General features: G+C 70.7%; 48 protein-coding genes and 2 pseudogenes (1 of these 50 cut by a window edge). 26 read left to right on the plus strand and 24 right to left on the minus strand.

Features of this window, described 5'->3' with window-relative positions:
* Window positions 1-183: 183 nt before the first annotated feature.
* The 4 genes from ACIBH4_RS34845 to ACIBH4_RS34860 all read right to left on the minus strand — a co-directional run bounded on the left by ACIBH4_RS34845 (window position 184) and on the right by ACIBH4_RS34860 (window position 4812).
* Entirely contained in the window at window positions 184-1431 is a 1248-nt protein-coding gene (locus tag ACIBH4_RS34845; protein ID WP_362500989.1) for a phosphodiester glycosidase family protein, read from the minus strand.
* Window positions 1432-1784: 353 nt separating this feature from the next.
* Window positions 1785-2180, minus strand: coding sequence for a cupin domain-containing protein (locus ACIBH4_RS34850; protein WP_362500991.1), 396 nt, complete (start codon window positions 2178-2180; stop codon window positions 1785-1787).
* Between the two features lie 9 nt (window positions 2181-2189).
* Window positions 2190-3815, minus strand: a complete 1626-nt coding sequence (locus ACIBH4_RS34855; protein WP_362500993.1) for a PucR family transcriptional regulator — start codon at window positions 3813-3815, stop codon at window positions 2190-2192.
* Between the two features lie 211 nt (window positions 3816-4026).
* Complete coding sequence (locus tag ACIBH4_RS34860; RefSeq protein ID WP_362763850.1) at window positions 4027-4812, minus strand: TetR/AcrR family transcriptional regulator C-terminal domain-containing protein; 786 nt, start codon at window positions 4810-4812, stop codon at window positions 4027-4029.
* 54 nt (window positions 4813-4866) lie between these two features.
* Here ACIBH4_RS34860 and ACIBH4_RS34865 point away from each other — a divergent pair, with 54 nt between their 5' ends.
* From ACIBH4_RS34865 to ACIBH4_RS34885, 5 genes are all read left to right on the plus strand, one after another.
* Window positions 4867-6378 (plus strand): MFS transporter, encoded by a 1512-nt coding sequence (locus ACIBH4_RS34865; protein ID WP_362500997.1) that lies wholly within the window; start codon window positions 4867-4869, stop codon window positions 6376-6378.
* A gap of 366 nt (window positions 6379-6744) precedes the next feature.
* A complete protein-coding gene (locus ACIBH4_RS34870; RefSeq protein WP_362500999.1) occupies window positions 6745-8043 on the plus strand; it encodes an aspartate aminotransferase family protein in 1299 nt (432 codons plus the stop codon).
* Window positions 8040-9545: a CoA-acylating methylmalonate-semialdehyde dehydrogenase gene (locus ACIBH4_RS34875; RefSeq protein ID WP_362763853.1), complete on the plus strand. Its 1506-nt coding sequence runs from the start codon at window positions 8040-8042 to the stop codon at window positions 9543-9545. The genes ACIBH4_RS34870 and ACIBH4_RS34875 overlap by 4 nt, the downstream gene beginning before the upstream one ends.
* Window positions 9546-9696: 151 nt before the next feature.
* Window positions 9697-10935: an extracellular solute-binding protein gene (locus ACIBH4_RS34880; RefSeq protein WP_362763855.1), complete on the plus strand. Its 1239-nt coding sequence runs from the start codon at window positions 9697-9699 to the stop codon at window positions 10933-10935.
* A 198-nt stretch (window positions 10936-11133) separates the two neighbouring features.
* Window positions 11134-12360, plus strand: coding sequence for a saccharopine dehydrogenase C-terminal domain-containing protein (locus ACIBH4_RS34885; RefSeq protein WP_362501006.1), 1227 nt, complete (start codon window positions 11134-11136; stop codon window positions 12358-12360).
* A 161-nt stretch (window positions 12361-12521) separates the two neighbouring features.
* On the opposite strand, the gene ACIBH4_RS34890 is transcribed toward ACIBH4_RS34885, so the two are convergent.
* Together ACIBH4_RS34890 and gabT are read right to left on the minus strand one after the other, a co-directional pair.
* Entirely contained in the window at window positions 12522-12764 is a 243-nt protein-coding gene (locus tag ACIBH4_RS34890; RefSeq protein WP_362501008.1) for a hypothetical protein, read from the minus strand.
* Between the two features lie 529 nt (window positions 12765-13293).
* Window positions 13294-14646 (minus strand): 4-aminobutyrate--2-oxoglutarate transaminase, encoded by a 1353-nt coding sequence (gabT, locus tag ACIBH4_RS34895; RefSeq protein ID WP_362501010.1) that lies wholly within the window; start codon window positions 14644-14646, stop codon window positions 13294-13296.
* Between the two features lie 98 nt (window positions 14647-14744).
* Between gabT and ACIBH4_RS34900 the strand changes: the two genes are divergently transcribed.
* A complete protein-coding gene (locus ACIBH4_RS34900; RefSeq protein ID WP_362501012.1) occupies window positions 14745-16205 on the plus strand; it encodes a PucR family transcriptional regulator in 1461 nt (486 codons plus the stop codon).
* Window positions 16206-16239: 34 nt separating this feature from the next.
* On the opposite strand, the gene ACIBH4_RS34905 is transcribed toward ACIBH4_RS34900, so the two are convergent.
* The gene (locus tag ACIBH4_RS34905) at window positions 16240-16869 is read right to left on the minus strand and encodes a TetR/AcrR family transcriptional regulator (RefSeq protein ID WP_362501014.1); all 630 of its coding nucleotides are present in this window, start codon (window positions 16867-16869) and stop codon (window positions 16240-16242) included.
* 211 nt (window positions 16870-17080) lie between these two features.
* Between ACIBH4_RS34905 and ACIBH4_RS34910 the strand changes: the two genes are divergently transcribed.
* Window positions 17081-18508 carry an aldehyde dehydrogenase family protein gene (locus ACIBH4_RS34910; protein WP_362763858.1) on the plus strand — a complete coding sequence of 476 codons (1428 nt, stop codon included), beginning with the start codon at window positions 17081-17083 and terminating at the stop codon, window positions 18506-18508.
* Between the two features lie 72 nt (window positions 18509-18580).
* On the opposite strand, the gene ACIBH4_RS34915 is transcribed toward ACIBH4_RS34910, so the two are convergent.
* Window positions 18581-19669 carry a trypsin-like serine protease gene (locus ACIBH4_RS34915; RefSeq protein ID WP_362763861.1) on the minus strand — a complete coding sequence of 363 codons (1089 nt, stop codon included), beginning with the start codon at window positions 19667-19669 and terminating at the stop codon, window positions 18581-18583.
* A 53-nt stretch (window positions 19670-19722) separates the two neighbouring features.
* Window positions 19723-20838: a peptidase gene (locus ACIBH4_RS34920; protein WP_362501020.1), complete on the minus strand. Its 1116-nt coding sequence runs from the start codon at window positions 20836-20838 to the stop codon at window positions 19723-19725.
* Window positions 20839-21143: 305 nt separating this feature from the next.
* On the opposite strand from ACIBH4_RS34920, the gene dxr reads away from it, so the two are divergent.
* The 4 genes from dxr to ACIBH4_RS34940 all read left to right on the plus strand — a co-directional run bounded on the left by dxr (window position 21144) and on the right by ACIBH4_RS34940 (window position 26568).
* Entirely contained in the window at window positions 21144-22328 is a 1185-nt protein-coding gene (gene dxr / locus ACIBH4_RS34925; protein WP_362501022.1) for a 1-deoxy-D-xylulose-5-phosphate reductoisomerase, read from the plus strand.
* 35 nt (window positions 22329-22363) lie between these two features.
* Window positions 22364-23533 carry a flavodoxin-dependent (E)-4-hydroxy-3-methylbut-2-enyl-diphosphate synthase gene (gene ispG / locus ACIBH4_RS34930; protein WP_362763864.1) on the plus strand — a complete coding sequence of 390 codons (1170 nt, stop codon included), beginning with the start codon at window positions 22364-22366 and terminating at the stop codon, window positions 23531-23533.
* Between the two features lie 476 nt (window positions 23534-24009).
* Window positions 24010-25665: an alpha/beta hydrolase gene (locus ACIBH4_RS34935; RefSeq protein WP_362763867.1), complete on the plus strand. Its 1656-nt coding sequence runs from the start codon at window positions 24010-24012 to the stop codon at window positions 25663-25665.
* Between the two features lie 60 nt (window positions 25666-25725).
* Window positions 25726-26568: a GNAT family N-acetyltransferase gene (locus ACIBH4_RS34940; protein ID WP_362502204.1), complete on the plus strand. Its 843-nt coding sequence runs from the start codon at window positions 25726-25728 to the stop codon at window positions 26566-26568.
* A gap of 201 nt (window positions 26569-26769) precedes the next feature.
* On the opposite strand, the gene ACIBH4_RS34945 is transcribed toward ACIBH4_RS34940, so the two are convergent.
* Together ACIBH4_RS34945 and ACIBH4_RS34950 are read right to left on the minus strand one after the other, a co-directional pair.
* Window positions 26770-27147, minus strand: coding sequence for a DUF3037 domain-containing protein (locus ACIBH4_RS34945; protein WP_362501028.1), 378 nt, complete (start codon window positions 27145-27147; stop codon window positions 26770-26772).
* Window positions 27144-27962, minus strand: a complete 819-nt coding sequence (locus ACIBH4_RS34950; RefSeq protein WP_362501030.1) for a HipA family kinase — start codon at window positions 27960-27962, stop codon at window positions 27144-27146. Before ACIBH4_RS34950 ends, ACIBH4_RS34945 begins: the two co-directional genes overlap by 4 nt.
* Before the next feature lie 204 nt (window positions 27963-28166).
* Here ACIBH4_RS34950 and ACIBH4_RS34955 point away from each other — a divergent pair, with 204 nt between their 5' ends.
* Window positions 28167-30221, plus strand: coding sequence for a PASTA domain-containing protein (locus ACIBH4_RS34955; protein WP_362763870.1), 2055 nt, complete (start codon window positions 28167-28169; stop codon window positions 30219-30221).
* A gap of 178 nt (window positions 30222-30399) precedes the next feature.
* Here ACIBH4_RS34955 and ACIBH4_RS34960 read toward each other — a convergent pair whose 3' ends face one another.
* Window positions 30400-30930, minus strand: a complete 531-nt coding sequence (locus ACIBH4_RS34960) for a TetR family transcriptional regulator (RefSeq protein ID WP_362501034.1) — start codon at window positions 30928-30930, stop codon at window positions 30400-30402.
* Window positions 30931-31056: 126 nt separating this feature from the next.
* Between ACIBH4_RS34960 and ACIBH4_RS34965 the strand changes: the two genes are divergently transcribed.
* Window positions 31057-33291 carry an MMPL family transporter gene (locus ACIBH4_RS34965; RefSeq protein WP_362501036.1) on the plus strand — a complete coding sequence of 745 codons (2235 nt, stop codon included), beginning with the start codon at window positions 31057-31059 and terminating at the stop codon, window positions 33289-33291.
* Between the two features lie 93 nt (window positions 33292-33384).
* Window positions 33385-35124, plus strand: a complete 1740-nt coding sequence (locus tag ACIBH4_RS34970; RefSeq protein ID WP_362501038.1) for a serine protease — start codon at window positions 33385-33387, stop codon at window positions 35122-35124.
* A 190-nt stretch (window positions 35125-35314) separates the two neighbouring features.
* Here ACIBH4_RS34970 and ACIBH4_RS34975 read toward each other — a convergent pair whose 3' ends face one another.
* Together ACIBH4_RS34975 and ACIBH4_RS34980 are read right to left on the minus strand one after the other, a co-directional pair.
* Window positions 35315-35917 carry a response regulator transcription factor gene (locus tag ACIBH4_RS34975; RefSeq protein ID WP_362501040.1) on the minus strand — a complete coding sequence of 201 codons (603 nt, stop codon included), beginning with the start codon at window positions 35915-35917 and terminating at the stop codon, window positions 35315-35317.
* Entirely contained in the window at window positions 35914-37374 is a 1461-nt protein-coding gene (locus ACIBH4_RS34980; RefSeq protein WP_362763873.1) for a histidine kinase, read from the minus strand. Before ACIBH4_RS34980 ends, ACIBH4_RS34975 begins: the two co-directional genes overlap by 4 nt.
* Before the next feature lie 171 nt (window positions 37375-37545).
* Between ACIBH4_RS34980 and ACIBH4_RS34985 the strand changes: the two genes are divergently transcribed.
* Both ACIBH4_RS34985 and ACIBH4_RS34990 read left to right on the plus strand, forming a co-directional pair.
* Window positions 37546-37959 (plus strand): hypothetical protein, encoded by a 414-nt coding sequence (locus tag ACIBH4_RS34985; RefSeq protein ID WP_362501044.1) that lies wholly within the window; start codon window positions 37546-37548, stop codon window positions 37957-37959.
* Window positions 37952-38533, plus strand: a complete 582-nt coding sequence (locus ACIBH4_RS34990) for a hypothetical protein (RefSeq protein ID WP_362501046.1) — start codon at window positions 37952-37954, stop codon at window positions 38531-38533. The genes ACIBH4_RS34985 and ACIBH4_RS34990 overlap by 8 nt, the downstream gene beginning before the upstream one ends.
* A 136-nt stretch (window positions 38534-38669) precedes the next feature.
* Here the strand turns inward: ACIBH4_RS34990 and ACIBH4_RS34995 are convergent, their stop codons facing one another.
* Window positions 38670-40430, minus strand: coding sequence for a CHAP domain-containing protein (locus ACIBH4_RS34995; protein ID WP_362763877.1), 1761 nt, complete (start codon window positions 40428-40430; stop codon window positions 38670-38672).
* 531 nt (window positions 40431-40961) lie between these two features.
* On the opposite strand from ACIBH4_RS34995, the gene ACIBH4_RS35000 reads away from it, so the two are divergent.
* Window positions 40962-41177, plus strand: coding sequence for a DUF5999 family protein (locus tag ACIBH4_RS35000; RefSeq protein ID WP_362501050.1), 216 nt, complete (start codon window positions 40962-40964; stop codon window positions 41175-41177).
* A gap of 139 nt (window positions 41178-41316) precedes the next feature.
* The gene (locus ACIBH4_RS35005) at window positions 41317-41748 is read left to right on the plus strand and encodes an ATP-binding protein (protein ID WP_362501052.1); all 432 of its coding nucleotides are present in this window, start codon (window positions 41317-41319) and stop codon (window positions 41746-41748) included.
* Between the two features lie 230 nt (window positions 41749-41978).
* Here the strand turns inward: ACIBH4_RS35005 and ACIBH4_RS35010 are convergent, their stop codons facing one another.
* A complete protein-coding gene (locus tag ACIBH4_RS35010; protein ID WP_362763880.1) occupies window positions 41979-44357 on the minus strand; it encodes a LuxR C-terminal-related transcriptional regulator in 2379 nt (792 codons plus the stop codon).
* Between the two features lie 344 nt (window positions 44358-44701).
* On the opposite strand from ACIBH4_RS35010, the pseudogene ACIBH4_RS35015 reads away from it, so the two are divergent.
* Window positions 44702-44785 (plus strand): annotated as a pseudogene (locus tag ACIBH4_RS35015) (hypothetical protein); the annotation flags it as partial.
* Window positions 44786-44854: 69 nt separating this feature from the next.
* Here the strand turns inward: ACIBH4_RS35015 and ACIBH4_RS35020 are convergent.
* The 7 genes and pseudogenes from ACIBH4_RS35020 to ACIBH4_RS35050 all read right to left on the minus strand — a co-directional run.
* Window positions 44855-45106: pseudogene (locus ACIBH4_RS35020) on the minus strand (PQQ-dependent sugar dehydrogenase); the annotation flags it as partial.
* A 43-nt stretch (window positions 45107-45149) separates the two neighbouring features.
* Window positions 45150-46268: an amidohydrolase family protein gene (locus ACIBH4_RS35025; protein ID WP_362763883.1), complete on the minus strand. Its 1119-nt coding sequence runs from the start codon at window positions 46266-46268 to the stop codon at window positions 45150-45152.
* The gene (locus ACIBH4_RS35030; RefSeq protein ID WP_362763886.1) at window positions 46160-46528 is read right to left on the minus strand and encodes a hypothetical protein; all 369 of its coding nucleotides are present in this window, start codon (window positions 46526-46528) and stop codon (window positions 46160-46162) included. Before ACIBH4_RS35030 ends, ACIBH4_RS35025 begins: the two co-directional genes overlap by 109 nt.
* Window positions 46529-46554: 26 nt before the next feature.
* On the minus strand, window positions 46555-47124 hold the full coding sequence (locus tag ACIBH4_RS35035; protein WP_362763889.1) for a flavin reductase family protein: 570 nt from the start codon (window positions 47122-47124) through the stop codon (window positions 46555-46557).
* Window positions 47125-47180: 56 nt separating this feature from the next.
* The gene (locus tag ACIBH4_RS35040; RefSeq protein WP_362763892.1) at window positions 47181-47963 is read right to left on the minus strand and encodes an SDR family oxidoreductase; all 783 of its coding nucleotides are present in this window, start codon (window positions 47961-47963) and stop codon (window positions 47181-47183) included.
* Window positions 47964-48118: 155 nt separating this feature from the next.
* Window positions 48119-48961 (minus strand): SDR family NAD(P)-dependent oxidoreductase, encoded by an 843-nt coding sequence (locus ACIBH4_RS35045; RefSeq protein WP_362763895.1) that lies wholly within the window; start codon window positions 48959-48961, stop codon window positions 48119-48121.
* 201 nt (window positions 48962-49162) lie between these two features.
* Window positions 49163-50035 (minus strand): helix-turn-helix transcriptional regulator, encoded by an 873-nt coding sequence (locus tag ACIBH4_RS35050; protein ID WP_362763897.1) that lies wholly within the window; start codon window positions 50033-50035, stop codon window positions 49163-49165.
* Between the two features lie 235 nt (window positions 50036-50270).
* Between ACIBH4_RS35050 and ACIBH4_RS35055 the strand changes: the two genes are divergently transcribed.
* From ACIBH4_RS35055 to ACIBH4_RS35070, 4 genes are read left to right on the plus strand one after another with little or no spacing between them, the layout of a single operon-like run.
* Complete coding sequence (locus ACIBH4_RS35055) at window positions 50271-50432, plus strand: hypothetical protein (protein ID WP_362763900.1); 162 nt, start codon at window positions 50271-50273, stop codon at window positions 50430-50432.
* Window positions 50433-50476: 44 nt separating this feature from the next.
* The gene (locus ACIBH4_RS35060; RefSeq protein WP_362763903.1) at window positions 50477-51307 is read left to right on the plus strand and encodes a helix-turn-helix transcriptional regulator; all 831 of its coding nucleotides are present in this window, start codon (window positions 50477-50479) and stop codon (window positions 51305-51307) included.
* Between the two features lie 8 nt (window positions 51308-51315).
* Window positions 51316-52209 (plus strand): AAA family ATPase, encoded by an 894-nt coding sequence (locus ACIBH4_RS35065; RefSeq protein ID WP_362763906.1) that lies wholly within the window; start codon window positions 51316-51318, stop codon window positions 52207-52209.
* Between the two features lie 54 nt (window positions 52210-52263).
* Window positions 52264-52449, plus strand: coding sequence for a hypothetical protein (locus ACIBH4_RS35070; protein ID WP_362763909.1), 186 nt, complete (start codon window positions 52264-52266; stop codon window positions 52447-52449).
* Between the two features lie 247 nt (window positions 52450-52696).
* Here ACIBH4_RS35070 and ACIBH4_RS35075 read toward each other — a convergent pair whose 3' ends face one another.
* Window positions 52697-54844 carry a protein kinase gene (locus ACIBH4_RS35075; RefSeq protein WP_362763912.1) on the minus strand — a complete coding sequence of 716 codons (2148 nt, stop codon included), beginning with the start codon at window positions 54842-54844 and terminating at the stop codon, window positions 52697-52699.
* 140 nt (window positions 54845-54984) lie between these two features.
* On the opposite strand from ACIBH4_RS35075, the gene ACIBH4_RS35080 reads away from it, so the two are divergent.
* From ACIBH4_RS35080 to ACIBH4_RS35090, 3 genes are all read left to right on the plus strand, one after another.
* Window positions 54985-55116, plus strand: coding sequence for a hypothetical protein (locus ACIBH4_RS35080; protein ID WP_362501058.1), 132 nt, complete (start codon window positions 54985-54987; stop codon window positions 55114-55116).
* 72 nt (window positions 55117-55188) lie between these two features.
* Complete coding sequence (locus ACIBH4_RS35085) at window positions 55189-56421, plus strand: ROK family transcriptional regulator (protein ID WP_362501060.1); 1233 nt, start codon at window positions 55189-55191, stop codon at window positions 56419-56421.
* A gap of 76 nt (window positions 56422-56497) precedes the next feature.
* A protein-coding gene (locus ACIBH4_RS35090; protein ID WP_362501062.1) for an alpha/beta fold hydrolase crosses the window boundary here: on the plus strand, window positions 56498-56983 show its 5' portion. The gene runs 774 nt beyond the window's last position; 486 of the gene's 1260 nt are visible here — the first part of the coding sequence; the start codon lies at window positions 56498-56500; its stop codon lies beyond the right edge, outside the window.

Consider the following 56983-nt stretch of genomic DNA (forward strand, 5'->3'; position numbering starts at 1 on the left):
ACTGCACCGGGGACGGTGTGGGAGAGTAGGTCACCGCCGGACAATCTTTTACGAAAAGGGCTCCCACTGTTTGGTGGGGGCCCTTTCGTGCTTTCCAGGGTCTTTTCCTTTCAATAGATCCGGGCAACGGAGAAGCCCCGGTCCTTCAGGACCGGGGCTTCTCCGTTACACCGCTGCTTCCCGTCAGGGGGTGATGAAGAGACCGTCACCCACGGTTCGCTCCGCGCCGTCCGAAGGCCGGTTCACGGCCTTGTGGTTGACGACCATCACACTGGAGCCGCCGCCGTCGAAGTTGATGGCCTGCTTGGCTCCCAGCCACCGCATCAGCTGGGCGGCCTCCACCATCGAGGCGCCCACGCTGACGCCGGGGTTGCGTCCGTCGACCGTGGCCAGGATGAGCCCGCCCGACTTGTCGACGCCGACCATCGTGCGCGGGTGACGCCGGAGCATCATGTTGATCGAGGCGTGTCCGTCGGCCGCCGCAGTGATGCGCACCCGGCCGTTCCTGACCAGCCCGACCCCGCCACCCATGATGTGTGTCTCCGGGGTGAGCGGTATGGCCCGCTGTGTGCGCAGGTCGATCACCTTCCCGTCCACCTTCATCCAGGTTCCCTGCCCGTGCTCCTGGAGCCAGACGGCTGCCAGGCCGGTGCCGTGGAGCAGGTAGGTACCCCGGGCGACGATGCCGCCGGCCTGACGGACCTTGATGACCCTGCCGTCGGCGGCGTTGACGACGACCTCGATGCCGCCGTCGGTTGCTGTCTTGCCGCCGAACTCCTCGGTGTAGAGGACGAGCTCCTCGGCCCCGGCGGCCCGGTTGATGCCGTTGATCTCGGCCTTCGTCCCGTCGGAGGAGATCGCGGTGACCGTGGTCTTCAGCTCGGTGATCCGCGCCTTGCGGCCCTGGGTGATGACGAGACCACTGCGCCCCGGCACGGCCTCGCTGAGGAGCCTGCCGCCCACGACGGACACACCGACCGGGTCGCCCTGGAGCGCCTTGGCCGTGTGGATGTTGAAGAACCCGCCGTTGACCCCGGCGATGGCGCCGGCCAGCTTCGACATCGAGCTGGTGCTCTCACGCTTGGCCACGCTCTTGCCGACGCTCGTCTTGAAGGAGCCCTTGAACAGCTTCGGGTTGACCATCAGCACGCGCATGTCCCAGGGGCCGGTGGTGTCTGTGCCGTCGTCGCCGAGATAGTCGGTCTTGGCCCGGACGCCGGCCGCCTTGAGCTCCTTCACGACCTTGTCGGCCTTGGCCCGCTGGCCGAACGACCACAGGCCGGTCCTCACCATGTAACGCTCCACGGCCGGAGCGTCCGAGGCTGCGGGCTGCACGATTCTCAGGATCTCAGGGGCGAATCCGGCGTCCTCCATCGCCTGAGCCACCGTCTGTGCCGTGACCAGGGAACCGGAGTCATGCCCGTTGGGCATAAGAGCGGAAACTGTCCACCCTTGGGTGGATTTGCCGTGTTTCACACTAAAAAGGGTAATTCCCGGTGCCACGCTCTGCTGCTTCTTAACCGGCGCCATACTCACACCCAGCGGGAACGCGGAGGAGGGAAACCCGACACTCGCCTGTTTCGCCTCGGCGGGAACCGCCACAGCGGTGAGTGTCAGAGTCATCAATCCAGCGACAAGGTGTCGCGACATGTGCATCTCTCCCCGTTGGTCTCCGATTTCGTGAACCATCGTGCCGAGATCTACGGGTCAAGGGGAGTGAAACAGGTGAAACATCCCAAGAAAGTGTTGTTGCTCACGCTGAAGGTCCCGCGTACCTGATTCCGTCAGCCCACGCAGTGATACACCTTGCGCAGCGTCTCGTGGACGATCCAGACGGTCTTGGCGCCCTCGGCGAGCAGGCAGACCGATCCGGGCACGAGCTCCAGGGTGGCGCCGCCGTCGATTTCCAGCGTGGCACGGCCGGACAGGACCACGAACATCTCGTCACGTTCCACATCGACGACCGTGCCTGGCGTGATCTCCCAGATGCCCCGGCTCTGCCTGCCGTCCGGTGAGGACCACAGCTCGATCGACGAGACGCGCGGAGAACCCGCCAGGATCTGGTGGGGCTCCAGCTCCTCCGGTGACAGCCGTACGTCGTCGGTGGGGACGGAGAACGCCCCGGCGGCGGCGACCATCCGGGTCAGATCGGCGGCCTCGGGAACGAAGATCTCGGGCATGGGGACCTTTCAGGAACGGGGACTGTCTCTCCGGAAGGACTCCAGAGCCAGGAGGGCGACGTGGAGGGAGAGACAGGATTCGACATCGTCCAGATCGGTGTCGAGGACGCGCTCCAACCTGCGGAGACGGTCGTAGAAGGCGGGTCTGGACAGATGGGCTCTCTGGGCGGCGACGGCCTTGTTGCGGCCCGAGTCGAGATAGACCCGCAGGATCCCGGTGAGATCGCCGCCGCGCTGGGCGTCGTGGGCGAGTAGCGGCCCGAGTTCGCGCTCCGCGAAGGTCTGCAGCCGGGCGTCGTCGCGCAGAAGATGGAGCAGGCCTCTCAGGCGAAGGTCGGGCAGCCGGTAGAAGGCGCGGCCGTCGGGGTGCCTGACGGCCACGTCGGCGACCTGCTCGGCCTCCAGGAAACTTCTCCGTACGTCGCGGATCGACTCGACCAGGGAGCCGGCGGCGAGGACGAAGGGGACGGTGAAGGCCGCACGCAGGTGATCGGCGAGCGTGGTCAGCGCGGCCTCGGGGAGGACGCGCGGCGGAAGGGGGAGCAGGACGCCGACCCGGTTCTGATCCAGGGCGCCGACGAGGGCGGGAAGGCGGGCCTCGCGGCAGGCGGCGGCGGCCGCGTCCGCCAGCTCGCCGAGTTGGATGAGCTGCTCCTGGCCCTCGAGCGGCTTGTCCGCGGTCTCGGCCAGGCGGAGCACCACGCTGATGAGTTTGCGGCCGGTGAGTGACACACCGACCGCGCGGGCGCGTGCCGCGGCCTCCTCGGGGTCGGCGTACGCGTGGGTGAGGATTCCGGTGATGATCGTGCCGTGCGCCTGACGTTCCAGTGACTCCTGGTGGCGCTCCAGCAGGCGGCCCAGGGCGAGGGTGGTCGCGGCGCGCTCGGCGAGCACGATGTCGCGCGGCCCTGGCTCCGTGTCGCAGAGGATGATCAGGCGGCCCCAGTCCTGGCCGCGTGCGCCGACCATGGTGACCAGCCAGCCGGAGGCGGCGTCGTAGGCGGTGCGCAGGTCGGGTGCGACCGCGCGGGAGCGGGTCTCCCAGCCCGCGAGCAGGGAGCCGGTGTCGCGGCCGGCGGTCTCGCAGGCCAGCACCTGGTGGGCGAGGTTCTCCAGCAACGCGGGGCGCCCGGACAGCCTCGCGACCTGGCCCAGGACATCCGCCGGAGAGGCGCCCTCGACCGACAACTCGGTGAAGACCTCGTGCAGCTGCTCGGAGGCGCGGAGCTCCTCCAGCTGGATGTCGATGATCCGGGCGTGCACCGACTCGGTGATCTGCACGAACGGTGTCTCCCTGGCCAGGGTGACCAGAGGCAGGCCGTGAGCCTCGGCGGCGCGGACCACGGCGCCGGGCAGCTCCCCGATGAACTTGCGGCCCAGTTCCACGATCAGCCCCGACGCGCCCACGGCGACGAGCTCGCCGATGTAGTCGGCGAGCTTGCGGGGATCGTCGGGTAGGGCGATGCCGGTGGTGAGCACGAGCTCGCCTCCGCGCAGCAGGTGGGCGATGTCGGTCACCTCGCCCACGTGCACCCAGCGCACCCGGCTGTCCAGCCGGTCGGCCCCCGCCACGACCCGTGGATTGCCCCGACGGACGGTGTCCAGGGCGAGGACGTCGGCGACAGTAGGGAGCACCTGTCGAGAATATCCGATCAGCATGTAAGCGCGAGGGGGTCACGCTTTACAGCCTGTTTGCCCCACCCTCCCCGCCACCTGCTTTCTCCCCGCGAGGGGGTCACGGCTCGACTCCTGTGGGGGCGGTCCAAGGATCGAAGAGCCGCGCCGCGACGGTCCATCCGACGGCGACCCCATGCTCCATCGCCGCCCCTCACCCGCTCCTGCGTGCCTACCGGCGCAACTCCCCGGTTTCTTCGAAGTCCGCACCAGGCGTCGAGCGGCCCCGCGGCGCCGGAGGTGGGGCGGCGCGCTTCAGGCGGGCCTCCAGTCCGTCGAGGAAGCAGGTCAGGCCGAACTCGAAGTTGAGCGCCCTGGCGGCGTCGACGTCCATGCACCGGTACTCGGCGTAGCGGGCGGCCAGTCCGGGGTAGTCGGCCGCCGCCTTCTCCACCACGGGCTGCAGGGCCTCGTTCAGTTCGTTGGAGTTGAGGCCCGCCTTGGCGGTCATCGCCCGCCAGGAGAGTTCGGGCGCGGTGACCCCGAGCACGTACGCCAGGAGCGTCGAGGCGGCGTGGTCCTGGTCGAGGCCGCGGAACCCGGCGTGGTCGAAGGTGGTGACGAGCCGGTTCATCATCCGCATCGCGTTGGGGCCGATGGCGGGGGTGATCCCGATGTAGCCGATGACCCAGGGGTGCGCGAACAGCGCCTGGCGGATGGAGTACGCGAAGGAGGAGGCGGCGTTGCGCCAGCTGGTCTCCCGGACGTCCGGGATGTCGAACTCGCCGTAGACCTCGTCGAGGACCAGCTCAAGCAACTCGTCCTTGTTCGCCACGTGCCAGTAGATGCTGGTCGTCCCCGAGCCGAGTTTGGCGCCCAGGCGGCGCATGCTCAGCGCGTCCAGCCCTTCGGCGTCGAGCAGCTCCATCGCCGTGCGAACGATCTGCGCGCGGCTGAGGGTGGGGCTCTTCGCGGTGCGCTGTTCGCGGGTCCAGACGGAGCTGAATTGCTGTTCCACTCCTCAAGCATAAATCTTGTGGCACGCTGTTCGAGCTTATCGTACAGTGTGCGAGTGGAATCGAACACTGTACGAGTCGAACGTGATCCGAGGCGCTGGTGGATCCTCGGAGTGCTCTGTCTGAGCCTGCTTGTCCTCGTGGTGGACAACACCGTTCTGAATCTGGCGATCCCCGCCCTCATGGTTGATCTGGGGGCGAGCCCGGCGGACATCCAGTGGATCATCGATGCCTACGTCCTGGTCTTCGCCGGGCTACTGCTCACCTCTGGCAGCCTGTCGGACCGCTACGGTCGCAAGCGCTTCCTGATCATCGGTCTGGTTTTGTTCGGCGGTGCCTCGCTGCTCGCCGTGCTGGTCACCGAGCCCTGGCACCTGATCGGCGCCCGCGCGCTCATGGGCGTCGGTGGCTCCATCCTGATGCCGAGCACCCTGTCGATCCTGATCACCGTTTTCGACGAGGAGGAGCGCCGCAAGGCGATCGCCGCGTGGAGCGCGGTGGCGATGGTCGGCGTGATCGCCGGTCCTACGCTGGGCGGCTTCCTGCTCGAACACTACTGGTGGGGATCGATCTTCCTGCTCAACGTGCCGGTCGCGATCGTCGCCGTGATCGCCGCGGCGCTGCTGATGCCCGAGTCGCGCGGTCCGGCGAGAAGGCTCGACCCGGTCGGCGTCGTGCTGTCCACGACCGGCATGAGCGCCCTCGTCTACGTGGTCATCTCCGCGCCGACCGCGGGCTGGACCTCGGCGGAGTCGCTGGTCGCCGCCGGGCTGGCGGTGTCGGCGCTGGGGGCGTTCGTGATCTGGGAGCTCAGGACGGAGCACCCGATGCTCCCGCTGGAGCTGTTCCGCGACCGGAACTTCAGCGGGGCGTCGTTCTCGATCGTGCTGATGTCGTTCGGCACGGGAGCGCTGCTGCTGATGCTCACCCAGTACCTGCAGTTCGTGCTGGGCTACAGTCCGATGCGCGCCGGTCTCGCGCTGCTGCCGTACGCCGTGGCCGCCGCGGTGTTCAACGGGGTCGGCGCCGCGCTGGGGCAGAAGGTCAGCAACCGGATGCTGGTCGCCGTCGGCCTCGCCGTGATGGCCGGTGGGTTCGGGGTGCTCGCCGTCATGACCGCCGACACCGGGTACGGCCTGCTGATCACCGGTCTCATGCTCATGGGGGTCGGCGGGGGCCTCGCGGGGCCCGCGGCCTACGCGACGCTGATGGGGGCGGTACCGCCCGCGCACGCCGGCGTCGGGTCGGCGCTCAACGACACCGTCCAACAGGTCGGCATGGCGCTGAGCGTCGCCGTGCTCGGCAGCGTGCTGGCCGGGGTCTACACCGCGTCGATGCCCGACGACGCCCCGGCCGCCGCGCGCGAGTCGATCGGTGGGGCGCTGCGGCTGGGGGACGGGGGGGTGATCGAGACCGCGCGCGAGGCGTTCGTCTCGGCCATGTCGTTCGGCTCCTGGGTGGGGGTCGGCTTCACCCTCGCCGCCGCCACGCTGGCGTTCCTGGTGTTGCGCCCCGCGCCCGTGTCCGGAGCCGGTACGGAGGAGGGACTGGTGAAGGCGGGGAGCTGAGAGGTCGTCCAGGTCGTCGGCCCCGTGCGGCTCGCGCCACGCCAAGGATGGCGCGAGTCGCCGGGGGTCCGGGGCGGAGCTCAGGTCGCCTGCGCTTCGGCGCGAGCCGCACGGCTTCGTTGCGGGATGCGAGGGCGCCGTGGGATGCGAGCCGCACGACCGCCCGGTACCCCTCAGTGCCCTGCGGCCGCGTCAGGGACCTTTTCCCGGCGGAGCGGACGACCGCCTCCCGGTGCCCCCCAGTGCCTCGCGGCCCCCGGGGAGGGTGATCCTCACGGGCGGAGCTTGACAGTGTGCAGGGTTTGGCGGGGATATGCCGACATATTGTAGGTATGAGCGGTGGCCCCGAGAGGCGATACTCGATGTATGTCGGACCTCCTTGCGCGCCATCGCGCGGTAATGCCCAACTGGCTGGCCCTTTACTACGACGAGCCCATCGAGATCGTCTCGGGCAAGGGAAACCGCGTCGTCGACGCGTCGGGCAAGAGCTATCTCGACTTCTTCGCGGGCATCCTGACCAACATGATCGGGTACGACGTGCCCGAGGTGCGCGAGGCCGTCGAGCGGCAGATCGCCACCGGCGTGGTGCACACCTCCACGGTCTACCTGCTGCGCGGTCAGGTGGAGCTGGCCGAGAAGATCGCGAGGCTCTCCGGCATCCCGGACGCGAAGGTCTTCTTCACCAACTCCGGCACCGAGGCGAACGAGACCGCCCTGCTGCTGGCGACCTACGCGCGTAAGTCCGACCAGGTGCTCGCCATGCGGCAGAGCTACCACGGCCGCTCCTTCGGAGCGGTCAGCGTCACGAGCAACCGCGCGTGGAAGAACAACTCGCTGTCACCGCTGAACGTGCACTTCCTGCACGGCGCCGACCGGCATCTCACCCGGTTCCGCGGCCTGTCCGACGCCGACTACATCGCGGCGTGCGTCGACGACCTGCGCCACGTGCTGTCCACCGTCGTCGCCGGCGACGTGGCGGCGCTCATCGCCGAGCCGATCCAGGGGGTGGGCGGTTTCACCATGCCTCCCGACGGGTTGTTCGCCGCCTACAAGGAGGTCCTCGACGCCGAGGGCATCCTGTTCATCTCCGACGAGGTGCAGACCGGCTGGGGGCGCACCGGCTCGGCCTTCTTCGGCATCCAGAACCACGGCGTCACGCCCGACATGATGACCTTCGCCAAGGGGCTGGGCAACGGCTTCGCGGTCGGAGGCGTCGTCGCCCGCGGTGACCTGATGGACAACCTCCACGCCGTGGGCCTGGCCACCTTCGGCGGCAACCCGATCTCCATGGCCGCCGCCAACGCCACCCTGGACTACGTCCTCGACCACGACCTGCAGGCGAACGCCGCGAGGACCGGCGCCCTGATCATCGACGGGCTCCGTGAGGCGGCGCCGAGGCTGCCGATCGTCGGCGACGTCCGTGGCAAGGGCCTGATGTTCGCCGTCGAGCTGGTCGACCCGGCGACCGGCGAACCCTCGCCGGCCCTCGCCACCCGGTTCATGGAGGAGACCAGGAAGTCCGGCCTGCTCGCGGGCAAGGGCGGCCTCAAGGGCAACGTGCTCCGGATGGCCCCGCCGCTCACCCTCTCCCTCGACGAGGCCGCGGACGGCCTCGGGATCATCGTCAACGCGCTCGAAACCATCAACGCCGAGGTCGTCTCGTGAAGAACGTCACCCACTGGATCGGCGGAGGCTCCGTCGAGGGCTCCGGCCGCACCACGGAGATCTTCGATCCCGCGACCGGGGAGGTCGCGGGTCGCGTCCACCTCGCGTCCGTGGGCGAGGTGGACGAGGCCGTGGCCGCCGCCGTCGAGGCCTGGCCCGCGTGGCGGGACGCCTCGCTGGTCAAGCGCTCGCAGGTGCTGTTCCGCTTCCGGGAGCTGATGTACGCCAACCGCGACGAGCTGGCCCGTCTCATCTCCGAGGAGCACGGCAAGGTCCACTCCGACGCGCTGGGCGAGGTCGCGAGGGGCCTGGAGGTCGTGGAGTTCGCCTGCGGCATCCCGCACCTGCTCAAGGGCGGTTTCTCCGAGGGCGTCTCCACCCGGGTCGACTCCTACTCGATCCGGCAGCCGCTGGGCGTCGTGGCCGGGATCACCCCGTTCAACTTCCCGGCGATGGTGCCGATGTGGATGTTCCCGATCGCGATCGCCGCGGGCAACGCCTTCGTCCTCAAGCCGTCGGAGAAGGACCCCTCGGCGTCGCTGCTGATGGCCTCGCTGTGGAAGGAGGCCGGGCTGCCCGACGGCGTCTTCAACGTCGTCCAGGGCGACAAGGTGGCGGTGGACCGGTTGCTGGAGCACCCGGACGTGCGCGCGGTCTCGTTCGTCGGATCCACGCCCATCGCGAGGTACGTCTACGAGACCGGTACCTCCCACGGCAAGCGGGTCCAGGCGCTCGGCGGCGCCAAGAACCACATGCTCGTCCTGCCCGACGCCGACCTCGACCTCGTCGCCGACGCGGCGGTGTCGGCCGGTTTCGGCTCGGCGGGGGAGCGCTGCATGGCGATCTCCGTCGTGCTCGCCGTGGACCCGGTCGGGGACGAGCTGGTCGACAAGATCGTCTCTCGGGTCTCCGCGCTCACCGTCGGCCCCGGCGACGACCCGTCCTCCCAGATGGGACCCCTCGTCACCGGGGCCCACCGCGACAAGGTCGTCTCCTACCTCGACCTGGGTGTTTCCGAAGGTGCGAAGCTCGTCGTGGACGGCCGCCTGACCCCCGTCCGCGGGGGTGGCGCCGCCCAGGACACCGCCGGATTCTGGCTCGGCCCCACGGTCCTCGACCACGTGGCCGCCGGCTCCCGGGTCCACCGGGAGGAGATCTTCGGCCCGGTCCTGTCGATCGTCCGCGTCTCCTCGTACGAGGAGGGCCTGGAGCTGATCAACGGTGGCGAGTTCGGCAACGGCACCGCGATCTTCACCAACGACGGCGGCGCGGCCCGGCGTTTCCAGAACGAGGTGGAGGTCGGCATGATCGGCATCAATGTGCCGATCCCGGTGCCGATGGCCTTCTACAGCTTCGGCGGCTGGAAGGCCTCGCTCTTCGGGGACACCCACGTCCACGGGACCGAGGGCGTGCACTTCTACACTCGGGGCAAGGTCGTCACCTCCCGATGGCTCGACCCGAGCCACGGTGGCGTCAACCTCGGCTTCCCGACCAACGGGTAGCCTCCGACCCGCGAGGCCCGCGCCCCTCCTGCCGGGGCGCGGGCCTCGCGTCTTTTTCCCGCCCCTTTCCCGGTGTGACATGCGGATGCCCGGGGCGGGCGCGGGCCGGTAGGCTCCCGGCAGGTCGGTGGCGATGTCGGGAGGAAACCTCGTGGGCCTCGTAGGCAGGGACAGGCTTCGCCCGGCGCGTCTGGGAGCGCTGCTCGGAGTGGGCGTGCTGGCGCTCGCCGCCTGTGCCCAGGCGGGAGCCACGACCACGGCGAGGCCGATGCGCGGCCCCTCGTCCTCCGCGACACCCGTCACCCCCTCCGCGACGCCCACCGCCGTGACCCGTGAGGCCACTTCGAGCCCGACGCCTTCGCCGTCCATCGGCGAGGGCGAGGGCACGCTGCGGGTGCTCACCTTCCAGGGGTACGTCGAATACGGCGGGACCAGTTCGCAGGTCAACTGGCTCGCGCCCTTCGAGCGGGAGAGCGGCTGCGTCGTCAAGCTCGACCGGGTCCGTACGAGCGAGGAGATGGCCGTCAGGTTCGCCACCGGCGCCTACGACGCCGTCTCACCCGCCCCCGACCTGGCAGGGCTGCTGGTGGCGCAGGGGAAGGTGGCGCCGCTGGAGACGGCGTTGGTCGACGACTACCGGAGGATCCCCAGGCGCCTGCGCGAGCTGCCCGGTCTGCGCGAGGACGGCAAGGTCTACGGCATCCCCTACCTGTGGGGGGTCAACCGGGTCCTCTACGAGGAGGGCAGGCCCGAAAGGCCGTCGGCGCTCTACGAAACGTCCTCCGCGGCGATCAGGAACAGCCCGCTGAGCATCGCCGACGCCGCACTCGCCCTCGGCGGGAGGCGTCCCGAGTCGAAGAGGGAGGATCCGTTCCAGCTCACTTCCGCACAGCTCGACGCCGCCCTGAGGCTCCTCGCCGAGGGCGAGGGCGCCGACCGGGTTTACTGGGACGGCTCGCTCGACCTGGTCAGGGCCCTGTCGGCGGGACCGGTGCGGATCGCCCAGGCTCTCCCGTACCACCTGGACCTCTTCCGGCGCGCGGGCCGGCCGATGAAGGCGCTGGAGGGGGTGCCGATGACCGGGTGGGTCGACTCGTGGATGCTCGCGGCGAAGCCCGCCAGCCCCAACTGCGGCTACCGGTGGCTGAACTGGGTGAGTTCGGCGTCGGCGCAGCGCCCCGCCGCGGCCTGGACCGGGCTGGCCCCGGCCAATCCGGAGGCGTGTGGTGGTCACGCCCGCCGGATGTGCGAGATCTACCACGTTCGAGACAGCCGGTGGCTGCGCGATGTCGTCTTCGCCGCCCGCCCGACGCGCGACTGCGGGGGCCGTGGTGGGGAATGCACCGATTACACCGAGTGGGCGGAGCGCTGGAAGCAGCTCCTGAAGTGACCGGTTTCCCGCCGGTCCGAGCCTGAAGGGCCGCGGGCCCGTCCTTCCCTCCTCGCGACACTCGCCCCCAGTCATGCCCGTGTATCTCGTGTTTGGCCGCGCTTTTCGTTGTCTTGATCGTGTTTGGCGATGGATTCGGTGGGAAAATCATGCTCTCGATATCGACTGGTTGACCAGTCAGTGGGTAGTCTGGTCGCCATGAGAATCCTTCTTGTTGGAGCGGGCGGCGTCGGTTCCGCCGTCGTGCCGATCGCCGCACGCCGAGATTTCTTCGAACACATCGTGGTCGCCGACTCCCAACAGGACCGGGCCGCCGCCGTCGTGGCCAGGATCGCGGACCCGCGCTTCAGTGCCATCGGGCTGGACGCCTCCGACCGGGTGGCGGTCGAGGCCGCCCTCGCCGAGCATCGCTGCGACGTGCTCTTCAATGCCGTGGACCCCCGCTTCACCATGTCCCTGTTCGAGGCGGCGCTCAACGCCGGGGCCCACTACCTCGACATGGCGATGTCGCTGTCGCGACCGCATCCGCGCAGGCCGTACGAGCTGACCGGGGTGAAACTCGGCGACGAGCAGTTCGCCCTCGCCGAGGCCTGGCGGCAGAAGGGCGGCCTGGCGCTGGTGGGGATGGGGGTGGAGCCGGGGCTCGCCGACGTGTTCGCGCGCTACGCCGCCGAGCACCTGTTCCGGAGCATCGAGGAGATCGGCATCCGCGACGGCTCCAACCTGGTGGTCGACGGCTACGACTTCGCGCCGACGTTCTCCATCTGGACGACGATCGAGGAGTGCCTCAACCCGCCGGTGATCTGGGAGAACGGCGGCTGGCACACCACCGAGCCGTTCAGCGAGCCCGAGGTGTTCGACTTCCCCGAGGGGATCGGGCCGGTGGAGTGCGTCAACGTCGAGCACGAGGAGGTGCTCCTCGTGCCCCGCTACATCGACGCCAAGCGGGTGACGTTCAAGTACGGCCTGGGTGAGGAGTTCATCGGGGTCCTGAAGACCCTGCACAAGCTCGGCCTGGACAACGCGGACAAGATCAAGGTGGGGGGAGTCGAGGCCTCACCGCGCGACGTGGTCGCGGCCAGCCTGCCCGACCCGGCCACACTCGGCGACCGGATGCGAGGCAAGACCTGCGCCGGGACCTGGGTGAAGGGCGTGGGCAAGGACGGCCGGCCGCGCGAGGTCTATCTCTACCACGTGGTCGACAACGAGTGGTCGATGCGGGAGTACGGCTGCCAGGCCGTGGTCTGGCAGACGGCCGTGCACCCGGTGGTCGCCCTGGAGTTGCTGGCCACCGGCGCCTGGTCGGGCAGCGGCGTGCTCGGCCCCGAGGCGTTCGACGCGGTGCCCTTCCTGGAGTTGCTCAACGCCTACGGCTCACCGTGGGGCATACGCGACGAGACCGTCGAGACGCTCCTGTCCGCCTGACGCCCCTCCCCGCCGCCTCCTCGGCTTACTTCGTAAAGGCGTTCCGGGGATTCCGGCCGCACCGGCTTCGCGAGGGTGATCGGGGCGCCGACGGAGATCGCGGCCGTACCGGTGATCAACCGGTGCGGGGCCGCGGACTCGCACCGGTTGTCGGGAAGAGCTCAGAAGAAGGCCACGCGCCGGGGTCGGGAGCGGGCGTCGTCCTGCTGCGGTAGCAGCGCGTCGGCGCACTCCGGGCAGGCGAAGAGGGCCGTGCCGTCGGGGAGGCGGCCGATCCTGGTCCGCGGGCGGGGCCACTTCTTGTGGCAGGCCACGCAGGCTTCGCCCTCACGTTGGGTGCGGGTCAGTCCGTCGGGATCGAAGGTCATCGTGGCGTGTGCCGTTCTGGGCGGCCTCCAGTTCATCGTGTTCCTTTCAGCGCGGAGACCCCGCCTTGAGGCGTGGGAAGGAAACGCGGCAAGGCGCCGCACGGGTTGGTGGCATGCGCGCGCGGTGGTGACAACCAAGCCGCCGTACGCATGACCCGCACCACCCTCGCCGCCGGACCGGCGGAGAGGGAAAACGCCTGTGGAGTTGGGGTAAGACCTCAAAGGGAGAGTTTTTCTCCTGGCGGGCAACTGGCGGTGAAGCAGGAGCCCTAACCCGTGAGGGCAGGAATCCCCTGGCTTCGGTCGTGGGGAGGAAGCCGATTACATTCCTCCAGCGTGGTGACTCCTTGTTCTCTCCCGTGGCTCGGCCGCGAGGAGGACGTCGACACGTTTCCTGTCTTGATCGCGTACTTTCATATCGGAACCGTTATAACGCGGTCACGACCCGTGATCGCTGTGGCGGATGTCAAGCGGTGGTTAAATCACGGCCTACATGCGGGCCGTATAACGGCAAAAGGGACACTCGGCATCAAGCCGGGTGCCCCTTTTGGTGCGTTCTAAACAGTCAGGCCTCGTTCACGGCCTTCTCCAGGATCGCGAGACCCTCCTCCAGAAGGTGATCGGGGATGACCAGTGGCGGCAGGAAACGCAGCACATTGCCGTAGGTGCCCGCGGTCAGCACGAGCAGACCCTCGGCATGGCACCTTTTCGCGATCTCGCCCGCCGCCGTGGGGTGGGGCTCCCCGGTGCCGGGGACGACCAGCTCGATAGCGATCATGGCGCCCCGGCCACGTACGTCGCCGATGATCGGGTTTCTCTTCGCCATGGCGCGCAGCCGCGGAAGCATGGTCTCGCCGATGCGGCGGGCCTTCCCGATCAGGTCGTCGGCCTCGATGGTCTCCATCACGCCCAGCGCGGCCTCGCAGGCGAGCGGGTTGCCGCCGTAGGTGCCGCCCAGCCCGCCGACGTGGACCTTGTCGAGGATCTCGGCGCGGCCGGTGACGGCGGCGAGCGGCAGGCCGCCCGCGATGCCCTTCGCGGTGACGATGATGTCGGGCACGATGCCCTCGTCCTCGCAGGCGAACAGGTGGCCGGTACGGCAGAAGCCGGTCTGCACCTCGTCGGCGACGAAGACGATGCCGTTCTCGCGGCAGAACTCCAGGATCCTCGGCATGAAGCCCTTGGCGGGCTCGATGAAGCCGCCCTCGCCCGCGATCGGCTCGATCACCACGGCGGCGACGTTCTCGGCGCCGATCTCCTTGGTGATCTGGTCGATCGCCTGGGCCGCGGCCTCCTCCGCGCAGTTCTCCGGGCCGGTGGGCCAGCGGAACGGATAGGCGAGCGGCACCCGGTAGACCTCGGGTGCGAACGGGCCGAAGCGGTGCTTGTAGGGCATGTTCTTGGCCGTCAGCGTCATCGTCAGCAGGGTCCGGCCGTGGTAGCCGTGCTCGAAGACGACGACCGCCTGGCGGCCGGTGGCGTGGCGGGCGACCTTGACCGCGTTCTCCACCGCCTCGGCGCCGCTGTTGAGCAGGAAGGTGCGCTTCTCGTGGTCACCGGGGGTGATCTCGTTGAGTTTCTCGGCGACCCGCACGTACGACTCGTACGGCGTGATCATGAAGCAGGTGTGGGTGAAGTCCGCCACCTGCCTGCTCACCCGCTCGACGACGCGCGGGGCGGAGTTGCCGACACCGGTCACCGCGATGCCGGACCCGAAGTCGATCAGGGAGTTGCCGTCGGCGTCGACCACGACACCGCCCCCGGCGTGCGTCACGAAGACGGGCAGCGTGGTGCCGATGCCCGGCGGTACGGCGGCCTGCTTGCGCGCGAGCAGTTCGCGGGACCTCGGGCCGGGAATCTCGGTGACGAGGCGGCGCTCCTGCGGAAGCGAGGGGCCGCCCTCGGTGACGGTGCTCATGATGTGAAGCTATGTCGCCAATGCCGGTGTGCCGATGATGCGCTATGGCAAAATTGCGAAGAGCGGAATAGACATAACGTACAAAAAAGGGGGTGGGGATGGCGCCGACGCTGAACACCGTCGTACGGCGGCTCGCTCTCGGGCTCGTCGTCCTCACCGGGCGGGAGGCGCTCGACCGGCCGGTGCGCTGGGTGGCGGTCAGCGAGCTGGAAGATCCCACCCCGTTTCTTGAGGGTGGTGAACTGGTCCTGACCACGGGCATGCGCCTGGACGCCCGTAACGCCGGCCCCTACGTCGAGCGCCTGGTCGCCAGAGGCGTCGCCGGACTGGGATTCGGCGTCGGACTCGGGCACGAGACGATCCCCGAGGCGCTGGTCGAGGCCGCCACGCGGGCCGGGCTGCCGCTCGTCGAGGTGCCGCGCGACACCCCGTTCGTCGCCATCGGCAAGGCGGTGAGCGAGCTGATCGCCGCCGAGCAGTACGACGAGCTCAGCAGCGCCTTCGCCGCCCAGGGACGTCTCACCCGCGCCGCGCTGCGCCCGGAGGGCCCTCGCGCGGTGATCGACCGCCTTGCCCGCGAGCTGGGCGGCTGGGCGATCCTGCTCGACGAGGCGGGGGCCGTACGACATCTGGCGGGCAGAGGTGCCGCGGCGGCGGCCGGAGACCTCGGCCCCGAGCTGGAACGGCTGAGAAGGATCACGAGCCAGGGCGCTCCCGCGAGTGTGGCCCTCTCCTCGCCCGAGGAACACGTCATCGTGCGGCCACTGGGAGCCCGTCGGGTGAGGGGATTCCTCGCCGTCGGCATCGGCCGGTCCTTCACCCCGGTCGCGCACACCGTGGTCAACGCCGCCGCGTCCCTGCTCACGCTCACCGTCGAGCACGGCGTGGAGCACCTGGCCGCCGAACGCCGGGTCCGCTCCGCGGTGCTGCGGCTGCTGCTGGCCGGGCAGCTGGAGGCCGGGTGCGAGACGTTGGAGCGGCTCGGGGAGCGGTTCGCCGACGAGCCGCTGGTGGCGATCGCCTGCGCCGGGGAGCCGGAGGCGGTGCTCGAGGCCGCGGGGGCCGAGTTCGCGGCGGCCGACGGCGACAGGGTGGTCCTGCTGGTCCCGCCCGCGCGGGCCGACGCCGTGGCCGCGACGCTCGGCGAGTACGGCCCCGTCGGGGTCGGTGAACCGGTGGGTCTCGACGACCTGCGCGCGGGACTGGAGCAGGCCGACCGGGCGCTCGCCGCGGCCGGGCGCGGCACCGCGCCGGTGGCGCGCTTCGCCGACCTGGCGGGTCAGGGGCTGCTCTCCCTGCTCGACCCGGGCGTGGCGGAGGCGTTCTCCTCCGCGCTGCTCGCCCCGCTCAGGGAGTACGGCTCACGTGCGGATCTGCTCGGGTCCCTCCGCGTCTACCTGGACTGCAACGGCCACTGGGACGCGGCGGCGCAGCGGCTCGGGGTGCACCGCCACACTCTGCGCTACCGCATGCGCCGGGTGGCGGAGCTGGTCGGCCGCGACCTTGAGGATCCCGCCGTCCGCGCCGAACTCTGGGTCGCCCTCGCCGTCGCCAGGTGAGGGCGGGGGCCCAGATCGGGGGACGCCGTCGGGGTCAGTCGCGGTCGACGACCAGATAGCGGGAGATGACGGCGTAGGTGACCGTCTCGTAGGTGGCGCTGTCGCGCAGGTGCCCGGCACGTTCCAAGCCGATCGCGCCCTGGGCCGCGGCCCACACGGCGTCGGCGATCTTCCTGGGCTGGGTGGGGACGATGTATCCCGCCGAGATGCAGTCCGCGATCACCCGATCGACGATGTTCAGCGCCGCGCGGGCGAGGGTCCTGGCCCGCTCGCTCGGCACGAAGCCGGGGATCGCGCGCTCGAACATCAGGGCGTAGTAACCGGACTCGTCCAGTGCGGCCTCCCGGTAGACGGGACCCAGCGCGATGAGGTGCTCCAGGGCGTCCTTGCGCGAGGGCACGGCCTCCAGACGGCGCCGGAAGCGCTCGAAGCCTTCCAGGTACAGCGCCTCGGCGAGGCCCTCCTTGCTGCCGAACATGGTGTAGATGACGGTCGTCGAGCATCCCGCCTCGGTGGCGATGCGGCGCATCGAGAGGCTCTCCGGCCCGATGGTGACCAGCAACTGGCTGGCGACGTCGAGCAACCTGGCACGAAGCTCGTCCTGAGATGCCCGCTCACCGACAAGGTAGGCGCCCTGAAGGCCGCGCGGCGCCGAGGAGGTCATGCGCCCACGCCCTTCCGCTCTCATCGTCATCCGGTGACTTAGCCACGGTGAAGATCATTCAAACCGGTGCCTTGTAAGGAATATCCCCGATTACCCCTGTTTTCGTTACAGGGAACGGGCGGGCGGGTTTATGCGGAACGGCGTGCCGTCGTGAGGCTGTTGTGCGGAGTGGAGTAAGGCCGCTCCCACGCCGGTGACATAGCGTCTGGGTATGGACGTGCGCCCCTTCTGGCTCGCCGGACGCTCCGCCAAGGGCGAAACCGAGCTCACCGTGACCAACCCGCACGACGGCCGCGTCGTCGCCGTCTGCTCCGTGCCGACCGACGGCCAGGTCGAGGAGGCCGTGGCCGCCGCGGCGGCCGTGCGGAAACAGGCCGCCGCGCTCCCGATCCACGTACGGGCCGAGGCCCTCGCGCACGTCTCGCGTCGCCTCGCCGAGCGCGCCGGCGAGATCGCCGCCCTGATCACCGCCGAGAACGGCAAACCGATCTTCTGGGCCCGCGGCGAGGTCGGCCGGGCGATCTCCACCTTCAGGTTCGCGGCCGAGGAGGCCCGCCGCCTCGGCGGCGAGACCGTGCGCCTGGACACCGAGGCCGCCTCCGCGGGCCGCCTCGCCTACGTCTCCCGGGTCCCGCACGGCCCGATCCTGGGCATCAGCCCGTTCAACTTCCCGCTCAACCTGGTCGCGCACAAGGTGGCCCCGGCCATCGCCGTCGGTGCCCCGATCGTCCTCAAACCCGCACCGGCGACGCCGGTCTCCTCGCTGGTCCTGGGCGAGATCCTGGCCGAGACCGACCTGCCGGAGGGCATGTTCTCCGTGCTCCCCGTGCCCAACGACCGCGCCGGCGCACTGGTCGAGGACCCACGCCTGCCGGTCGTCTCCTTCACGGGCTCGGCCCCCGTGGGGTACGCGATCATCGACCGGGTCCCGCGCAAGCACGTGACCCTGGAACTCGGCGGCAACGCCGCCGCGGTCGTGCTCGCCGACGCCGACCTCGACTGGGCCGCCTCGCGGATCGCGCTGTTCTCCAACTACCAGGCCGGTCAGAGCTGCATCGCCGTACAGCGGGTGATCGTCGAGGCGTCGGTCCACGACGACTTCGTGGCCCGGCTCGTCCCGGCCGTCGAGGCCCTGGTCACCGGTGACCCCGCCGACGAGAAGACGCAGGTCGGCCCCCTCGTGTCGGCCGAGGCCGCCGAGCGCGTGGAGCAGTGGGTCGGCGAGGCCGTCTCCGCGGGCGCCCGCCTGCTGACCGGCGGCACCCGCGACGGCGCCACGTTCGCGCCGACCGTGCTCGCCGACGTGCCGGCCGACGCCAAGGTCTCCCGCGAGGAGGTCTTCGGCCCGGTGATGGTCGTCCAGAAGGTGTCCGGTGTGGACGAGGCGTTCGCCGCGGTCAACGACTCCAGGTACGGCCTGCAGGCAGGGGTGTTCACCCGCAACCTCGACCACGCCTTCCGCGCCAACCGGGAGCTGGAGGTCGGCGGTGTGATCATCGGTGACGTGCCGTCGTACCGCGCCGACCAGATGCCCTACGGAGGGGTCAAGGACTCGGGGGTCGGCCGCGAGGGACTTCGCTCGGCGATCGCGGACTTCACCTACGAGAAGGTGATGGTCCTCACCGGTCTCACCCTCTGACGGGCCGGGGCCCGGCTCTCGGCGCCGTCGAACCGACCTTGCGGCGCTCTCGGCGCGGCCTCCGCGTCGAGGTCACGACGCGGAGGCCGTGGCGTAGAGGGCCTTGGCCGAGTCACCGAAGTAGGGGCCGTACATGGTGCGGCGGTCGTCGCTGTACTTGAAACTGCTGACCGAGACGATCGTGCCCCGGCCGGTGGAGGCGTCGAAGCCGCTCATCCAGGGCCCTCCGCTGGATCCGGCGGTCATGTCGCAGCGCATGCCCTGGTCTCGGGTCTGCCCGTTCGGGTCGTCGCGGAGCGGGCCCGCGCAGTAGACCAGGTGCTCGCCGTCGTAGGGTGCGTCGGCGGGAAAGCCGAAACCGCTCGCGAGGCGCCCCCTGGGAACGCCGAAGGCGATGTCCTGGCCGCCGACGACGTCGCCGAGGTGCCTGCCGCCGCTGGTGGCGACCGCCACCATGCCGATGTCGTGGCTGTCGTCGCCCTCACGCGACCAGGGGCCCGCGACGAACATGCGGCGTGCGGTGTACTGCCCGTACGGGCGGCGGCCCTGGCTGTAGCCGGGGACGAAGGTCCAGTTGTCGGCCCAGGCGCCGGTGCCGTCCTTGACGCAGTGGCCGGCGGTCACCACCAGATCCTTGTTGGCGCTCCTGACCGAGCTCGCCGAGCACACGAAGTCGCTGCCCTTGATGGTGAGAAAGACTCGCCCCGTGGTGCGTGCCACCGCCCCGCCGGAGGTCCACCGGGCGCCCGCGGTGCGGGACACGGCGCCGTGCGAACTCTGGCGGGAGGCGACCCCTCGGCCGGCGGCAGAGAGCCGCCCGAGCGTTCCGGTGACCTTGTCGAGCCGGTCGAAGGGGGTCGCGGAGGCCATCCGGCGAGGGGTCCAGTAGCCGAGCAGACGCTCCCGCTCCGACGCGGTGGGAGCGGGCGCGTGCTCGGCGACGTCCGTCATGCCGGACGTCGCGACCGTCGTGGGTTTTCCCGCCGTCTCCGTCGTCCCGGCTTCCCCCGTCGTCTTCACGGAGGGGTGGGCGGGGGACTTCGCGGACCGTTTCCCGAACTCGGTGACCGCCTGCCAGGTGGCCGTCGCGCCGGCCGCCGGGGCGCTCAGCGACCCGGCGAGGAGCGAGGCGGCCGCAAGCAGGGGGAGGCTTGAGGTCATGAAACCCGAGTTTGCACTACGTGTGGTGTTCCTGTGATTACTTTTGGTCAATATCAGGGGGTGCCGGTGGTCTGGGCCGCCTCGTAGACGGCCCGCGCCTCGGCTCCGAAGTAGGGGCCGAACATCCAGCCCTCGGCGAAGCCGTACTTGAAGCTGTTCACCGAGTTCAGGGTGCCGAGGCCGGTGCTCTCGTTGAAGTCGAGGAACCAGGGCCCGCCGCTCGACCCGCCGGTCATGTCGCAGTTCAGCCCGATGTCGCGGGACATCAGGAAGTCGTCGAACGCACGCCCGGCGCAGTAGACCAGCTTGGAACCGTCGTACGGGGCGGCGGCCGGGTAGCCGAAGGAGTGCATCTGCCGGCGTCGCGCCTGGTTGAAGGAGACGCCCTGGCCGCCGACCACGTCGGTCAGCGATTTGCCGTTCAGCGGGGCCACCACGGCCGAGGCCACGTCGTAGTTGATGTCCTCGCTGTTGTTCCACTGCGGGGTGGTGTAGAGGGTGGTCGCCACCCACGTGCCGTGGGGCCGGTCGCCGTTCTGGTAGCCGGGCACGAAGACCCAGTTGCCGTGGAAGGCGCCGCCCATCCTCACGCAGTGCCCCGCTGTGATCACGGTGCTCTTGTTCTCGCTGGTCACCGCGCTCGCCGAGCATGAGGCGTTGCGGCCCTGGTAGGTGAAGAACACCCGGCCCGCGGTCTTGGCGATCGCCCCGCGACGGGTCCACGCCGCGCCGGTGGAGGGGCGGGCCGCCGCCGAGCCCTTGGTGACCGTGACGGCGTCGCCGTCGGGCTCGGTCGCGGGGACGGAGACGGGGTCGGCCGCGGTCTGGGCCGCGATCGCCCCCGCGGTGAGCCGGGCGCCGTCCTTCTCGGGGACGAGGGCGGCGAGCGGCTTGGCCGCCTCCATCTTCGCCTCGGTCCAGTAGCGCTGGACGGTCTGCTGCTCCTTCCTGGTGTCGGCCGCCTCCTCCTCGACCGGCTGGGGAACGGCCCGCGCCGGGGTGACGCCGCCCCCGCTCCTGCCCGCCGCGCCCGCTGTGGCACCCGCCGGGGTGTCCAGCCTGGCATCCACCGTGGCATCCACGGTGGCGCCGTGCGCGACCGTCGCGGAGAGCAGTGTGCTTCCCGCGATGGCGGTGAGAATAGGGACGAATCGTGCCGTGCGCCGCATATGTACCTCCCGAGGGCCTGTCGCTGTTCCGGGAAGCTAGTGCGCTGTACGTACGCATTTCTCAGGCTTTACAACTATTGATATGACGAAATTCGGACTTAAATACTGCCTTTTATCGCGTGTTCCACGGCTAACAGTTTTTCGCCGTGATCCTGCCTGATCACCACTGACGTACGCCGATCCGGATTGATCAATCCCGGTACGGCCGATTCGACGATCCCTTGGGGCGTCGGATCGCGGACGGGGGCCGATTCACCCCGGTACGGCCGATTCGACAGCGCGGTCCGAGCCGGGAGAATGGGGCGGTGCAGCCAGACACCGTTCGTTCCGTCGTCCTGCTCGGCTCGACCGGGTCCATCGGGACCCAGTCCCTCGACGTCATCGCCCGCAACCCCGGCAGGTTCCGGGTGGCCGCGCTGGCCGCCTACGGTGGCCGGGTCGATCTGCTGGCCAGGCAGGCGGCCGAGTTCCGGCCCGACGTGGTCGCCGTCGCCGACCCCTCCGCGCTGCCGGAGTTGCGAGAGGCCCTCGCCGCGCACGGGGTGGGCGCGCGGGTGCTGATCGGCCCCGAGGGGGTGGCGGAGGCCGCCGCCTGGCCCGCCGACGTCGTACTCAACGGAATCACCGGGGCTTTGGGGCTGACCTCCACGCTGGCCGCGCTCGAGGCGGGCCGGGTGCTCGCGCTCGCCAACAAGGAGTCGCTGATCGTCGGCGGGCCGCTGGTGAAACGCCTGGCCAAACCCGGCCAGCTGATCCCCGTCGACTCCGAGCACTCCGCGCTGGCCCAGTGCCTGTGGGCGGCGGGCCCCGCCGGCCCCGACGCCTCCGCCGTACGCCGCCTGGTCGTCACCGCGAGCGGCGGGCCGTTCCGCGGCAGGTCGCGCGCGGACCTCGCGGACGTGACCCCCGAGCAGGCCCTCGCACACCCCACCTGGTCGATGGGGCCGGTCATCACGGTGAATTCCGCCACACTCGTCAACAAAGGCCTTGAGGTCATCGAGGCCCACCTGCTCTTCGACATCGGCTTCGACCGCATCGAGGTCGTCGTCCACCCGCAGTCGGTCATCCACTCGATGGTCGAGTTCGTCGACGGCTCGACCATCGCCCAGGCCAGCCCGCCGGACATGCGCCTGCCCATCGCCCTCGCCCTCGGCTGGCCGGAGCGGGTCGCCGACGCCTCCGCCGCGGTCGACTGGACCGCGGCGCACACCTGGACGTTCGAGCCGCTCGACGAGGAGGCCTTCCCCGCCGTCGCGCTGGCCAGGCACGTCGGCGAGGCCGGCGGCACCGCCCCCGCCGTCTACAACGCCGCGAACGAGGTCTGTGTCGAGGCCTTCATGGCCGGGCGCCTGCCGTTCCCCGGCATCGTCGACACCGTGGCGGCGGTGGTCTCCGAGCACGCGGTGACCGAGGCCGCCTCGGTCGCCGAGGTGCTCGACGCCGACTCCTGGGCGAGGATACGGGCACGCGAGCTCACCGGGACTGCCTAGACTGATGAATGTCGTCGACTCTTCAAGGGCTGAAAATGACTTCTGTTGCTCTCGGAATCCCGTCCGTCAGGACCAGGCCGATCGCCGAGCGACGCATATCCCGTCAGATCATGGTCGGCTCCGTCCCCGTGGGCGGGGACGCGCCGGTCTCCGTCCAGTCGATGACCACCACGGTCACCGCCGACGTCAACGCGACGCTCCAGCAGATCGCCGAGCTGACCGCCTCGGGCTGCCAGATCGTGAGGGTCGCCGTCCCCTCCCAGGACGACGCCGACGCGCTGCCGATCATCGCGAGGAAGTCGCAGATCCCGGTGATCGCCGACATCCACTTCCAGCCGAAGTACGTCTTCGCCGCGATCGAGGCGGGCTGCGCGGCGGTCCGGGTGAACCCCGGCAACATCAAGAAGTTCGACGACAAGGTCGGTGAGATCGCCCGAGCGGCGGCCGAGCGCGGCGTGCCGATCAGGATCGGCGTCAACGCCGGTTCGCTCGACCCCCGCCTGCTCCAGAAGTACGGCAAGGCCACCCCCGAGGCGCTGGTGGAGTCGGCGCTCTGGGAGTGCTCGCTGTTCGAGGAGCACGGCTTCCGTGACATCAAGATCTCCGTCAAGCACAACGACCCGGTCGTGATGGTCCAGGCGTATCGCCTGCTCGCCGCCCGGTGCGACTACCCGCTCCACCTCGGCGTCACCGAGGCCGGTCCGGCCTTCCAGGGCACGATCAAGTCCGCGGTCGCCTTCGGCGCCCTGCTTGCCGAGGGCATCGGCGACACCATCCGTGTGTCGCTGTCGGCCCCTCCGGTCGAGGAGGTCAAGGTCGGCAACCAGATCCTGGAGTCGCTCAACCTGCGCGAGCGCGGCCTGGAGATCGTCTCCTGTCCCTCCTGCGGACGCGCCCAGGTCGACGTCTACACCCTCGCCGACCAGGTCCAGGCGGGGCTCGAAGGACTGAAGGTCCCGCTGCGCGTCGCGGTGATGGGCTGCGTCGTCAACGGTCCCGGCGAGGCTCGCGAGGCCGACCTCGGCGTCGCGAGCGGCAACGGCAAGGGCCAGATCTTCGTCAAGGGCGAGGTCATCAAGACCGTCCCCGAGTCGCAGATCGTCGAGACCTTGATCGAGGAGGCCCTGCGCCTCGCGGAGGAGATGGGCGTGGAGGTCGACCTCGACGACGACGCCCCCGGACCCCAGGTCGTCGTCGGAGGCTGACCCCGCATCCCGCACGTGCTCCCGTCCGCCCCGGGGTGACCACCTCCTCGCGGCGGATACAGCCGCCGACCGCGACGGCGCGGCACGTGCGGAGAGCGGGGCAGACGGCCGCCCTGCCGCGAAGTTCCCCTCCGCCCGTCCCCGAAGATCGCGTTCGCGCCGGGGCGGGCGGTTTCCTTTGGCGTTCAGCCCCGCGCCGCCTCGCCTCAAGGCGCGGCCGGAGCTGTGTACTCGCCGGTCTTACGGGCGCCGCACCTCGCCGCACCCGTACCGCGGCGCGGGCGGGTCGCCGCGGCCATCGGGGCCCCGATGGCCGCTGTCGGCGTTCATGGCCCCTCAATCGGGCCGCTTCACCTTCGATCATTACAGTTAGCAATTATCTGACTACACTTTGCCAGGTGTTCGGCTGTGTTCAGGATGACCGTGCCGCGCTCGGGAGACCATCGCCTCTGCCGTATGAGTAGGGGGATCACACAGTGAAGAAGAGGGTCGTCGGGATCGCCGCGAGCATCGCGATGCTGGCCGTGGCGATGGGGGTGCCGCAGGGGGCGGTGGCCCAGGAGAGAAAGGCGAGGGAGGGGCTGGTCTGGGGCTCCTGCGAGGGCGGGGTTCCGGTGACCGGGGTGGTGTCCACCGGAGGGGGGGCCAACCCGATGGAGTGCGCCACCCTGAGGGTGCCGCTCGACTACGCCAACCCGCAGCAGACCATCGGCATCGCCCTGAACCGGATCAGGGGGAGGGCGGTGCACGACCGTCTCGGCGCGCTGCTGGTCAACCCGGGTGGCCCCGGGGCGTCCGGCCGCGACCTGGTCAGGACCGTGGTGGCAGGGCTTCCCGACGGCCTGGCCGACCGGTTCGACGTGATCGGGTTCGACCCGCGCGGGGTGGGGGCGAGCGATCCCGCGCTGAAGTGCGTCGATCCCAAGAAGTACTACGAGGCGCCGCGTCCCGACCAGGTGCCGGTCACCAGGCGCGACGAGAACGTGCTGATCGGCCGGGCCCGCAGGTACGCCGAGGCGTGCGGCGAGCGCTGGAGTTGGATGCTGCCGCACATGACCACCGAGAACTCCGCCAGGGACATGGACGTGATCAGGGCGGCCCTCGGCGAGTCGAAGATCAGCTTCCTCGGTTACTCGTACGGGACCTATCTCGGGGCCGTCTACGCGACGCTCTTCCCGGACCGGCTCAGGCGGCTCGTCCTGGACAGCGTGGTCGATCCGCGCGGCATCTGGTATCGCTCCAACCTCGACCAGAGCGTCGCCTTCCAGGACAGGCACGAGGACTTCCTGAAGTGGGTCGCCCGCCACAACCCGGTCTACCGGCTCGGTGCCACGGAGAAGGCGGTCTCCTTCGCCTGGGACGCCATGCGGGCCCGGCTGGGCGGCCGCCCAGCCGGAGGGGTGGTCGGTCCGAGCGAGCTCGACGACGTCTACACCCTGGGCGGCTATTCCGACGTCATCTGGCCGCAGCTGGCCAAGGCATTCTCCGCCTACGTCAAGAAGGGGGAGGCGACTCCTCTGGTCAACGCCTACCGCAAGCACGCGGTGAACGACGACAAGGACGAGAACAACTACGCGGTCTATCTCGCGGTGCAGTGCCGCGACGCCGTCTGGCCGCGCGACTGGGCACACTGGCGGACCGACATGACCAGGGTCCACGCCAGGGCGCCCTTCCTCACCTGGCCCAACGCCTGGTACAACGCGCCGTGCGCGTTCTGGCCCCAGCCGGCCGGGACTCCGGTACGGATTCACGACGACGCCAAGCTGCCGCCGGTCCTGTTGATCCAGGGGCAGCGCGACGCCGCCACCCCGTACGCCGGGGCGGTGCGGATGCGCGCTCTGTTCCCCCGCTCCCGGCTGCTGGCCGTGCCCGGCGGCAACCACGGGATCGCGCTCAACGGGAACGCCTGCGTCGACCGGCGCCTCGCCGCCTACCTCAGGGACGGCACCCTTCCCGGCACCCGTCAGACCTCGGCCCCTGACGCCCGCTGTCCGGGAGTCCCCGCCCCCGTGCCGGTGGCCGCTCCCGCGCCCGTCCGCGTCCCCGCCGGTCACGCGGCAGGTCGCGTGGCGGGGCACATGGTTGGGAACACGGTGAGGCACTCGGTGGAAAGAGATGGCCAAAGCAGGTAGATGAGAGGCTCTGTGTTGGTTCCTGCCAAAATCGAGGGGGTCGCGTAGGCTGAGCACGTGATGCTGCGCACAACGGCGTCGCGCGTGCTCGACGACAACGATCGAGACGAGGTCCTGGCGCTTCTCGACACCGATCCCGTCGGCAATGTCTTCGTCGCCTCCAGGGTCCGTTCGGTCGGGCTCAATCCGGCCAGGCTCGGTGGCCAGATGTGGGGGTTCGGGCCGCGCGGCGGCCTGACCTCCATCTGTTACGCCGGGGCGAACCTGGTTCCGGTCAACGCCGGTACGGACGCCGTCCACGCCTTCGCCGATCGTGCGCGCAAGCAGGGCCGCCGCTGCTCCTCGATCGTCGGCCCCGCGGACGCGGTGGAGTTGCTCTGGGAGCGGCTGGAGCCGCACTGGGGGGCTGCCCGCGCGATCCGCTGGGCGCAGCCGGTCATGGTGATCGCCGAGCCGTCGCCGGTACCCGCCGACCCGCTGGTGCGGCGCGTCCGGCCCGACGAGTTCGACATCCTGCTCCCGGCCTGTGTGGCGATGTTCACCGAGGAGGTGGGCGTCTCCCCCGAGGCGGGGGACGGTGGCGCCCTCTACCGCTCCAGGGTCGCCGAGCTGATCAGGATCGGCAGGTCCTACGCCCGCATCGAGGGCGGCAGGGTCGTCTTCAAGGCCGAGATCGGCGCGGTGACGCCGCACGCCTGCCAGATCCAGGGTGTCTGGGTCCACCCCGACCTGCGCGGCCGCGGCCACGCGGTGGCGGGGATGGCCGCGGTGGTCAAGCACGCGCTCGACTACTTCGCGCCGGTGGTCTCGCTGTACGTCAACGACTACAACGCCCCCGCCAGGGCCGCCTACCGCAGGGCGGGTTTCGTCGAGGTCGGCACCTTCATGTCCGTGCTCTTCTGAAACCCGCCCCCGGACACGTCCGTGCTCTCCCAAGACCGCCCTCTGTTTTCCGAGGCCGGACCATCTGGGCCGCCCCAGGGGCGCCCGGCCGGGCCGGAATGTGGCGATCACGTCGGCGAGCGGCGCCGATCTCCCGAGGGCGGGCGACCCGGGCGGCCTCGAACCAACGTCGAACCTCCGGGGCCGGACATCTCGGGCCGGTCAGGGGCTGCGGACCAGCCGGGTCACGAGGCGCTCCAGCTCCGTCTCCGGGTCCTCGGTGAGGCCGGCGTGGACCGGGCCGGTCTGCACGATCGTGCTGCGCGGGGCGGTCAGCCAGCGAAAGCGGCTACCCAGCGGCTCCTTGGTCAGGGGCCCCGAGTCGCTGCCGCAGGAGCGCTGGTAGGCGCCGAGGGCGTGCCGTACCCCTTCGAGGTCGACGCTGTCGTCGAGGGCGCGCAGGCGCGCCTCGTCCAGCTCCACCCGGGCGCACAGGTAGCCGCGGGGCTGGCAGTAGAGCAGCACCCCGGCGTTGATCAGCTCGCCGCGTTCCACGCGGGGGACGACCCGGATGATCGCGTACTCGTAGACGTCCTTCACCGGTTGTCCCTCCAGAACGCGCCCACCGAGCCGGTCTTCCTCTCCTGGTCCTGTCCCGCCTCCTGGGCCGCGGGCCCCGGCAGCCAGGTGCGCGGCCCCTGGGCGCGGGCCAGCAGATGCTCGACGTACGCCTGCCGCACCGCCTGCGCCCCGTCGAACCCCGGTTCGTCCTCCAGCCACTCGTCGGGAACCTCGTCCACCACCCCGTCGAGCAGGTCCCTGGTGATCATCTCACTGAACTCGGCGTCGGCCTCGGGTATCAGGGTGGCGAAGGGCGCCATCACGTGGTCGCTCGCGTCGAAGTCGCGCAGCGGGTTGGCCGAGGGCCAGTTGTGGTGGAACCAGAGCGCGGCGCCGTGGTCGATGAGCCAGGTGTCGCCGTGCCACAGGAGCAGGTTCGGGTTGCGCCAGCTGCGGTCCACGTTGTGGATCAGCGCGTCGAACCAGAGCAGGCGGGAGGCGAACCCGGGCTCGGGGGGCCAGGCGAGTGGCTCGAAGCCCAGCGCGCCCGGCAGGAAGTCGACCGCCAGGTTGTTGCCCTCGCTCGCCCTGAGCAGGTCCTGGATCTCCTCGTCGGGCTCGCGGGCGCCGAGCTGCGGATCGACGTCGATCACCTTCAGCTCGGGTGTACGGAACCCCAGACGCCGGGCCAGCCCGGCGGCCACGATCTCCGCGACGAGGACCCGGCGGCCCTGCCCCGCGCCGCGGAACTTCACGACGTGGGTGCCGAGGTCGTCCGCCTCCATGATCCCGGGCAGCGAGCCACCCTCACGCAGAGGTGTCACATAACGGGTGGCTTTGATCGCTTCAAGCACCTCGCCAGGCTACCGGCTGGTCCGCGGAGCGACATGGCGGGCAGGGAGAATAAAGGCGGCTGCGTATTCGGGGGATGTGTTGTGTCTTGCCCTGACCTGAGCATCACATGAGTGTCACGGTGAGGAAGACAAGACCTTCATCCCCGTTGACTGTCGGCGATGCTTCTTCTTGAGTGAGAAGGGTGGCGGCGAGGGGAGGCTCGCGTGCCGTATGCGCAGCCGCTCAAAACGGGGGATCCGGCACGGCTCGGTGAGTACGAGATCATCGGGCGTCTCGGAGAGGGTGGGCAGGGGGTGGTCTATGTCGGGGTGCGCCCCGGCACCGGCTCCGAGCCCTACGCGGTCAAGCTTCTGCACGGTTCGGTGGGGGAGGATCCCGACGTCTTCCTGCGCGAGGTCGAGCTGGCGAAGCAGGTCGCCAGGTTCTGCACGGCCCAGGTGATCGACGCCGGGCTGGACGGCGACCGGCCCTACATCGTCAGCGAGTACGTCGACGGCCCGTCGCTGCACCGCGAGGTCGCGGTGAGCGGGCCCCGCGAGGGAGGCAGGCTGGAGCGCCTGGCCATCGGCACGGCGACCGCGCTGGCGGCCATCCACCGGGCCGGGATCGTGCACCGCGACTTCAAGCCTCAGAACGTGCTGCTCGGTCCCGACGGGCCAAGGGTGATCGACTTCGGGCTGGCCAGGGCGCTGGACGCCGCGGCCACCCAGAGCGGGCGCGGCGCGGGCACCCCCGCCTACATGGCGCCCGAGCAGGTGGAGGGCGCCGAGATCGATCCGGCGGCCGACGTCTTCGCCTGGGGGGCCACGGTGTGCTTCGCCGCCAACGCCCAGGCGCCCTTCGGACAGGACTCGATCGCGGCCGTGCTGAACCGGATTCTCACCGCGGCCCCGCAACTGGGCCGTCTCGACGGGCTGCTCGGCGCGCTGGTGGTCGACTGCCTGGACAAGAATCCCCGCAACCGCCCCACCAGCCGGGAGTTGCTGCTCGCGCTGCTCGGCGACGACGGGGGCCGCTCGGTGGTCGGGTCCCGGTTGTCGCCGGTGCCGGGGTTCCCGGCCGTGCTCGGCGGGCCTGACGCCTCTGGCCCCTCGGGGTGGTCCGGTCTCACGGGCGCTTCCGGCCGATGGAGCGTCTCCGGGTCCGCCCGGCGGGCCGGGGCCGGCCGGTCCGGCGAATCGGGCGGTGCGTCCTCGGCGGGCGCGAGGTCCGGCGGGCGCGCGTTCCCCGCGGAGGGTGAGAAGTTCGACGAGCCCCGGACTCATCCGGGGCGTGCGGCGACCAGGGCCTCGGTCGCGGTCTCCGGCGCGCTGCTCGTCAGTGCCGCCGTGCTGGTGGGGGTGCTGGTTCCTGCACTGAGCGGTGTGGCGCCGGGAGGCGCGTCCGCGCCGCCGATCGTCCCCGTGGTGGAGGCCACGGCCCAGGGCGGCACCACGTCGCACGAGGGCAGGGCGAGCGCTCCGATCAAACCTCTCCCGGTCGTGCCGACCGTCCCTGCCGGGCCCCCGCGCGCGGAGGGCGTCAAATCCTCCCCGCTGTCGCCCCCCGCCGCCACGGTGGTCGTGCCCGCGCTCATCGGGCTGGATCGTTCCGAGGCGGCGCGCCTGATCAAACGGGCCGGACTGGTCGCGGGGGCCGTGAAGGCGGTCGACTCGGGCCGGCCGCTCGGGGAGGTGCTCGCGAGCAGCCCGGCGCCGGGGACGGCCCTGCCGAAGAAGGGCAGGGTCGATCTGCAGGTCTCCGGTGGCACCCAGGTGCCCACGCTGGTCGGTCTCGCCAGGGGAGGCGCCGAGGCGGCGCTCGCCCAGGCCGGGCTGGTCTCCGGCGGGGTCAGCACACGCTGCTCGGACCAGCCGGCCGGGCGGGTGCTCGCGAGCACTCCCGGTGCGGGCAGGCGCGTCTCTCCGGGGAGCGCGGTGGCGCTCGTCGTCTCCAGGCACGGTGTTCCGGTGCCGCCGGTCACCGGTCAGGGCGCGACCGACGCCTCCAACACCCTCGGCGGGGCGGGTTTCGCGGTGCGCACGCGGGCGCGTCTGGTCACCAACGAGGCCCAGGACGGAGTGGTGCTGGCGCAGAGCGTGGCGGCCGGCACCTGCGCGAGACCAGGCGCGACGATCGTGCTCACGGTCGGGGTCGAGGCGCAGAGCGGTCCGGGCCCGGGACCGGGACCTGGGCCGGACCCGGGGGAGACCATCGAGCCCCCCGACCCCACGGTCCCGCCGACGTCCGTTCCCGGGGAGGCGGCTCCTTCCGGGTGAGGCGCTCCTTCGGCCCGATACACCTGAGGGCCGGTCGAACGCGGTGAGGGTTCGCCGTCCCGGCCCGATGTGAGGGGACCGGGGTGGCGGGACCTTCGGAGGCAGGCGTGGAGAGTTCAGCGCCGTCCAGCGTGGTCACGCCCGGGAGGAGCCGCGTGCGGCGCCGTGCCCGGGGTGTTCACAGGGAGGCGAGGACGGTGGCGAGGAGGGTCTTCCTGACCTCCTCCTGGGGGAGGTCGATCGTCTTGATCACCGACTGGAGCGAGCCGAGTGTGGCCCACGCCCAGACCTGGCGGGCGGGGTCGGGGTCGGGTCCGGCCAGACGGTCGTAGATCGCGTCGCGGAAGGCGCGGATGGCCTCGCCGGGGGAGCCGGGAGGCGCGTCGTCGGCGCAGTGGATGTCCTCCATGATGAGCCGGATGATCGCCCGATGCCTCACCGTGAAGGTCACCAGGGCCTCGACGAAGGCGCGGTCGTCGGTGAAGTCGTCCTCGATCAGAGCCACGATGTCCTGGCCCGCGGGTGCGATCAGCTCTGTGGCCAGACGGTCCTTGGGATGGAAGTGGTAGGCGACGGCCGTCTTCGTCAGGCCGACGACGGAGGCGATGTCGGCCAGCGAGGTCGCGGCGTAACCGCGCTCGGCGAACAGTTGACGGGCGGCGTCGAGAATTCGCTCCCGCGTTTCGTGCCCGTGCTCAGGTGTGGTCATCGTCTCAGTCCCACGCTGCTTACAGCATTTACCGATTTATCCCCCTACGCTCTCCCGTAGGTACTGTACGAGCGTACAGTACGAGTTTTCAGGATGTTTGATACTCCAAAAGCGGGGCGGTCACCGATGTCTGGTTTGCTGGGGCGGCTGGGAAGTTGGTGCGCGCGGCACGGCAAGGCCGTGCTGGCCCTGTGGGTGATCGCGGCGGCGTTGCTGACGGCGGGCTCCGTGCTCTTCCCGGGACCGGTCAGCAACGACGTCAGCATCCCCGGCACGGACGCCCAGCGTGCCGTCGACCTGATGAAGGACGGCTTCGGCCCCGGCTACGGAGCCGGCGGCTCGGCCCAGATCGTCCTCTACTCGCCCGACGGCCCCCTCATCTCCGAGACCAGGAAGCGCGCGGTGGAACGCGCCGTGGACCTGATCCGCGAGGTGCCGCACGTGGTGGAGGTGAAGTCCCCCTACCAGGTGGGCGGTCTCGCCCCCAGCCTGGAGATCGGCATCATCGCGGTCAAGCTGGAGGGGAACGACACCACCAAGCTGGCCGAGACCACCAAACTCCTCTCCGAGGCGGCCGAGCCCGCACGGGCCGCGGGCATCGAGGCGGTGCCCGCGGCCTCGGCCAACCCGGCGGACAAGGAGATCAAGACCGGGACGAGCGAGATCATCGGTGTGATCTGCGCGCTGCTGGTCCTGCTGCTCGCGTTCGGCACCCTGGTGGCCGCGATGATCCCGATCTTCACCGCGCTGGTCAGCATCGCGACCGGACTCGGCGTGGTCAGCCTTCTCGGCCACGTCGTGGACGTGCCCAAGCAGGCGTCGATCATGGCGACGATGATCGGTCTCGGCGTCGGCATCGACTACGCGCTCTTCCTGCTCAGCAGGCACCGCAAGCTGCTGGCCGACGGCCTGCCGGTCCGCGAGGCGGTCCGCCGGGTGGTCGCGAGCTCCGGCGGCGCGGTGGTGTTCGCCGGAGCCACGGTGATCATCGCGCTCAGCGCGCTCATGCTCGCGGGCTTCCCCCTGCTGCAGACACTCGGCTGGATCACCGGCATCTCGGTCGTCTGCGCGGTGGTCACCTCGGTCACGCTGGTCCCCGCGCTGCTCGGCCTGCTCGGGCACCGGGTCAACGCGCTGCGCCTGCCGTTCATGGGACGACAGGGCAACCACGGCTCGTCGGGCTGGACCTCGCTGGGCAACTGGGTGGCCAGGCGGCCGTGGAGCGTGCTCGCGCTCAGCATCGTCCTGCTGGGCGCGCTGGCCGCACCCGCCCTCGCCATCAAGCTGGGCACGATCGACAACGGCTACGCCGACCGCGGCACCGACACCCGACGCTCCTACGAACTCCTGCAGGCCGGTTTCGGACCCGGCATGAACGGCCCGCTCGTCGTGGTGGCGGACCTGGACACGAAGGTCGTCGACCGGGAACCGACCCCGGCCGTGCTGCGCGACCTGAAGGACCGCGTCGCGGACGTCGAGGGAGTGGCCCACGTCGGCGATCCCGTACTCAACGAGGACGGCACGGCGGCGCTGGTGCAGGCGATCCCCGACTACGCTCCGAGTGACCCCCGGGCGCTCGACGTGGTCAGGGCGGTGCGCGCCCTCGACGTCGAGGGCGCCCAGGTGCACGTGGGCGGTCAGGTCGCCGGCATGGCCGACGCCGGCGACAGGATCGCCGGACGCACGCCGCTGGTCGTCGGCGTCGTGGTCCTGCTGAGCGCGCTGCTGCTGTTGCTGGCGTTCCGCTCGCCGGTCGTCGCGATCAAGGCCGCGCTGATGAACCTGATCTCCCTCGGCGCCGCCTTCGGAGCGCTCTCGCTGGTCTTCTCCCTGGGACTGGGCAGCCGCCTGGTCGGCATGGACACGCCGGTCAGCGCGGACGACTCGTACCTGAGCACGGTGTTCTTCACGGTGCCGATCGACAGCTACATCCCGCTGATGCTGTTCGCGATCCTGTTCGGCCTGTCGATGGACTACGAGGTCTTCCTGCTCACGGCCGTGCGGCAGGCGTACCTGAGGCACGGCGACAACCGCAGGGCGGTGGCCGAGGGGCTGGGGTCGACCGGTAGGGTCATCACCTCCGCCGCCCTGATCATGGTCTCGGTCTTCGTCGCGTTCATCGCCTACCCCGACCCCATGGTCAAGATCTTCGGTGTCGGACTGGCGGTGGCCATCGCGGTGGACGCCACGATCATCCGGGGACTGCTCGTCCCGGCGACCATGGCCCTGCTCGGCAGGGCCAACTGGTGGTGCCCCGCCTGGCTGGACCGTATCCTGCCCAACCTCTCCGTCGAAGGCCACGAGGAGGACGAGGAGGCGGAGGAGCCGGACAGGGAACTCGTCGGCGCCGGTCGCGGCTGAAGGGCGGGACGCCGTCCCAGTCGCTTCCAAGTCCTCCCCAAGTGGCCTCCGCCATGCTCTCGCCTGGGAAGCGAGTTTTGGGAGAGTACGAAGATGTGGGGAAGAATCAGCGCCGTCGCCGGCCTGGTGCTGGCGAGCACGCTGGTGCTGCCGGGCACCGCGGTGGCGAAACCCAAGGAGGTCGACGTCCCCGTCGGGACGTGGCTGGCCGCCAGGACGCACCCGGCCGTCCAGCTGACCTCGGTGTCCTACACGGCCGACGTGGCCGTGCCGACGCCCGAGGCGAACCTGGAGGCGATCAGGGTCCTCACCCAGCAGGGAGTGAACGCCGTGCAGAGCGGCAAGATCTCCTCCGACGAGAACAGCATCTACCGCTGGGTCGTCCAGCAGATGGCGAAGGACCCGGGCCGCTACTTCTCGCCCGGCGGGCGTGAGCGGGTCGTCGAGGCGACGGCGGGCGGGCTGTGCACCGGCTGGTGGGTCACGCCGGACGGCTACATGGTGACCGCGGCGCACTGCGTCGGCCAGGAGGAGACCGAACTGGCGCGGACCTTCGCGGCACAGGCACTCACGAAGATCAACGAGAAGGACGCCGCCGACCTGGTCGCCGACCTCGGGGACATCGCCTCCGACGAGGAGATCCTCAGGACGGCGACGAAGATCTTCCAGATCTGGAACGCGGACAACATCAAGATCCGCAACGTTCAGAGCTCGCTCTCGCTGCTGCAGAGCCTGCCGGGCGGCGGCGTCGACAAGACCACCAAGACGGTGCCGATCGAGCTCGTCGCCAAGGGGACGGTCTACCCGGGCAAGGACGTCGCGATCCTCAAGGCCAACGGGCAGAACAATCTGCCGACCGTGCCGCTGGGAGAGGACTCCGACGTGCGCGTCGGCGACACCCTCTACATCAGCGGGTTCCCCGGCACGGTGACGCAGACCTCGATCTTCAACCTGGAGTCCAAGCTCGATCCGGCCTTCACCGAGGGGCCCTACAACGCCGCCCGCCAGACCCCGGAAGGGGTGCCGTACATCCAGACCCAGGCGCCCTCCTATCCCGGCAACTCGGGCGGTCCGGTGTTCGCCAAGAACGGCAAGGTGATCGGTGTCCTCGTCGGCGGCCTGGTCCAGCAGGACGGCGGCTCCACCGAGGCGGAGAGCTTCGTGCTGCCGGTCAGCATCGTCAAGGAGAAGCTGAACGAGAAGAACATCAAGCCGGTCGAGTCGACGACGACGAAGGCCTACAACGAGGCGCTCGACCTGTTCTTCCAGAACAGGTACTCCGACGCGCTGCCCAGGTTCCGCGAGGTGCAGGCGCTGCAGCCGAACCATCCGTACGTCGCCAAGTACATCAGCGACTCCCAGCAGGCCATCACCGCGGGCAAGGACGAGAGCGGCACGCCGATCCTGCCGTGGCTGCTGTGGGGTGGCGGCGGCCTGGTCGTCCTGTTCGTGATCGGTACGATCGTGGCGGTCGCGAGGGGCAGGCGCCGTTCCAGGGGACCGGCCCCGTTCCCGCCCACCCCCTACGGTGCGCAGCCCGGCTACGCGGCACAGGTGCACGGCGGTGCCGCGTACGGGCAGCCGCAGTACGGACAGCAGGGACAGCCGTACGGCGCGCCGCAGCAGTACCAGCAGCGGGCGCCCTATCCGCTCCCGGCCGCGCCGGAGGAGACCCGGGCGGTCCGGCCGCACTCGCCCTACGGTCCGCCGAACCCCCAGCCCGGCCCCGGGAGCGCAGGGGGCCCGGGGGCCAACACCCGCATCGCCGGTCTGGAGGCCGAGCTGGAGCAGTTGCGCCGTTCGATGGGGCAGCGCCCGCCCGAGCAGCGTTGAGCGCGCCATCCCGGATGCGCCGGGGTGCCCTCGGGGCGCCCGGCCTCCGGGTCCTGGTGAACGCGGTCCCCGCCGGTGCCACACCGGCGGGGACCGACCCGTCTTCCTGGCCCAGGAGAGACCATCTGCCTCACCTGGGCGGAGGGAGGTTCCAAGGGTGACGTGTTCACCGTGACGCGGCGGGCGAGACCTAGATCCAGCCCTCCTCCCAGGCGCGGTGCGCGGCGGCGTGGCGGGAGCCGACACCGAGCTTGGCCATCGCCGCCGACAGGTAGTTCCTGACCGTGCCGGGGGCGAGATGGACCTGCGCCGCGATCTCGTTGACCGAGGCGCCCGCCCGTGACGCGCGCAGCACCTCCAGTTCCCGTTCGGACAGCGGGCAGTCGTCCTCCGACAGCGCGGAGGCGGCGATGTCGGGATCCACGTAGCGCCGGCCTGCGGCGACGTCGCGGATGATCTCGGCCAGCCGGGTGGCGGGCGTGGTCTTGGGCACGAACCCGCTCACCCCCGCGGCGAGGGCTCGCCGCAGCACGCCGGGCCGGGCGTGCCGGGTGACGAGGACGATCCGGGTGGGCAGCTCGGCGCGGATCGCCTGCGCGGCGCGCAGCCCGTCGGCGGGCGGCATCTCCAGGTCGAGCACGGCGATGTCCGGTCGCCGCTCGCGTGCCAGGCGCACCGCGTCCGTAGTGGTGGCCGCCTCGGCGACGACGTCCAGGTCGTCCTCCAGTGAGAGCAGCGCCGCCAGGGCCCCTCGGATGAGGTCCTCGTCGTCGGCGACCAGCAACCGGATCACCGTGCGCCCGCCTCGGCCGGGTACGCGTGCGCGTCGGCGGGCAGGGCGGCCACCACCTCGAAGAGGTCGCCGTCGCACCGCCAGTCCAGCGTGCCGCCCGCCCGCTCCAGCCGTTCTGTCAGGGAGCGCAGCCCGGTGCCGGTGCCCGCTCCCGCAGGGGGCCGCTCGGCGCCCCCCTGCCAGGCGCGGTCCTCCTCGGCTCCTTCGCCACCGACGCCTCGACGGGCACGGTCGCGGTCGGTCCCTTCGCCGTCGGTCCCTTCGCCATCGATCCGGAGCCGGGCGTGGCCTTTCTCGGCTCCCTCACCGCCCGCTCCCCGCTGGAGGCGACCGTCCTCGACGCCGTCGTTGCCGATCCGGAGCCGGGCGCGGCCGTCCTCGACGTCGTAGGCGATGCGTGCCCGACGCGCCCGGCTGTGGCGCAGCACGTTGGTGGTGGCCTCGCGCATCACCAGGCCCAGGATGTGGCGGGCGGGCTCGGGCAGAGTGTCCGCCCCGCCGGCCCGGCCGTGCTCCACGGCCGTGTCGATGCCTGCGGCGGTCAGCACCTTCGCGGCGTTGGCGATCTCGTCCTCCAGGGTCGTGCGCCGGTATCCCTGCACCACGGCACGGGTGTCGCGGAGCGCGTCGGACGCGAGCCGCCGTACCTCCCGCATCTCCGCGGCGGCCCGGGCGGGATCGGACTCGGCGAGCCTCTCGGCCAGCTCGCTCTTGAGCGCGACCACCTGCAGGTGATGTCCCTGGATGTCGTGCAGGTCGGCGGCGAACCGCAGCCGCTCGTCCTTGACCGCCAGTTCGGCGGCGAGGCGCCGTGCCTGGTCCAGCCGGTCGGCGACGTCCCAGGCCCACAGCATGCCCAGCGCCATCCAGGCGAAGGAGACGACCGTGCCGACGGGGAAGGCCACCGCGAGGAGCCAGTCGGAGTCCCCCGAGGCGAGGGCCACGGACCCGCCGAGTGCCGCCGCGACGACCACCGCACCGGCGATGAGGGTGCGCCGGTGCGCCGGCCGCAGGAACATCGCCGTGATCGACACCATCACCGCCGGTGCCACCGCCCACAGCCCGTCGTCGCGCGAGGCGAGCGGGACCGCGCCCAGCACGGTCGTCGCGAGACCCCCTGTCACCAACCAGCCCACCGGCGGCCCGGCGGCCCGTTCGCGCGTCGGTGAGGCGCGGAACCGGTCCCGCTCGTCACCGGGTACGCGCGGCAGCCGGCGGCCGAGCAGCACGCCGACGGACACGATCAGCACGGCGAGGGCCAGGCCGGTGACGCCCCTGATCTGGGAGGGCACGCCCTCGTCCATCGCCCAGGCCCTGACGAAGAGCACCAGGGAGACCGTGATGCCCCCGGTGAGGCTCCACCAGGTGTAGCGGCGGAAACCGCTGAGTCCCGTTCCGTGCTGACCCGGCTGCTGAATCGGTTGCTGAATCGGTTGCTCACTCGGCCCGTCACGCACGCGGCCATTGTCCCCCGCCAGGTGGAGGCCATGGGGTGCCCCGATGACAAATGTCACGAAATCTCGTGACACGACCATGCCGGGACGTGCCGTTTCGCCACTACTGGCGGCTGCCGCCCTCCCGCAGTCTGGGGGCACGTACCCCGACCCCGTACACCGGAGGAGCACGAGATGACAGTAAGAACCGTCCATGTCCGCACCTGGTGGCCGTTCTGGCGCCACTACCTGGAGATGCTCGCGGCGATGGTCGTCGGCATGGCGGTGCTCGGTGCCGCCGTGCGCGCCGGGCTGGCGCTCACGGGCCTGGAGTTACCGGCGCGACCGGAGGTGGTCGCCTCGGAGATGGCCGTCAACATGTCCGCCGGGATGATCGTCTGGATGCGGTACCGAGGTCACGGCTGGGCCGCGACGCTGGAGATGGCCGGGGCCATGCTCGTTTCCGCCCTCGCGTTGTTCCCGCTGCTGTGGATGGGGGTGATCTCGGGTGACGCGCTGCTCCTGCTGGAACACGTCCTGATGCTCCCGCTCATGCTCCTGGTGATGCTCCGCCGCCGCGACGAGTACGGGGGTCCCTCCCGTGTCTGACGTCATGGCGCGCGGTACTCGCTGGAAGGCCGTGCTGCGGCGCTGGCCGACCGTCCTGGCGGGCGGGACGGCGGCCGTGTCGGCGGTGTCGGCGGCGTCGGCCGGAGGTTCCTCGGCGGGGGAGATCACCGCGCTCACCGAGATCCTGCTGCTCCTGCCCCTGGTCTACCTCGTGGTGGCCAAGATCCGGCGACGGGAGGCGTCGTGGCCGGCGCTCCTCGTCTCCGTCGTCCTCTACCTGGTCCTGCGGACACTGGACGTGGTCGCCGTACCGGTCGTGGTCGCCGTCGTGGCACTGGCCGTCCTGGTGTGGGGCGCCGTCTCCGGCGACCTGCGCCGCTCGGGCTCGTTCCGGGCGCAGTCCCTGGGAATGATCGGATTCGGCGCTCTGGTCCTGGCCGCGCTGATGGTGGAGCCCGACCTGGGCCGCCATCTGGTCGCGGCTGGTTGGTTCCTGCACGGCGTCTGGGACTTCGTACACCTCAGGAGGAACGCGGTCGTGTCGCGTTCGTACGCGGAGTGGTGCGGTGTTTTCGACATCCTCACCGCCGCGCAGCTCGTGTTCCTCGCATGAGCGGGCGCGCGGGTACGGATCCGCGCGTCCGTCCGGGGCGTCCCAGGTCTCGCCGTCGAGGTGTCACGGCCACCTCCGGTGGGACGGCCGGGTGACGGGGCGCCACGAGACTCGGCCGTCACTTCGACGACGTCGCCTAGACCGGTGTCTTCGCCCGGCGCCGTCCCCGATAGCCGCTGTGGACCAGGATGTCGCCCGGCTCCGCGAGGAGCGTGGCGGAGGCCGCCGGGATGGCGGGTTCACCCCGGCCGGTCCGTACCGTCGAGACCGGAACGGCCGTTCTCGGTCCGGGGACCGGGCGGGCGGACGTGGTGGACCGGGTGGGGGCGATGGGGCGGACAGGACGGGCGGGGCGCGTCGGGGGGGCCGGGACGGTGGTGACGACGGGGTCGGCCCGGCGGTGGCGACGCCCGCGCGGCGGGGAATCCTGGACCCAGGTCGACGACTCCGCCACGGCCTGCTCCTGCAGGCGACGCCTGCCCCGGTAGGGGGCCCGGGGGCGGTCGTCGCGAGGGCGCGGTACGGGGGAGAGCGCGGCAGGGCGCCCTGAGGGCTCCTCGACGTGGGCGACGGAGGTCGTGACCGAGGGGAACCCGGCGGCGGCGGCCGGGGCGAACGTGCTCTCGGGAACGATCTCCCTGGGACTCGTGGCCCTGCGGGAGGGGAAGAACGGGTCCCCGAGATCGGGGGCGATGGGCGTGTTCTCCGAGGCGTCGGCCGGGATCGGCGCGTACAGGGGATCGCGGGAGACGAGCGTGTTCTCCGGGGTGCCGACCGGGGGCGGCGTGTACGAGAGATCGCGGGCGGAGGCGTTTCTGGGCATGCGACGGCGGCCCGGGGCACGACGGCGGCCCGGAGTTCTGCGGGACGAGGATGTGGGGGCCGCCACCGCGGCGCGCCCCGAGGCGGATGCGAGGAGCCGTACCCTCGACTGCCTCGCCTTGCCGTGCGCGAGGATCGCGGCCGCGGCGAGCAGGACCGGGGCGAGCACGGCGGGGGTGTCGAAACCGGGGACGGGCGTGGCGAGGTCGCGGGCGGTGGCGGTGGGGGTGACGGCGAGCGCGCTGGTGTCGGCGGTGGAGGCCTTGGCGTGCTTGCCCGGCGAGGTACGGCCGGTGGCCGGCGCCTGGGTTTTGCCGGGCGCCTTCGTGGTCGCCCGGTCGCTCCGCTGGGTGTTCGCGGCGGGGTTCCCTCCGGACGCGGCGTGGGCGTCGCCGCCCGGAGCGGCCTTCCCCGTCGCCGTCGCGGCGGTGTGCCCGGGAGTCGGCTTGCTCGTCGCTCCCTCCGAATTCCTGTCCGGCCTCGTGGAGGCCGAGGTCTCCCGCGTCGGCGCGGGGGCGGGGACCATCGCGATCAGGTTGGGCCCGGGGCCGATCACCACGGCGTTGTCCCCGGTCGTGGCGGGCGTGACGATGGTCTGCTTCTCGGTGGCCTCCCGGTCCAGCCGGGCCTTGATCTTCTCCGGATACCCGTAGCCGACGACCTTGCCGGTGTCGCGCTCCTTGCGCTTGGCGACCCCGCCGTCGATGTTGCCCTCGATCGTGTGGATCCGGTTTCCCTCGACCCTGGTGACGATCCCCACGTGGTCGATGTGGCTGATCTTGTCCGAGCCGCGCCAGTCGAAGAAGACGATGGCGCCCGGCTTGGGAACGGTGCCCCAGGCGTCCTGCTGCCGGAACCACTGGGCGTGGTGGACGGTGTAGGCGAACTGGCCGATCCACTCCTGGTAGCCCAGCTTCTCCGCCGCCCACGACAGATACATGTCGCACCAGGGGGCCGAGGTGTAGTCGGCGTCGAACTCGACGTTCTTGCCGTACCAGTCACCGAACTTGGTGTAGCCGCCGCTCTTCTCGGAGTAGCCGAGCTGACTCTCCAGCAGCTCGATGAACTTGCGCATCTCAGGTGTCATAGAGGATTTCAGGGGGACCCCCGGTGGCCGTGCGGGCATGGTCGCTCCGCCTCGCGACCTGGCTACCGGCAGACGAGGTTGAGCGACGGCGCGTTCACGCGAACCCACCGAGGGTGAGGAGGGACGCGTGTGGCGGCACCACTGGCCGGTTGTCTTCCGTGACGAGGGAGGTTACCCGCCCTCAAGGATAGGTCAAGACAGACTAAAGGGCGCGTCAAGTCGATCAATGTCACATAGGCGGACAAAAGTCGACGTCAGAGCGCTTCTGTGTGATCTTCAGTGGTAAAGCGCCCATGAAAAGGATCTACCGGAGGTCGTGAGCGGGGCCGGGACCGCCGTGGCCGCGCCATTTGATCTTGTCGATCGCCCTTTGCCTCGATGTCCGGTTTCTTTGCCTTTGGGGGAAATGGGTAGACATGTGGGTATTTCTCCCGATATGTAGGTAGTGGTCTCGGGAGATGCTGGTCACACCAGGTAAGGCTCAACAGCAGTCAGAGAAGGTTAAAAAAGGTACGAGCCATGTGTCAGCACCAGCCGAGATGCCCACTCGCCAGCGCACCCGACCACGAAGCCGCGTCGCTCGTGGCCTTCCACCCCGAGCAGGGGTGGGGTCTGCTCTGCAACGGTGTGGTGGTCTTCGAGGACACCGGAGCGCTCATGCCTGACGGCCGCAGCACTCCCGTCCACGACATGCCGCTCCCGCTCCACCCGGTCACCCTGGGCCAGGCGGCATGACCTCGCGCCGCGCGCCCGCCGTGCCGGGACCGAACGCGCCACGCGGACGAGTGGTTCCGCGGCGGCCGATGGTCTCCGGCGGGGGACGCGCGTGCGATCCGCATCCGATCGAGGTAACCGCCGACCAGGGAGGTGGACAATGAACCCACTCCTCGAAAAGCCGTACGAGCAGGCAGAGCTGGACGGCCAGGAGATGTCGTACTCCTTCGCGCCCGAGCCGGCGTCGGTGCCCCGTGCCCGCCACCTGACACGCGCCCACCTGGCGGACTGGGGGCTGGACGAGCAGAGCATGGTCGCCGAGCTGCTCGTCAGCGAGCTGGTCACCAACGCGCTGCGCCACTCGTGGGGGGCCATCGGGCTCGTCCTCTCCTTCCAGGACGGTCTGCTGCGCTGCGAGGTCGAGGACGCCGACCCCTTCCTGCCCCGCGCGTGCCGGGCACGCGACGACGAGGAGCGGGGACGAGGGCTTCACCTGATCGAACTTCTCGCCTGCTGCTGGGGCAGTGCCCGCACCTCCGAGGGCAAGGCCGTCTGGTTCGAGCTCACGACGGCGGACGCGCTCGCGGCCTGACCGCGAGGCCACCGGGAACGCCAGGTGAGGAAACCCTCCCGCGAGGCTCCTTCGGGAGCCGACCACACAGACCATCTCCGAAGGGCCGGGGTCGAGTCCCCCGACTCGACCTCGGCCGAATGCCGGAGCCGGGTCCCCCGACCCGGCCTCGGCAGGACGCCGGAGCCGACGAGATCATCGCACTCGCCGGCTCCGGCGTCCCGGCTTCCCCGGCCTCTCCGTCCCGTCCGTCAGGTGCCGGGCGGGCGCTCCCCGTCCACGTTCAGGATGTGCTCGCCGGTCCATACGGCGATCTGGGCCCGCGAGTGGAAACCGAGCTTGGTCATGATGTGCTCGATGTGACCTTCCGCGGTGCGCTGCGCGATCGTGAGCGAGGCCGCGATCTCCTTGTTGCTCAGTCCCTGGGCGACGAGCCTGGCGATCTCCGTCTCCCTGCGGGTCAGTGGCGAAGGCTCCTCGGCCTCGCCCGCGGGCTCGCCGCGGGGCGCGCTCTCCTCAAGGGCGAAGGCGATCGCCTTATCGCACCGCATCTTCGAGCCCTGCCTGAGCATGGTGTCGAAGGACTGCCTTCCGAGAGCCTCGCGCGTACGCTTCTCGCACTCGTCGTGGTAGCGCCTCAGGTGCCCGAAACCGGACAGTGGCGCTCCGAACACCTGCCAGACCTGCTCCAGGATTCCCAGCAACCTGGCGGCCCGCTGGTGGTCGTCCTGCGCGGCGGCGATCCAGGCCAGCACCTCCAGGTTCACGCCGACGCCCAGAAGGTCATCGAGCGAGCGGTTGAATCTCAGGCTCTCCTTCTCCAGCTCGGTGGCGCGCCGGGCGTCGCCCTGGCACCAGACCCCGAAGCCGAGCGCCATCATCGCGTACGCCCGGTGCCAGCCCTCCTCGTGGGCGTCGCACAGCGCGATGCACTCCTCGCCGGCGGCTACGGCGATCGACCAGTCTCCCCGGAAGGAGTGGGCGAGGCAGAGACGAATGAGCGCCAGGGCCTGACCGGTCGGGTCGTCGTCGGCGCGGTGACGCGCCGCCGCGTCCTCGTACAGGCTGATCGCGCGATCGACGTCTCCACGGAACATGGCGATCATCCCCGAGTAGAGCGCGACGTAGGCCAGGGTCCGCTCGCATCCGGGACGCTCCCCGATCTCCCTCGCCTCCTCCAGCATTCTCGTGGCGGAGACGACATCGGCCTGGATGATCGCCAGCCAGCTGTTGGACCACAGCGCGCGGCCCCGGACCTCGTCCGGTCCCGTGCCGTTGAGCAGGCTCAGGTCCATCCAGCGGCGTCCCTCCTTGAGATAGTGGCTGGTGGTCCAGTGGTAGAGCAGGTCGGCGGCCATCTCCAGGGCGGCGGGGGTCTCCCCGGGGTCGGCGAGGCAGTACTCCAGGGCGGTGCGCAGGTTGGCGTGGTCGAGCTTCAGCCTGCCGAACCAGAACACCTGCAGCGGGCCGAACCGCTGCGCGTACGCCTCCGCCGCGAGTCGCCGGTAGTGGTCGCGGTGCAGCCGCTGCAGCGCGTCCTCCTGCCCCGAGGCCGCGAGTCTCTCCCTCCCGTACTGCCTGATCGTCTCCAGGAGCCGGTAGCGGGTCGCGGTGGAGGCCGAAGGAGGGTCCTCCCGGATCAGGATCGACTTGCCCACGAGTTCGATCACCAGGTCGACCACGTCCTCGCGCTCGATGCCGTTCCCCGAGCAGACCGCCTCGGCCGCTTCGAGGTCCAGGCCGTCGGTGAACACCGAGGCGCGCTGCCACAGCAGCTGCTCCTCCTCGCCGCACAGGGCGTAGCTCCAGTCGATCAGCGCGCGCAGCGTCTGCTGGCGGGGCAGCGCCGCGGGTGAGCCGCCGGTGAGCAGCCGGAACCGGTTGTCCAGCCTGGACAACAGATCTTCGGGGGAGAGGGCGCGCAGCCGCACCGCCGCCAGCTCGATCGCGAGTGGGATGCCGTCCAGACGGCGGCAGATCTGTTCCACGGCGGACCGGTTGGCCTCGGTGAGGGTGAAATCCGGCAGGACGGCGGTGGCCCGTTCGGTGAACAGACGTACCGCCTCCGACGGCGCCGGCACCTCTGTGGACAGCCTGGGGAGGCCGGGGTCCGGTGGCAGCGGCAGCGTGGGGACGACCAGCGTCTGCTCGCCGGAGATGCCCAGCGCCTGCCTGCTGGTGGCGAGGACCCGCAGTGAGGGGGCCGAGCGTACGAGGGCTCCCACCAGTACGGCGCAGGGTCGCAGGAGATGCTCGCAGTTGTCGATGACCAGCAGCGCCCGCTTCTCCCGCAGGTGGTCGACGAGCACATCCAGGGGAGACCGGTGGGAGACGTCCCTGATCTCCAGGGCCTCGTTCAGCGATGCGGCGAGCAGCTCGGGATTCTCCAGCCCGGCGAGCTCGACCAGCCACACCCCGTCGGGAAACGCCCGCTGGACGTCGGCGGCGACGCGCAGGGCCAGCCGGGTCTTGCCGACGCCGCCGGGACCGGTGAGGGTCACCACGGGTGCCCCGGACAGCAGGCGTTTGACCTCGGCCATCTCATGCCGACGCCCCACGAAACTGGTCACCTCGGGGGGCAGGCTCGTCGCCTGCCACCGCTTCGGGGTGGCCGATGCCACCTCTCCCATCAACCCTCATGCCTGTTTTATCGATTAAATCCCTTTATGTCCGGATACGTTTGACGTAATCCATGGGTTCGCCCGTCGGTCACCACGCGGCGTGGGTGTGGTCACCTCACAGGCTCCCCGCTCGGGTTCGCGCCACCAGCCCCAAAGTGACTCTGCGTAATGTTTCTGGTTTAGTACGTAGTGGTCACGGCTGAGGAGTACCGGGTCGTAGCCATGTCTGTGCCGAGCAGGGTGCTTGGGAATCTTCGGTGCGATCGGGGGAGAAGGGATCCCTGCCGATGCGCAGAGAGTGACAGCTGGAAGACCTCATCGAGTGCTGGACTTTGGATGAGGCCGAAGTCGAATTGCTGGCGAACAAGAGCGGCGCCACCCGTCTCGGATTCGCCGTAATCCTCAAGTTCTTCGAGCTGGAGGGCCGTTTCCCCCGCCGCGAGGACGTCCCGAAGGCGGCCGTGGACTACGTGGCGGGCCAGGTGAGGGTCGATCTGGACGCCGGTGGAGACGGGCGGGACCCCTCCGACCGGCTGGACGGACCCGTCGGAGGTGAGCAGGAGGAGCCTGCCGGCCTTCTCGGTGACCACGACACGGCGGTCGGGCAGGAAGGCGAGAGCCCAGGGCGTGTTCAGGGCGGCGATGGTGACCGTTTCGAACGGGCGGCTCTGGCCGACGGCGTCCTGATCGGTGGTGCGGCCCTCGGGGGTGGTGATGGTCGTGGCAGCGAGGCGTGTGGGTGCCACAGTGGTGCGCATCCGCCGGCCACGATGAGCGCCAGGGCCGCACACGCCAGGCCGGTCAGACGCGGCGGTCGGCGTGTCCGGAGGCGTTCAGGACGCAGTCGCGGGAGGCGCGCACGTCTTCGCGCAGGGCTGCCAGGTCGACGTCGAGGACGTTGCCGGCCCATTTGCGGACCTGTCCGGCGATGAGGACGGCGTCGATGTTGCGGGCGTCGGAGCCGAGGACGAGGGTGCCGATGGGGTCGTTGAGCGGCATGTTGTTGAGGTCCTCGGCACGTACGACGAGCACGTCGGCCTGCTTGCCGGGGGTGAGGGAGCCGGTGACGTCACCCAGGCCGATGCTCCTGGCGCCTTGCAGGGTGGCGAAGTCGAGCACGTCGTGCACGCCGATGCGGGTGGGCTGGTGGCTGGTGCCGTAGGAGGTGCTGACGGCGCGCATGCGCTGGATGGCGTGCAGGACGCGCATCTGGGTGAACATGTCGCTGGCGAGGGCGACTTCGACGTCGATGCTGAGACCGGGGCGGATGCCGACGGCGAGTGCCTCGTCGATGGCGGGGATTGCGCTTTCCAGGCCGATCTGGGCGTCGGAGGTGGGGGCGAGGGCGACGTTGGCGCCTGTGTCGGCCATCGCCTGCCAGGCTTGCGGGGTCAGACCGGTGCAGTGGATGAGGGAGACGTCCGGGCTGAGGAGGCCCTGCTTGGCCCAGTCGAGGATGGCCTGGGAGGAGGTCTGGCCGAAGACGGCGTCGATGCTGACGCCGATGCCGAGGTCGCGGGCGGTGCGGGCGAGGTGGTCGCCGTAGGCGAGGTCGGGGCCGGCGACCTCGTCGGTGGCCAGGGCGGCCAGGCGCAGGGTGAGCAGGGGGTTGCCGGCGAAGTGGGTGTCGTGCAGGCGGGGCAGATCGGCGGGCCACTGGCCGTCCCAGTCGCCGAAGTGGGGGCGCATGGAGGCGTGTACGCCGCGGATGCCGGTGTCCGCCAGCGCTCGGATGGCGGCGTCGGAGTGGGCGGCGGTGCGGGAGTTGTGGGAGAAGTCGAGCATGGTGGTGATGCCGCTGTCGATGGCGGTCAGCGCGGCCAGGCGGGTGCCGATGTACATGTCCTGCGGCTGGTAGGCGGGGGCGATGCCGGCCAGGGTGGAGGTGACGTACTCGCCGAGGTCGTTGACGTCCGGCATGATGCGGCGCAGTTGCGCCTCCCAAGCGTGGCGGTGGGTGTCGACGAAGCCGGGGCCAGGACGGCGCCGGTGACGTCGACGATGAGCGCGTCGCCTGCTGGCAGGTCCACACCGACGGCGGCGATCCGGTCGCCTTCGATGAGCAGGTCGGCGCGGGGCAGGACGCCCAGCTTCGGATCCATGGTGACGATGGTGGCTCCGGTGAGCAGGATGCGGCGGCTGGGAACGGGTCGGCGCAACTGCTCCAGGGTGGCGTTCATAGGCTTCCTCCGAGAGGTGAGAAAGGTCAGTCGTGGGTGAGGTATTGCCACTTGGTCATGCGGTGGCGCAGGTCCACGGTGGCGGCGTTGGCGGAGAAGGTGCCGTCGCCGCGGTGGTGGAACTCGCCCGCGCCGCGCCGGTCGGGGTCGATCCAGGCCCGCTCGGCCTTGAGGATCCACAGGTGGTGGTCGTCGGCGAGCCGGTCGTCGGCGACCGTGCATTCGAGGTTGGCGAAGCACTCGGCCACCAGCGGCGCGTTCACGGTGGCGGCGGGTACGGGCGTGAAGCCGAAGCGACTCCACTTGTCGATGTCGCGGCCGGAGGTGTTGCCGGCGTCGACCACCTGCGCGGCCAGGTCGATGGAGGGGATCGCCAGGACGCACTGCCCGCTCTCGCGCAGGGCGGTGTGACTGTGGTCCCACGGGCCGACGATGAGGGCGATGAGCGGCGGCTGGTGGGAGACGGGCATGTTGAAGCCGTTGGTCATCAGGTTGGCCCGCCGGCCGTCGAAGGTGGACACGAGCAGGACGGGCCCGGGCTCGATGAGCCGGTGCACCTGCTCCAGCGGGTAAGGCGTGAATCCGGCAGGGTTCATGGGGTGCTCCTTGACGGGCCGGCCCGGCTCCTCGGAGGAGCCGGGCAGGAGGCCGGTCAGACGGCCTGCGCGGTGGGCAGGATGGTGATCTCGGTGAGGTTCACGTGGCGGGGCGAGGCGGCGATGAACGCCACCGTCTCGGCCACGTCCGCCGACTGCAGCGGGTCGATCTCGGTGAGCAGCCCTTCCATGAGGGCGCTGGCGTCGGGGTCGGTGACGTGGCTGGGCAGCTCGGTGTCGACCATGCCGGGCTCGATGGTGGCCACCCGGATGTTCTTGGGTCCGAGTTCGACCCGCAGCAGCCGGGTGAGGTGGCTGATGTAGGCCTTGGTGCCGGAGTAGACGGAGAACTTCTCCAGGATCCGGGTGGCCGCGATCGAGGAGGTGGTGATCAAGTCCGCGTGGCGGCCGGCCTCGGCGGCGATGGTCAGGTGCGGCAGGAAGGCGCCGATGACGTTCATGACACCGGTGATGTTCAGGTCGATCTGGCGCTGCCAGTCGTCCTGCTTCAAATCGGTGATCGGCGAGATGAGCTGGACGCCGGCGTTGTTGACCACCAGATCGGCGGTGCCGAGCCGGTCGGCGACCTGCACGGCGGCGTTCGCGACGGCTTCCCGGCCGGTGACGTCGACGGCGATGGCGATCGCGGTGCCGCCGGCGGCGCTGATGGACGCGGTCAGCTCCTCCAGCTTGTCCTTGCGCCGGGCCAGCATGGCCACGCTCGCGCCGAGTTCGGCCAGGCGCAGGGCGGTGGCGGCGCCGATGCCGCTGGAGGCGCCCGAGACGACGGCCACGCGGCCGGCCAGCGGGGTTCCGGTGAGCAGAGCAGCAGGAGACATGGCAAAGGCCTCTTTCGTGTGCGTGTGCGGGGTGCCCGCGGTCAGGGGCAGGCCGGGTGACGTGCGGGGAGGGAGGGCGCCGGCGGAGGTCGGCGCCGTTCGCAGACTCCCTCGCGAAGGTGGAGCCGTGCTCGCCTGGTGCGGCGGGCTGTTGGTCAGGCTGCGGCGTCGTCGTGGGCGGTGGCGGCGGACTTTTCGCGCCAGGGGGCCACGTCCTGCTCGATCTGGTCGAGCTTGACCTGCAGCCGCTCCAGGGTGTCGGGGCCCAGGTACAGGTGCGTGGGCAGGCGGTCCTGGGCGGTGACCTCGTAGATCAGCGCCGCGCCCTTGACCGGGTCGCCGAGCTGGGTGTGGTTAGCGGTGCCGGCCCAGTCGAGGGTCACGTGGGCCGGGGTGCCGTCGTAGGCGTCGATGCGGGCGGCGGCGACCGATAGGGAGGTGGCGTCCAGGAAGTCGGTGCGCAACACGCCCGGCTCGACGACCATCGACTGGATGCCGAACGGGGCCAGCTCCTTCGACAGCGCCTCGCTGACGCCCGCCACCGCGAACTTCGAAGCGCTGTACATGCTGACCCCGGGCTCGCCCTCGAAGCCCGATCGCGAGCCGATGTGCACCAGCTTGCCGGAGCCCTGGCGGCGCATGACGGGCAGGACGGCGCGGGTCATGTCGATGAGGGCGAAGACGTTGAGGTCGAACAGGGAGCGCGCCTCGGCGTCGCTGATCTCCTCCAGCGCGCCGAGCAGGCCCCGGCCGGCGTTGTTGACCAGGACGTCGATCCGGCCGAACCGGTCCACAGCGGCCCGCACGGCGGCCGGGATGGCGGCACTGTCGGTGACGTCGAGGGCGACGGTGAGCACGTTGCCGGCCTTGGCGAGGTCGTCCGGGACGCGGTCCGGATTGCGGACCGCGATGACGACGTCGTCGCCCTGGGCGAGGGCGGTGCGGGCGATCTCGGCGCCGAGCCCGCGGGATGCTCCGGTGATGAACCAGGTGGCCATGACGGTGTCCTTTGCTTTCGTCGCGATTGGCTTACATTTGAGAGTTTGCTCAGTTCAGCGAGGCGGAAGAAGGTCGCGGAATTCCTGGGAGTGCCATACCTAGGAACCGGGCCGGGCGGGGAAATGGCCGCACACACGAGAAGAGGCCGGGGCATGGCCCCGGCCTCTCGGCATGGTTGTGTGATGTCGTGTCGTGGTGGGTCAGCCGGCTCGCGCGGTCAGCGCCTCGTCGGCGTCCTGCAGCGCCGTGGACAGCGCGTCGTCGGCGCGGGCGCGCAGCCGTTCGAACGCCTGAGCGGTGGGTGAGGCGGGCTCGGCCTGGTAAACGACGAGCTGCTGGTGCGGCGCCCCGTTGACGGTGAACGCCGAGAACAGGATGTGCAGGTCACCGACGTGCGGATGGCGCAGGTGTTTGCCCTCCTGGGTCTTGGGCTTGACGTCGTGGCGGCCCCACAACTCGGCGAACTCGTCACTGGCGGCCGACAGGTCCGCCACGACCTCGGCGATGCGCGGATTGTCGGGGTCATGGCCGTAGGCGGCGCGGATCTCCGCCACGCACGAGTGCGCCGCCCGCTCCCACTCCTGGTAGAACTCCCGTCCGGCAGGGGCGGCGAACACCATGCGGGCCAGGTTGTCGGGCGGGTGGAAGCCCTCGTGCAGGGCGGCGGCCATGGGGTTGCAGGCCAGGATGTCCAGCGCGGGGCCGAGCGCGAAGGCCGGCGAGGAGGACCAGCCGTCCATCAGCTGCAGCAGTTGCGGGCTGACGGTGGTGTCCTGCGCGCCCCGCCAGGTCCGTGCCTCCGGCGGCTGGACCAGCCGCCACAGGTGTTCGGTGGCGGGCGCATCCAGGCGCAGCGCCCGCGCGACCGCGTCGACGACCTGTGGGGAGGGGCTGGACTCGCGGCCCTGCTCCAGCCGCACGTAGTAGTCGCTGCTCATGCCGGCCAGCATCGCCACCTCCTCGCGGCGCAGGCCCTTGACCCGGCGGCGGCCGTACTCCGGCAGGCCGACGTCTTGCGGTTTGAGCGCTTCGCGGCGGGCGCGCAGGAAGTCGCCCAGCGGGGTCCCGGTCACGCTGTCTCCCCGGCTGTGGCCTTGATCGGGCTCTTGACCGGCGCGGCCTGCATGACCGTACCGAGCGGGCTCGTGCGGGCTGTCATGTCCGTCCTTTCAACGTGCGGAACCATCAGAAGGTGATGGTCACCTTCCCTCGAGCGGGGAAACCAGTCGGCCGCCCGAACTGGCCCGGCCCGCCCTGGACGAGCTCGCCGAGCTGACCGAGGTGGCCGGCACCGGCTGGGCGCTCGGCGTGCTGGCCCTCTGCCGCGCCCTGCTCAGCGACACCCCGGGCAAGCTGTATGAGGAGGCCGTCGACCGCCTCGCCGGCACCCGCGTCGCCGTCCAGCTGGCCCGTACCCACCTGCTGCACGGCGGGTGGGGGCGCGGTTGCGATCAGCCAACCTGGGAGTAACACACCCAGGCAGCCGCACCCGCGTTTGCCTAACCTCGGATGTCATGGACAGTGAGCGCAACGACCCGCTGGGGAGGTTTCTGACAGAGCGCCGTGCGCTCGTGCGACCCGAGCAGGCCGGGCTGCCCCCGGACGGCCGCCGTCAAGTGAAGGGCCTGCGCCGCGACGAGGTCGCCCACCTGGCCGGCCTCAGCCCCGGCTACTACGCCCGGCTCGAACAGGGCCGCGAGCGCCCCACCCGGCAGACGGTGGAAAGCCTGGCCCGGGCGCTGCGCCTGGACGAGCACGCCCGGGCAGAGCTGTACCGGCTGGCCCGGCCCACCGTCGCCCGCCGCCGGCCCGGCCGCGTCGAGCGCGTCGCGCCCGAGGTGCTGGCCCTGCTGCACGACTGGACGGTGGCCCCGGCGTACGTCCTGGGCTGGTCCTTCGACGTGCTGGCCTGCAACCCGCTGGCGGCCGTGCTGCACAACCGTTTCGTCCTCGGGGACAACCTGCTGCGCATGATCTTCCTCGACCCGGCGGGACGGCAGTTCTTCCGCGACTGGACCGGCACCGCCCGGGCCGCCGTCCACGACCTTCGTCATGCGGCCCGTCAGAGCCCGGACGAGCACCACCTGCGTGAACTCGTCGGTGAGCTGGCGATCGCCAGCCACGACTTCCGCCAGTTGTGGGCCGCCCCCGAGCCGCGCGGCGCGCTCACGCCCGGCAGCCACTTTCACCACCCCGACGTGGGCGACCTGCATCTGCGCACCGAAATCTTCCCTATTGCCAGCGGGCCCGGCCTGCGGCTCGTCGCCCACCCGGCCGAGCCGGACTCGCCCTCCGCCCAGGCCCTGGCCCTGCTGGGCACGCTGGCTATCCGGCCAGCGGAGTAGCCCGCATCATGCCAGATGCGTTCACGCCGATGGCCCGGCTCGTCGACCGCCTGAACGCGGCCCGGACAGCCACCTTCACCGGTCGCGCGACACACCTGGCCGCCTTCCGTGACGCCCTGGCCGGCGGCCCGGCCGCAGTTTTGTTCGTCCACGGGCCTGGCGGCGTCGGCAAGACCAGCCTGCTGCGCCGCTACGCCGACGAGGCACGCCGCGCCGGCCGCCACGTGATCGCCATCGACGGCCGCGATCTGCCCGCCTCCCCCTCAGCCTTCTCATCCGCGGCCGCCGCCGCGCTCAACGACCCCACCGTGGTCCTGCTCGTCGACGACTTCGAACGCTGCCAGGGACTCGAAGGCTGGCTGAGCGGCACGTTCCTGCCGCGCCTGCCCGCGACGGCGCTCACCGTCATCGCCGGACGCAACCCTCCGGCCCGCCGCTGGAGCGACGACGCCGGCTGGGCACAGGCACTGCGCGTGCTCCCGTTGGGCAACTTGGGCGAGCAGGAGGCGAGAAATATGCTGCTCGCCGCCGGTGTGGCCGCCCAGCAGCACGAGCACGACCTCGCCGTTACCCAGGCGCTGCACGACCTGCGCCTGCCCGACCGGCTGGCCGCCAACCCGCTGATCCGCACCCGGCTCCTCGCCGAAGCGGGGGCAGGCGAGCGCGCCGACCGGCTGCGGCATCTGCTGACCACCGCGCTCGGCGCCCTGGCCGGCGACGCGCGCACCGCCAAGTTCCACCGCGCACCGGCCACCGCGTACCTGCACGCCGCCCCCACCCAGGAGGCCAGCGCCGAACGCCTGGCCGTCTCCCTGAGCACCTACCGCCGCCACCTGGCGCGCGGCACCAACCTGATCGCCCAGCAGTTGTGGGAACGCGAACTGCACGGAAATGACCAGTGATTGACGTGTGCCTGCTCTGGCCGCTGACGTGCCATCGCACCGAACATTCCGGTCATGACGATTCACGACGATGATCTCACCCTGGTCGGCACCGCCGACTTCAAGGCCGACGCTCATGCCCGCTACGCCGCGCTGCGCGCCCAGGGCCCCATCCACCGGGTCGCTCGGCCGACGGCACCACCTCCTGGCTGGTCGTCGACTACGAACTGGGCCGCCAGACCCTCACCCGCCCCCAGTTGAGCAAGAACCCCGAACCGTTCGCCGAGCAACTGCGCGCCTCGGGACGGCACATCCTGCTCGCCGGCTCCGGCTCCGGCTTCGGCTGCGGTTTTGCGAGAGGTTCTGAGAACGAAGATCAAGGACAAACCGGACATACGTCGGGGAGTCACCAGTTCTCGCAGAACTGGTCATTTCTGAGAACACGAACAGTAGCAATGATTACACAGAGCTACTTTGGGGCTGGTGGCGCGAACCTGAGCGGGGAGCCTCACAGGATGCCGCTCAGGTCGAGGTCCAGGTCGAGGTCCACCAGGCCCGGCTCGCTCCCCGTGGGCCCCTCGGAGTCCCGCGGCTCTCGCGGGCTCGGGGTCGCGCCCGCATCCGGCTCCTGGTCCGTGCCCGGACCGGGAGGGCAGGGGGGCAGGTCGATCCTGGCCGTCCGGGAGGATGTTTCCCCTTCGGGAACGGTGCTGATCGTCACCAGCCGGGTGACATACCCCCCGCACCCGGGCAGGTCAGGGAACTCCCCGGTCACCTCCCGCTCGTACTCGGTGTCGCCGGACAGCTCCAGCTCCCGTGCGCCGCCGGTCAGGGTCTCACGGGTGTCCCCGACTCTCTGGGCGAATCCGAGCCGCACGATCACCGTCGAGGTGGTGGGGGTCCTCACGCGGAACCTGACCGTGGTGCCGTCGAAGGAGGTGATCGAGACGGCGGGTGGCGCGCACGGCTCACCGTGGACCCTCTCCGTGCGGCTGGACGTCCCGCCCGTGGAACGGGGCGCGGTGGAGACCGTGACGCGGCGGTAGAGGGTCTGCCCGCAGGCGGGGACGGTGAAGGCGTGCGGGACGGTGTGGGAGTAGGTCTTCAGCCCGCCGATCACGGAGGTGCGCGAGGCCGCCCGGACGAGCCGGTCACGGTCGGGTCCCTCGGCGAAGGTGACGGTCACCGCGACGTTCCCGGTCGTGGAGGCGCGGAAGCCGACCGTGGTCCCGTGCGCGTCGATTCCCACGACCTTCAGGCCGCTCACCGTGTGCGCGGGCCCCGGTGTCCCCGTTCCCGTGGGCTCGGGGGCGGGCGTGGGCGGGCGTGTGGGGGTGGGCGTGGGCGGCGGGGGTGGCGGCTGCGAACCGGTCGGTGTGGGAGGTGTGGGCGGTGAGGAGGGCGGGACGATCACCGTCCGCGTGGGGGACGGGACCCGTGAGGGGGGCGAGGTGGCCTGGCCGGGGTTCGCGCCGCCCGAGGGGGAGACGGGCTTTTTGACGGCGGCGCTTCGCGAGGGGGCCTCAGGCCCCGGGGAGGGATCCGGCGGCGCCGACACCCGGCTCTGCCGCCGCTGCGCGGGGGTCTCCTGGATGATCGCGGAGCTGGGCGGCGGGGTGAAGATCGTGTCCGCGGAGAGCCGGTCCTGCGGCCGGTTGGCCGCGATCACACCGGCGGTCATCGCGACGGTGATCACTCCCAGCCCGGCGAGGGTCCGGGGGCCCAGCCGGGGGCGGCGCGCCCGCCCCACCCGGCCGAGCACCGTCTGGGCGACCGAGGAGCCGGCCTTCGGCGTGGGCTTGGCCAGCGGGAACGCCAGCGCCAGCAGCGTGGCGAGCTCGGCGAGGTGCCGCCGCCCGCGCTGCTCCCAGTCCGGTCCGTACGCCGCCCGCGCGGACGTCTCCAGCTCCTCCAGGAACGCCCGCGCGCTTCGCGGCCGGTCCGCCGGGTTCTTGGCCAGACCTCGCGTGACCAGCCCGCGTACCGACGCCGGCACCTCCTCCGCCGGGATCGGCGCGTGCCGGTGCCGATGCATCATCACGACGCGGTGATCGGCCGCGTACGGCCTGTGGCCCGTGAGGCACTCGAAGAAGACGCACGTGGCCGCGTAGACGTCGCTCGCCGCGCTCGCCGGCGCCCCCTCCCACTGCTCGGGGGCCATGTAGGCGGGGGTGCCGGCGGTCACCCCCGCCTCCCCGACGTGGGCCGCGATGCCGAAGTCGGCCAGCTTGCTGCCGCCGTCGGCCTGGATCAGCACGTTCTCCGGCTTGTAGTCGCGGTGCACGATCCCGGCGGCGTGCGCGAAGGCCAGGCCGAGCAGCGAGCCCTTGAGCACGGCCAGCGCCGCCTCCGGGCTCGTGCTGCCGTGCTCGGACAGGATCCGCCTGAGCGCGACCCCGTCGACCAGTTCCATCACGATCGCGGCTTCGAGGACGTCCTCGTAGTACTCGTAGAGCTGGACCACGTTCGGGTCCTGCAACTCCACCATGACGCGCGCCTCCGCGCGAAAGCGCGCCAGGAAGCGATGATCGTCCTTGAGGGTCGTGTTGAGGTATTTGATGGCAACGTAGGCGCCGGTGGGGGCGTACGTGGCCAGCACCACGCGTCCGCCTCCGCCGATGCCGAGTTCCCGAATCTCGCGGTATCCCGGAACCATCCCGTCCCCTTCCGAGTGCCGTCGACTTGTTCGACGGTCTCACCCCTGCGGTTGGTTGTCACGATTGGTCAACTTTGGCGGAGGGTGACATTGGAATAATGCCCGGTAACCGATTTAGTGGCATATGAGATTAATGAGTCATGCGAGTCCTGAAAAGGGAGTCGCGGACGTTCTCGGCCGAGGGATCGCCGGGAACGGTGATGCGTGACGCGGCCTGGGAAACCCGCCCCGTACGCGAGGCCAGCGGACCGTTCCAGGACGGGTGGGCGTAGCGGGAAAGCCTGTACCGGCAGTGACTAGAATAGTTGTACTAACATCTGAAATTAATTCCCCGGGGGAGAAGTATGAGCCGTCCACAGCGGGGGACCCTTCGTGACGTGCGCAAGGGCAACCGGTCCGTGGTCCTGTGGACGCTGTACTTCGCAGGCGAGTTGAGCAGGCACGATCTCGCCCGGTTGACCGGGCTCAGCGCGGCCACGGTCAGCAACGTGATCGGCGACCTCATCGCGGACGGCATCGTGGTGGAGACGGGCTCCGTCGACTCGGACGGCGGGCGGCCGCGGATCATGCTCAGGGTGGATCCCTCGTACGGATACGTGGTCGGGGTGGGTGTCGGGGAGACCCGCGTCCGCGTGGAGCTGTACGACCTGGCGCTGGAGGGGCGGGCGAAAAAGGAGTTCGCCCTCGACCCGAGCCACCACGAGCCGGCGGTGGTGGCCCGCCACGTCCTCGACGGTCTTGAGGCGGTCCTGTCCGACGCCGGAGCCGGCGAGTCCGAGGTGCTGGGCATGGGCCTCGGTGTCCCCGGCGTCGCAGAGCAGGGTTCTGACCTGCTCATCCACGCCCGCGCGTTCGGCTGGGACGGCGTTCCCCTGGGCGCGCTCATCCGCGAGGGCACCCCGCTGCCGGTCTTCGCCGACAACGGGGTCAAGACGACGGGCCAGGCCGAGCTCTGGTTCGGCGCGGGCAAGGGTGCCCAGCACCTGGTCATGGCCTTCATCGGCACGGGGGCCGGGGCGAGCGTGGTCAACGGCGGCGTCACCTACCGGGGAACGGCGAACGGCGCCGGCGAGTGGGGACACACCAAGATCGTTCTTGACGGGCGTCCCTGCCGATGCGGCGGCCAGGGCTGCCTGGAGGCCTACGTCGGGGCCGAGGCGATACTCGCCGGCGCGGGCAGGGACCTGGGAGGTGACGACGAGGAGAGCGTCTTCGCCGAGCTCCTCACCGACCCGCTCGCGCGGCCCGCGCTGGAGGAGGCCATCGGCTCCCTGGGGGCCGGCCTGGCCAACCTCATCAACCTCCTCAACCCCGAGCGCGTCATCCTCGGTGGCTGGGCCGGGTCCCTTCTCGGGCAGCGGTTCCTCCCCGAGATCCGCGCCGCGGCCTCCCGGTACGCCCTGCCGCTGCCCTTCTCGCAGACGTCGATCGAGCTGGGAAGGCTCGGCGCCGAGGCGGTCGCCCTGGGCGCGGCCACCCTGGTCGTCGAGGACTTCCTGCTGCGCAGCCACGCGGTGCGCCCGGCGGGCCGCGTCGCACCCCCGGCTCCGGCCCCTGCGGGGCACGCGCCCGCCTGAACCGGCGCGGTGAAGCCGTGCCCCGGGCGGCATGCGAAGGCGAGAACGGGCGCACGGGTCCGATAAATTTCCGTGGGTGACTGTCCTTCTGCCCGGTGTGGCGCTCACCGACCACGTGTTCACCGTTCCCCTCGACCACGCCGACCCCGGTGGCGAGACGATCGAGGTCTTCGCCCGTGAGGCGGTGGCTCCGGAACGACGGGGGGAGGATCTGCCGTGGCTGCTTTTTCTGCAGGGCGGTCCCGGAGGCAAGTCACCTCGCCCGGCCTCCGCCGACGGGTGGCTGGGGCACGCGCTGAAGACCCACAGGGTCCTGCTGCTCGACCAGCGGGGGACCGGCCGCAGCACCCCCATCACCGCGAGGACCGTACGCGGCACGGACGCCGAGCTCGCCGCCCGCCTCGCGCACTTCCGGGCCGACTCGATCGTGGCCGACGCCGAGCTGATCCGGCGCGAGCTCTCCGGTGACCGGCCGTGGGAGACCCTCGGTCAGAGCTACGGCGGTTTCATCACGCTGACCTACCTCTCCCGGGCTCCCGAGGGCCTGGCGGCCTGCTACCTG

The sequence above is a fragment of the Streptosporangium sp. NPDC050284 genome (assembly GCF_044459525.1).
Taxonomy (GTDB): Bacteria; Actinomycetota; Actinomycetes; order Streptosporangiales; family Streptosporangiaceae; genus Streptosporangium.

Excerpts from the sequence above, each read along its gene's own strand:
- ACIBH4_RS35065 (WP_362763906.1), top strand. The coding sequence starts at position 51,316 with ATGCCAGATGCGTTCACGCCGATGGCCCGGCTCGTCGACCGCCTGAAC.
- ACIBH4_RS34970 (WP_362501038.1), top strand. The coding sequence starts at position 33,385 with ATGTGGGGAAGAATCAGCGCCGTCGCCGGCCTGGTGCTGGCGAGCACG.
- ACIBH4_RS34915 (WP_362763861.1), bottom strand. The coding sequence starts at position 19,669 with ATGACCTCAAGCCTCCCCCTGCTTGCGGCCGCCTCGCTCCTCGCCGGG.
- ACIBH4_RS35060 (WP_362763903.1), top strand. The coding sequence starts at position 50,477 with ATGGACAGTGAGCGCAACGACCCGCTGGGGAGGTTTCTGACAGAGCGC.
- ACIBH4_RS35085 (WP_362501060.1), top strand. The coding sequence starts at position 55,189 with ATGAGCCGTCCACAGCGGGGGACCCTTCGTGACGTGCGCAAGGGCAAC.
- ACIBH4_RS34985 (WP_362501044.1), top strand. The coding sequence starts at position 37,546 with ATGACAGTAAGAACCGTCCATGTCCGCACCTGGTGGCCGTTCTGGCGC.
- ACIBH4_RS34885 (WP_362501006.1), top strand. The coding sequence starts at position 11,134 with ATGAGAATCCTTCTTGTTGGAGCGGGCGGCGTCGGTTCCGCCGTCGTG.
- ACIBH4_RS35040 (WP_362763892.1), bottom strand. The coding sequence starts at position 47,963 with ATGTCTCCTGCTGCTCTGCTCACCGGAACCCCGCTGGCCGGCCGCGTG.
- ACIBH4_RS35010 (WP_362763880.1), bottom strand. The coding sequence starts at position 44,357 with ATGGGAGAGGTGGCATCGGCCACCCCGAAGCGGTGGCAGGCGACGAGC.
- ACIBH4_RS34900 (WP_362501012.1), top strand. The coding sequence starts at position 14,745 with ATGGCGCCGACGCTGAACACCGTCGTACGGCGGCTCGCTCTCGGGCTC.
- ACIBH4_RS34920 (WP_362501020.1), bottom strand. The coding sequence starts at position 20,838 with ATGCGGCGCACGGCACGATTCGTCCCTATTCTCACCGCCATCGCGGGA.
- ACIBH4_RS35005 (WP_362501052.1), top strand. The coding sequence starts at position 41,317 with ATGAACCCACTCCTCGAAAAGCCGTACGAGCAGGCAGAGCTGGACGGC.
- ACIBH4_RS34870 (WP_362500999.1), top strand. The coding sequence starts at position 6,745 with ATGTCGGACCTCCTTGCGCGCCATCGCGCGGTAATGCCCAACTGGCTG.
- ACIBH4_RS35035 (WP_362763889.1), bottom strand. The coding sequence starts at position 47,124 with ATGAACCCTGCCGGATTCACGCCTTACCCGCTGGAGCAGGTGCACCGG.
- gabT (WP_362501010.1), bottom strand. The coding sequence starts at position 14,646 with ATGAGCACCGTCACCGAGGGCGGCCCCTCGCTTCCGCAGGAGCGCCGC.
- ACIBH4_RS34940 (WP_362502204.1), top strand. The coding sequence starts at position 25,726 with ATGCTGCGCACAACGGCGTCGCGCGTGCTCGACGACAACGATCGAGAC.
- ACIBH4_RS34850 (WP_362500991.1), bottom strand. The coding sequence starts at position 2,180 with ATGCCCGAGATCTTCGTTCCCGAGGCCGCCGATCTGACCCGGATGGTC.
- ACIBH4_RS35075 (WP_362763912.1), bottom strand. The coding sequence starts at position 54,844 with ATGGTTCCGGGATACCGCGAGATTCGGGAACTCGGCATCGGCGGAGGC.
- ACIBH4_RS34905 (WP_362501014.1), bottom strand. The coding sequence starts at position 16,869 with ATGACCTCCTCGGCGCCGCGCGGCCTTCAGGGCGCCTACCTTGTCGGT.
- ACIBH4_RS35070 (WP_362763909.1), top strand. The coding sequence starts at position 52,264 with ATGACGATTCACGACGATGATCTCACCCTGGTCGGCACCGCCGACTTC.
- ACIBH4_RS34845 (WP_362500989.1), bottom strand. The coding sequence starts at position 1,431 with ATGCCCAACGGGCATGACTCCGGTTCCCTGGTCACGGCACAGACGGTG.
- ACIBH4_RS35030 (WP_362763886.1), bottom strand. The coding sequence starts at position 46,528 with ATGAACGCCACCCTGGAGCAGTTGCGCCGACCCGTTCCCAGCCGCCGC.
- ACIBH4_RS34995 (WP_362763877.1), bottom strand. The coding sequence starts at position 40,430 with ATGCGCAAGTTCATCGAGCTGCTGGAGAGTCAGCTCGGCTACTCCGAG.
- ispG (WP_362763864.1), top strand. The coding sequence starts at position 22,364 with ATGACTTCTGTTGCTCTCGGAATCCCGTCCGTCAGGACCAGGCCGATC.
- ACIBH4_RS35080 (WP_362501058.1), top strand. The coding sequence starts at position 54,985 with ATGCGAGTCCTGAAAAGGGAGTCGCGGACGTTCTCGGCCGAGGGATCG.
- ACIBH4_RS35000 (WP_362501050.1), top strand. The coding sequence starts at position 40,962 with ATGTGTCAGCACCAGCCGAGATGCCCACTCGCCAGCGCACCCGACCAC.
- ACIBH4_RS35045 (WP_362763895.1), bottom strand. The coding sequence starts at position 48,961 with ATGGCCACCTGGTTCATCACCGGAGCATCCCGCGGGCTCGGCGCCGAG.
- ACIBH4_RS34890 (WP_362501008.1), bottom strand. The coding sequence starts at position 12,764 with ATGAACTGGAGGCCGCCCAGAACGGCACACGCCACGATGACCTTCGAT.
- ACIBH4_RS34965 (WP_362501036.1), top strand. The coding sequence starts at position 31,057 with ATGTCTGGTTTGCTGGGGCGGCTGGGAAGTTGGTGCGCGCGGCACGGC.
- ACIBH4_RS35025 (WP_362763883.1), bottom strand. The coding sequence starts at position 46,268 with ATGCCGGACGTCAACGACCTCGGCGAGTACGTCACCTCCACCCTGGCC.
- ACIBH4_RS34960 (WP_362501034.1), bottom strand. The coding sequence starts at position 30,930 with ATGACCACACCTGAGCACGGGCACGAAACGCGGGAGCGAATTCTCGAC.
- ACIBH4_RS34910 (WP_362763858.1), top strand. The coding sequence starts at position 17,081 with ATGGACGTGCGCCCCTTCTGGCTCGCCGGACGCTCCGCCAAGGGCGAA.